At 39.2% G+C, this 44,279-nt stretch carries 29 protein-coding genes (1 of these 29 only partly in view); 14 read left to right on the top strand and 15 right to left on the bottom strand.

Features of this window, described 5'->3' with window-relative positions:
* Positions 1-152 precede the first annotated feature (152 nt).
* The 7 genes from IFO69_RS21395 to IFO69_RS21365 form a co-directional block, all read right to left on the bottom strand.
* On the bottom strand, positions 153-1,793 hold the full coding sequence (locus IFO69_RS21395) for a TonB-dependent receptor (RefSeq protein WP_192012194.1): 1,641 nt from the start codon (positions 1,791-1,793) through the stop codon (positions 153-155).
* 16 nt (positions 1,794-1,809) lie between these two features.
* Positions 1,810-2,967: a DUF4249 domain-containing protein gene (locus IFO69_RS21390; protein ID WP_192012193.1), complete on the bottom strand. Its 1,158-nt coding sequence runs from the start codon at positions 2,965-2,967 to the stop codon at positions 1,810-1,812.
* A 5-nt stretch (positions 2,968-2,972) separates the two neighbouring features.
* Positions 2,973-5,729, bottom strand: a complete 2,757-nt coding sequence (locus tag IFO69_RS21385; RefSeq protein ID WP_192012192.1) for a TonB-dependent receptor — start codon at positions 5,727-5,729, stop codon at positions 2,973-2,975.
* A gap of 2 nt (positions 5,730-5,731) precedes the next feature.
* Positions 5,732-6,463 (bottom strand): hypothetical protein, encoded by a 732-nt coding sequence (locus IFO69_RS21380; RefSeq protein ID WP_192012191.1) that lies wholly within the window; start codon positions 6,461-6,463, stop codon positions 5,732-5,734.
* Positions 6,464-7,055: 592 nt separating this feature from the next.
* A complete protein-coding gene (locus tag IFO69_RS21375) occupies positions 7,056-7,823 on the bottom strand; it encodes a LytR/AlgR family response regulator transcription factor (protein ID WP_192012190.1) in 768 nt (255 codons plus the stop codon).
* 40 nt (positions 7,824-7,863) lie between these two features.
* Positions 7,864-8,907, bottom strand: coding sequence for a sensor histidine kinase (locus IFO69_RS21370; RefSeq protein WP_192012189.1), 1,044 nt, complete (start codon positions 8,905-8,907; stop codon positions 7,864-7,866).
* A 69-nt stretch (positions 8,908-8,976) separates the two neighbouring features.
* Positions 8,977-10,233 (bottom strand): hypothetical protein, encoded by a 1,257-nt coding sequence (locus tag IFO69_RS21365; RefSeq protein ID WP_192012188.1) that lies wholly within the window; start codon positions 10,231-10,233, stop codon positions 8,977-8,979.
* Positions 10,234-10,612: 379 nt separating this feature from the next.
* Here IFO69_RS21365 and IFO69_RS21360 point away from each other — a divergent pair, with 379 nt between their 5' ends.
* The 3 genes from IFO69_RS21360 (at position 10,613) to IFO69_RS21350 (ending at position 15,998) form a co-directional block, all read left to right on the top strand.
* Entirely contained in the window at positions 10,613-12,997 is a 2,385-nt protein-coding gene (locus tag IFO69_RS21360) for a T9SS C-terminal target domain-containing protein (RefSeq protein ID WP_225444251.1), read from the top strand.
* 527 nt (positions 12,998-13,524) lie between these two features.
* Positions 13,525-13,938: a response regulator transcription factor gene (locus tag IFO69_RS21355; protein WP_192012186.1), complete on the top strand. Its 414-nt coding sequence runs from the start codon at positions 13,525-13,527 to the stop codon at positions 13,936-13,938.
* 230 nt (positions 13,939-14,168) lie between these two features.
* Positions 14,169-15,998, top strand: a complete 1,830-nt coding sequence (locus IFO69_RS21350) for a metallophosphoesterase family protein (RefSeq protein ID WP_225444250.1) — start codon at positions 14,169-14,171, stop codon at positions 15,996-15,998.
* A 75-nt stretch (positions 15,999-16,073) separates the two neighbouring features.
* On the opposite strand, the gene IFO69_RS21345 is transcribed toward IFO69_RS21350, so the two are convergent.
* The gene (locus IFO69_RS21345) at positions 16,074-17,819 is read right to left on the bottom strand and encodes a RagB/SusD family nutrient uptake outer membrane protein (RefSeq protein ID WP_192012185.1); all 1,746 of its coding nucleotides are present in this window, start codon (positions 17,817-17,819) and stop codon (positions 16,074-16,076) included.
* 31 nt (positions 17,820-17,850) lie between these two features.
* The gene (locus tag IFO69_RS21340; RefSeq protein ID WP_192012184.1) at positions 17,851-20,925 is read right to left on the bottom strand and encodes a SusC/RagA family TonB-linked outer membrane protein; all 3,075 of its coding nucleotides are present in this window, start codon (positions 20,923-20,925) and stop codon (positions 17,851-17,853) included.
* 519 nt (positions 20,926-21,444) lie between these two features.
* On the opposite strand from IFO69_RS21340, the gene IFO69_RS21335 reads away from it, so the two are divergent.
* The 7 genes from IFO69_RS21335 (at position 21,445) to IFO69_RS21305 (ending at position 30,856) form a co-directional block, all read left to right on the top strand.
* Positions 21,445-22,434: a 2-hydroxyacid dehydrogenase gene (locus IFO69_RS21335; protein ID WP_192012183.1), complete on the top strand. Its 990-nt coding sequence runs from the start codon at positions 21,445-21,447 to the stop codon at positions 22,432-22,434.
* Positions 22,435-22,680: 246 nt separating this feature from the next.
* Positions 22,681-23,139 carry a hypothetical protein gene (locus tag IFO69_RS21330; RefSeq protein WP_192012182.1) on the top strand — a complete coding sequence of 153 codons (459 nt, stop codon included), beginning with the start codon at positions 22,681-22,683 and terminating at the stop codon, positions 23,137-23,139.
* 153 nt (positions 23,140-23,292) lie between these two features.
* On the top strand, positions 23,293-23,538 hold the full coding sequence (locus tag IFO69_RS21325; RefSeq protein ID WP_192012181.1) for a YtxH domain-containing protein: 246 nt from the start codon (positions 23,293-23,295) through the stop codon (positions 23,536-23,538).
* A 187-nt stretch (positions 23,539-23,725) separates the two neighbouring features.
* Complete coding sequence (locus tag IFO69_RS21320) at positions 23,726-25,324, top strand: sulfatase (protein ID WP_225444249.1); 1,599 nt, start codon at positions 23,726-23,728, stop codon at positions 25,322-25,324.
* Positions 25,325-25,406: 82 nt separating this feature from the next.
* Positions 25,407-27,719, top strand: a complete 2,313-nt coding sequence (locus tag IFO69_RS21315; RefSeq protein ID WP_192012179.1) for a GH92 family glycosyl hydrolase — start codon at positions 25,407-25,409, stop codon at positions 27,717-27,719.
* Positions 27,720-27,766: 47 nt separating this feature from the next.
* Positions 27,767-29,290, top strand: a complete 1,524-nt coding sequence (locus IFO69_RS21310; protein ID WP_192012178.1) for a sulfatase-like hydrolase/transferase — start codon at positions 27,767-27,769, stop codon at positions 29,288-29,290.
* A 372-nt stretch (positions 29,291-29,662) separates the two neighbouring features.
* Positions 29,663-30,856, top strand: coding sequence for an MFS transporter (locus IFO69_RS21305; RefSeq protein ID WP_192012177.1), 1,194 nt, complete (start codon positions 29,663-29,665; stop codon positions 30,854-30,856).
* A 108-nt stretch (positions 30,857-30,964) separates the two neighbouring features.
* Here IFO69_RS21305 and IFO69_RS21300 read toward each other — a convergent pair whose 3' ends face one another.
* The 4 genes from IFO69_RS21300 to IFO69_RS21285 are packed head-to-tail and all read right to left on the bottom strand — an operon-like array spanning position 30,965 to position 37,794.
* Positions 30,965-32,890, bottom strand: coding sequence for a hybrid sensor histidine kinase/response regulator (locus IFO69_RS21300; protein ID WP_192012176.1), 1,926 nt, complete (start codon positions 32,888-32,890; stop codon positions 30,965-30,967).
* A 12-nt stretch (positions 32,891-32,902) separates the two neighbouring features.
* A complete protein-coding gene (locus tag IFO69_RS21295) occupies positions 32,903-33,550 on the bottom strand; it encodes a chemotaxis protein CheB (protein WP_192012175.1) in 648 nt (215 codons plus the stop codon).
* On the bottom strand, positions 33,513-34,340 hold the full coding sequence (locus IFO69_RS21290) for a CheR family methyltransferase (RefSeq protein ID WP_192012174.1): 828 nt from the start codon (positions 34,338-34,340) through the stop codon (positions 33,513-33,515). Before IFO69_RS21290 ends, IFO69_RS21295 begins: the two co-directional genes overlap by 38 nt.
* Positions 34,341-34,344: 4 nt before the next feature.
* Positions 34,345-37,794, bottom strand: coding sequence for a response regulator (locus IFO69_RS21285; protein ID WP_192012173.1), 3,450 nt, complete (start codon positions 37,792-37,794; stop codon positions 34,345-34,347).
* 402 nt (positions 37,795-38,196) lie between these two features.
* Here IFO69_RS21285 and IFO69_RS21280 point away from each other — a divergent pair, with 402 nt between their 5' ends.
* Both IFO69_RS21280 and IFO69_RS21275 read left to right on the top strand, forming a co-directional pair.
* On the top strand, positions 38,197-39,435 hold the full coding sequence (locus tag IFO69_RS21280) for a heparan-alpha-glucosaminide N-acetyltransferase domain-containing protein (RefSeq protein ID WP_192012172.1): 1,239 nt from the start codon (positions 38,197-38,199) through the stop codon (positions 39,433-39,435).
* 11 nt (positions 39,436-39,446) lie between these two features.
* A complete protein-coding gene (locus IFO69_RS21275; protein WP_225444248.1) occupies positions 39,447-40,559 on the top strand; it encodes a family 20 glycosylhydrolase in 1,113 nt (370 codons plus the stop codon).
* Between the two features lie 25 nt (positions 40,560-40,584).
* Here the strand turns inward: IFO69_RS21275 and IFO69_RS21270 are convergent, their stop codons facing one another.
* Complete coding sequence (locus tag IFO69_RS21270) at positions 40,585-40,911, bottom strand: MmcQ/YjbR family DNA-binding protein (protein ID WP_192012171.1); 327 nt, start codon at positions 40,909-40,911, stop codon at positions 40,585-40,587.
* A gap of 308 nt (positions 40,912-41,219) precedes the next feature.
* Here IFO69_RS21270 and IFO69_RS21265 point away from each other — a divergent pair, with 308 nt between their 5' ends.
* Entirely contained in the window at positions 41,220-42,695 is a 1,476-nt protein-coding gene (locus IFO69_RS21265) for an alpha-L-fucosidase (protein WP_192012170.1), read from the top strand.
* A 144-nt stretch (positions 42,696-42,839) separates the two neighbouring features.
* Here the strand turns inward: IFO69_RS21265 and IFO69_RS21260 are convergent, their stop codons facing one another.
* Positions 42,840-43,373 carry a hypothetical protein gene (locus IFO69_RS21260; RefSeq protein ID WP_192012169.1) on the bottom strand — a complete coding sequence of 178 codons (534 nt, stop codon included), beginning with the start codon at positions 43,371-43,373 and terminating at the stop codon, positions 42,840-42,842.
* 374 nt (positions 43,374-43,747) lie between these two features.
* On the opposite strand from IFO69_RS21260, the gene IFO69_RS21255 reads away from it, so the two are divergent.
* Positions 43,748-44,279: the beginning of a PSD1 and planctomycete cytochrome C domain-containing protein gene (locus IFO69_RS21255; RefSeq protein ID WP_192012168.1), read on the top strand. The gene runs 1,781 nt beyond the window's last position; only the first 532 of its 2,313 coding nucleotides appear in the window; its start codon is at positions 43,748-43,750; its stop codon lies off the right edge, out of view.

The raw sequence follows: 44,279 nt of genomic DNA, 5'->3' as shown, positions 1-44,279 counted from the left end.
AAAAAAACCAGAGTCAAACTGACCTTGGGTCAGAAAAATAGAGGCCGATTAATGAAAATCGGCCTCTATTGGCTAAAATCGACTGTCAAACTTTTTTAACTCTTGTTTTGAGACAGCCTCTTTCTATTCTTTTAACCCGAAATATGGAATTATCACTTTGTGTCTTTAACCATAAAGCTTGAAACGGTTTGGATGAGTTCTCCGGAAGGGTTGGTATAACTAACTTTTATTTCATACTTACCACTTATTTCGGAAGTTTTAAAGTTTATTTTGGCTTTTCCGTTACTATCTGTTTTTACGGTGTCATCCCAGTAAAAAATGGTCCTAAAGTCAGGTAAGCGTTGGCTGCTATTGCTTTCAGGGCCATTGAAATTCCATATCATAGGGTTTTGGATTTTAGGGTATTCGAGGTATAGTGCATTTTTAGGAATTGGAAAACCACCAAAATCATTTTCATAGGAAGTGAAATTTAATACTCCTTCAAAGGCATTGTCCAGGATGAAGAATTTTCTGTTGATCACCTCGATTCTTTTGATATTATCCGGGCTAAAGTTACCAATTGCATCACTGTCAAAAACAGGCATTCCATCAATCAGCATCAAAGGGTTATTTTGGAAAACATTATCCTCTGGAAAATTGGATAATTTGAAATGGAATTCCCCTTTTTCTTTCCTGACCAAAACCGTTGGGATATATTCTTTAAGCGTTGTTGCAAGCGATTCAAAGCGGTTGTATTCATCCAAATTATAAGCACGGTCTGCATCAAATCCGGTGACAATAGGAATAGTGGGAGCCTTTTGAGGTGCGTAGAAATAGTCGGTCGTGGAATAGCTCAAAACGAGATCATCCAGCATTTCTTTATTTTCCTCCGAGATGTTGACAGCAGGGAACAGTAATAAGTCCCCTTTAGGCGAGGGGGCAAAAGGTTCCTGAAGGTCCATGCTAAAAGGGATAGAATCAGCATCAGACTGGAGGATCATAAAGTTATAACTTTTCAGGGCCCCAAGATCAAAATAGACTTCTCCTTGATTGTTTGGTTTGCCCAAATACAGCGAAGATTGGTCACCATGTACAGAAAGTAAGTAAGGTCTTTTCGTGTCAATTTTGTCGGTAATTAGTTGCCCTTTTACTATATGCCCTCTCAGCTCAGGGATGATCTGGCTTGAGTCTTTTTTGGAAGATATTTGTCCTGTGAAAACTATTGCTTCCAAGAAAGGGTTTTTCTTACTGATGGAGACCGTAAGCTCTTGGTCAGGTGAAGCCTCTATCATGATTTCTCCTAATTCTTCCCTAATCAACTGCTCTTTGTTTTTATGAATTTTGATAGTGGAGGTGCTTTTGTTTGGCACCCATTGGGAGTTGGATGGCTTTGGAATTTGGGCAGGCGGGATCTCAGGATTGATAACCGTGATCAATTCATGGTGGTACTGGGAATCATCTGCTAAGCTTGCTGCTAACCGGGTATAAAGCCTAAGGAGGTAATGATCCGTAGGGATATTTTCAGGAACTTGCACATAAGCATTGGCTGCTCCTTTGGTTAAGGGAATGATGGAGCCAGATACGCGTTCACCATTTCGGCTGATCAAATCCACATAAGCAAATTGTGAAGGACTTGGCTGACCTTCCATTCTTATTTTCACTGAGAGAGGAACAGACTCACCCACAACAGCAATGTTTTTACTGATATGGACGCTTACTTTTTCTTGAGGCCAAGATAATTCTTTTGGCGTCTGTGCCAGAAGTGAAGTGTTTAGAGCCAATAAAAGTATTAATACTGATAATAGAATTCTCATTTTTCTTTACTTAATTTCACCAAAAATCAGGACGGACATTAGTACCTCTCAACCTACAATCTGTACATTTCCGGCTTGCACCTCTATAGCCCAAGATGCCTGTTGGACCACCATCAACGATCATGGCGGGAACATCAATATTATTGTTAAATCGCTCACCTACTTCATTGGGTGGGATTGTATCATAATAGATCTCACAACCCGCATAATAGGGGATGTCAACCAACCAAGTTCCTACTTCACTTCTATCAAAGAAAGCTCTTTTTCTGGTCGAGGAACCAGCTGTAACAAAACCTATTGCCTTCAGGTTTTCATCGCTTTGGTGAAAAACGTTGGTACCGATATTGGAGGGAAGGGGACTGAAGATATCTCCTGTGTCGTCCGAGTTTTTGCGAAGAATCTCATAGAAGTCATAGGCATCCTTCGTGACTGCCCTTTGATAAACCAGAATAGAATATCTCTGGGAAAACTTTTCCGATCCGTAAGGAATAGTCTGAATGTGTTTCTGGAAAATGTAATCATCCTGATACTGAGAGGAGGATTCTACATTTACTTTATCAGAATATTCATTTTTCCAGCACCTGTCAATTCTGTCCTCTGGATTGATGCGATAGACGATGGAATCAAGGCTTTCATCGTATCTTAAAAATGAGATGATCTCAGGAAAGAATATCCAGGTTTCCTCATACTCCCAAACGAAAAATTCAGCTTCCTCATTTCCATGGGTAGAGACGTTAACTTCAACATCCTCATAATTGCCCCCTGTAATACCTATGTCTTCGATGACAGGTGTGTTGATAGGAGTCATCCACTCGCTTTGGTAAATGCCCTTGTCAGGTAGTTCAATATGAAGTCTGTAATCTTGATTAAGGCTTAAATTGTGCTCAGCACTGTACACACCTTCTCCGGTAAGGGGAAGTGAAAAGACTTCTCCTGATTGGCTCTCGATATATACTTCGGCATTGGAAATGGTGCTTGGGCCATTGGTTTCTCCACTTAAGGTTGATGTGGTGCTTAGTTTGATGATAGAAGGATATTCGCCAGTTTCTATATGTCCTTCCACCACCAAAATACCTAAATCTTGTTGGTCAATTTGAGGATCATAGGGCTCCCTGCAGCTCACCATTATCCAGTTCGTCAATATGGCAGCAAGTATGATTTGTCTTAAACTCATGATCATCAGAATTTGAAATTGTAGGTAATAAATGGAATCGGGTTGGCAAAGATGGATAATTTATACCCTTGTAATATGCCATTGACGGGGGTATAATAAACCGAATAGGGGTTGCTTCTTCCCAACAAGTTGTAAACTCCCAAAGACCAAGAGGCATGGGCCAGTTTTTCTATTTTGTGGTTTCCTTCCAAGTTAAGGGAAAGGTCTACCCTGAAGTAATCAGGAATTCTGTAGGCATTCCTATCAGAGAAATACACTTGCTCAGATCCATTGTAATTGAATTTGGCCACTGGGAGTGTTACGGGGCGGCCAGTGCTGTAATTGGTATTGACAGAAACATTGGCGCGTTTGGATAATTCATAGTTGGCCACTAACATGACATCATGAGGTTGGTCAAAGTTACTCGGATACCAGCTCCCATTGTTTACCTGCTCTGCAAGCTCACCGGATGAAGTCATCAGCTGTGAACGAGAATAAGTATAGCTCAACCAGCCGCTTAATTTTCCGGTTGGCTTTTTGATCATAAACTCAGCTCCATAAGCCCTTCCATCCGTGTTGAGGACATCTTGCTCGATTTCGTTGTTCAGCAATAACTCAGCACCACTTCTATAGTCAATCAGGTTTTTTAGGTCTCTATAATAGACTTCTACGGAAGTTTCTATCAGTCCCTGTTGAAGGTTTTTATAAAAGCCTAGGGATATTTGATTGCCTTGTTGTGGCTTGATAAATGGATCACTTAGCTTCCAGGTGTCAGTAGGAGTGGCTGCTGAGGTGTTGGATAATAAGTGGATATACTGTCTATTGGTATGGAAACCTGCCTTGACCGAAGTGAAGTTATCGATGATATACCTGGCAGAAACCCTGAATTCAGGTGCTGAATAAGTTTGTATAACTTCATTTTTATCAAAACTATTTTGCCCAATCACTGTCGCATCACTTTTGGGGAGGTCAGGCGCATATTCATTCATTTGATTTGGACCGAGGAAATAGTAGAGGACATACCTCACTCCATAATCTGCTGTAAGTTTGTCATTGATTTCAAATCGATCACCGATAAACAAAGCAGTTTCCAATGCTCTTTCTTCGTTGACAATCGTGGGGATGATGATGGACGATTCATTTTTTGGCTGCATTTCTCCTGGATTCAACCTATAGAAAATGTTGTCCATGCCAAATTGAAGGGTATGCTTGTCATTGTATTCATAATCAAAGTGGGCCTTGAGGTTCAACTGGTTGATGTCAAAGCCGAAGTCAAATGCATTCAGTTCATTTTCAGATCCTTCAATGCCAAATTGATAATGATCATAACCTAGGATAATGTTGCTTTCAAGTTGATCATTGTAATAATGGGTCCAGTTGAGGTTGAAGTTTCTGTTACTGTAATTGAACAAAGTATCCTCTTCAAAATTGAATTCGTCCTGGCTCCAATAAGAAGAAAGACTCAATTCATTTTTGTCATTAAAATAATGTTTGACATTGAGGTTAAGGTCATAAAATGATGCTCCTGCTGCATTTAAGTCAGATCGTTCATTTACCATATCCAATAGCCAGTTGCTGTAGGTGGTTCTGCCACTGGCCAAGAAAGTAGTGTTTTCACCTATAGGTCCATCCAAGGTAAGCCTACTTGTCATCAAGCCGATACCGCCTTTTCCATGCAATTTTTCCTGATTGCCAAATTGGCCTTCCACATCCAATACTGAGGAAAGTCTTCCTCCATATTTGGCGGGCATTCCGGCTTTGTGTAGCTCCACCTGGTCCACCATGTCCCCATTGAAGGAAGAAAAGAAGCCGAAAAGGTGGGAGGGATTGTAAATCGTGGATTGGTTAAGCAGGATCAGGTTTTGGTCTGCTGCACCACCCCGAACATTGAAGCCAACACTGGATTCCCCAACGGTCTTGACACCTGGAAGGGTGAGGATGCTTTTGATTACATCAACTTCTCCCATTACAGATGGAAGTTTTTTCATAGACTCAATGGAGAGTACTTCTACTCCCATTTCTGTTCGGTTGATATTGGACAGCCTATCTGAACTGACCACTACTTCATCCAAAGAGACAATACTTTCATCAATCTGTAAGTTAAGCGAGCCATTTCCTTTTAGATCGATTTGTCTTTGCTCCTGAAACTGGCCAAGGTGTTGGATGAAGATGGTATGGCGGCCTTTGGGCAAAGTAATGCTGAACCTTCCATTTTCATCGGTAACAGCTCTTGTAAAATCCTTTCGTTCAAAGACCACCGCTCCAAATACAGGTTCGCCTGACTTAAGTCCTATTATTTTTCCGGTCAAAGTAGCAGTAGCTACTTGATCACTTGAAGATTTTTCTCCAATGACCCAAAGCTTATTATTGGCGTAAGCCCTGTCCAGATAGCGCTCATCATTTACGAAATTTAGGCTGTCTTCAGGATTTTGACTCTGGAAATAGCTTGATGATAGAGCGGTTGGGAAATGATCCTTTCGGTGGATGAAAACACGCTTATTGGCATCGATGGTGTACTTTAAATCGGTTTTGTCAAATATAAGATCCAGTAAATCTGAAAGTTCATTTTCACTGGCGCTTGCACTAACTATTACTTGATCAACATCTTCTTTTTTGAAATAAAAGCGATAGCCTGTTTCATCTTCTACGGCATTGACAAAGCGAGAAAAGCTAATGCCAGGAAAAAGTCCAGTGATCTTTTCTGGTTTTTGGTCTTGTGCTTGAGAAAGAAGAGAAACCAAAGAAAAGTAGACCAACAAAATGAGTCGTAAATATCGTTTCATGATTAATTTTTGTTGAATTTGTTGGTGTAAAAATCAGCTATGGCCACCAAGCATTCTGGAGTGTTTTTTTTGTACTGTAGCCCTTTTTCCCGGATGATTCTTTTGATTTCTTTTTTAGGCATTCCTAGAACTTCTGCGACATCTTTCTTGGTATTTATTCGATGTATCTGATCTCCTTTTCGAATAAAATAATGTTGATGGTGTTCAAATTCAAACTGTTTGTTGTCTGCACCAAAGTCTTTTTTGATCTTGGAAATTTTATAATGCTTGGCCAAAAAGCAGATTTCGTCATCCCATAAAACCTCATAATAACCATTTCGATGCCATATATATCCTGGATTTGCATCAAGAGATGCAAAAGACCTGTTATTTTCCATCGTAAAGGACTGGACTTTTTTGGCATCTAAAATGATTCTTTGGTAGGTGTTTGGGTGATAAGTGACCAATTGGTCGCTTTCCACATCATAATTTAAAATGATATGTTCGAATCTTTGACCATTAATAGTTATTTCACCATAGACAAAGTCTTGGGAGCTGATATACGGAGTGCCTTCAATGTGAAAGGACTTTCCGGATGCATACTGTCCACCAGACGAGACTTCTTGCGGGTAAGGAATTATTTTATTATAAACTTCCTCAAGTTGGGGGTAGTTTGTGCCATCTAATTGACCAAAACAATATAGGGCAGAGAATTGACAGCACATCAATAAAGTGTACTTATAAAAGTGTTTCATAGTCAAGCAAAATATGTAATAATTGACTATGAAAGAAGTAGAAGTCCTTTAATTAAAGATAGAATTTGATGGATGGTTTGTGATAATTTTAGATTGGATGGTTAAATAAAAGGATGTTGAATACGGTTTGTTGAAAGTAAATTCTGCGGATTTACAAAGTGCTCATTTAAAATTTTAAAAAATTAGTTTTGGTGGATTTTTATTTTTCACCCAAAGCCTATAAAAGTCAAGCCTCTTAGGCTTGTTCAACAAACAATTAATATTTGATTTTTGCAAGCCACCTATTTTGGATAAAGCAGATTCCATTTTCCTCAGCTTCAGAAAATGCAGAAATATCAACGAGCAGTAAAACTTTAGAAATTGATCGTGGTACTTATGGCTTTTTTGGGTTTTCTGTTCTGGATACGATAGTTCGTGCTTTCCCCAAGCTTCATCTAGTAACTTTTGGGAGGTTGACTGAAACGCTTTTTCATGTTATGGGTCTTTTGAGGTGAGTTGAGAAGAGGAGGGCCAAACACTATAAAAGCTAAACAGTCAATAAATAGCACTTTATTTAATTGGGATTTTTCAGGATTGTTAATATAGGAGAGGCTTATTGGTCTAACCATGCTTTGAAGAGAGGTGTCTTTTCACTGCTGATGATAATCTCCGAATCCAAATCTGGAGATACTTGGAGTTTCACCCTGCCTTTAAAGTAAGGATGTATTTCGGAAACGGCATCTATGTGAAGGATGAGCTGCCTATTGGCCCTGAAGAAAAGTTGAGGGTCCAGCACTTGGATTAAATCGTCCAGGGATTGGTCCAAAGGATATTTGTCCCCTTTGTTGGTCACGAGTAAGTTGAGTTTTCGTTCCGTATAAATATAGGCGATTTGTTCGGTTTTAATGGATTTTATTTTGGTGCCTGCTTTTACTAAAAACCTGCTTTTGTAAGCGGTTTGATTTTCTTGGATTGCAGATAAAATCTGATCCACATTCAATCCATTAGGCTCCCTTTGAAAGCCTGACTGAAGCCTTTTTAGTTTTTCCATGCTTTGGACAAGCTTTTCATATTGAATGGGCTTGAGTAAGTAGTCAATGCTATGTACTTCAAATGCCTTAATGGCATATTGGTCATAGGCGGTTGTAAAAATTACAGGGCTGCTAACTTCTATCTGTTGGAAGATTTCGAAACAGAGGCCATCATCTATGCGGATATCCATCATGATCAGATCAGGAGATGGCTTTTCCCGGAGCCAATCAACTGTTTCCTGGACAGAAGTCAGGTTGGCCAAGACATGGAGCTTGCTGTCATACTTTTTTAGCATTTGTTCCAGTTTTTCGGCTGCCAAGTTTTCGTCTTCAATGATCAGGACATTCATGGTATAGCTTTAAAGTTTAATGGTTTGAAGTGAATTACTTTCAATTATTACCGCTTTCATTTTCCAGTTCCAGCAGTGGAAGCTTAACGACAAATTCAGTATCACTTTTATTGATTTGTATTTCCTGATTGGAAAAATAAGCAAATCTTTTTTGAATATTCATTAGTCCGGTCTTGGGTAGTTCGGCAAAGCCAGGGTCTTTAGGTTGATAGGCATTTTTTACCACAATATAGGTTTCGGTTTCCAAGAATATGTCTATATACAAAGGCTTTGATACAGTTGCTACATTGTGTTTGATGGCATTTTCCACCAACATCTGAACCGATAGGGGTGGGAGATAGTAGGTCTTGCGAAGAGGGGAAACGTCAATTGTAATTTTTAACTGTCGATTAAGCCGTTGCTGGAAAAGGTAAATGTATGATCGAATAAAGGCCAATTCTGTTTCAAGCTCTACCAACTCTTCATTTCTATGCTGTAAAACGTAGCGATAAACATCTGCAAATTTGCCTAAAAATCTCTGCGCATCAGAGATGTCCTTGTCCATAAGTGAGGAGAGCACATTGAGGTTATTGAAAAGAAAGTGGGGATCAATATGTGTTTTTAGGGACTCCAGCGTACTTTTCAGGTTTTCTGCCTGAAGCTTTTCAGATTTTACTACTGCCTTTTTCCATCTTTGCATAAAGAAAATACCAAAGTTGATGGACATTACAGGGATAAAAAATAGTAGACCGTAAATATTCAGCACCATGACTTGCTCCCAATCCGGTGGGAGCCCAATAAATAGCGTTTTAAGAAAGTAATAGCAAAGGTTTATGCAGGTCAATGAATAGATGGCGCTAAGTGCAAATTGGGCAATAAATCGTCTTAAAGGGAATTTAGTCCAAGGATGAAATTGATCTAGCTTTTTGTGAATTTGCATATTGCCCAGAATCAATAAGGCCAATACAATCCCAATCCATAAAACTGCCGTAGCAAATTCATTTCCTGTCAAGAGGTACAAAATTAAAATAGCCAGTATTCCAAGGCCAATGGCTAAAAGCCAACGCCATTTTTGATATTTTAAAAAGTTGAGTTTGGAATTCATAGGATCAGTTTCTGACTTTTGATGCTTGTCTGCAATTTAAGGCTTTGATTTTAATGTAACTGAATCATGTCAATGATCAAACTCTATCTGCTGAAGTTGAGACCAGGGAACATAATGAAAATCATCGTTATTGGTTTGAACCATAATTCCCCAATTTTGGTCATTGACATCACTCCTTTCTCCCAAGACGATTTTTTCTCCACCCCTTAGGATTACAGCTGAGTGGGTATTACTAACCGGGTAGATTTTGTCAATCAAGCGAAAAGGAACTTGTCGAAGTCCTCCTCCTTGACCCCAACCATCCAAAGTTTCAATATCCCATTGCTCATCTAAATCAAAGAAAATTTGACCTACCAAGTAGCGATTATCTTTGATGGATACTCTTCCTTGAAGGGGTACGGGAATAGGAAAGTCAGCATAGGCGAAGCCTGAATTTTTGGTATATGGTGTGAATATGGCGCTTTTAAAATCTCCCCACCTGAGGTTAATTTGGCCCCATTGGGGGTTTCTCACCAAAATGCCCTTATTTTCGTTGGTTACATTGGATTTGGAGTGGAGGTAGATTTCTTTTTCTGATTGGAGTTGGATCAAAGACCCTCGGTTTTTTGGCCGAATGGATTTTACATCATAAAAGTGATATCGGCTTCTTTTTCCATCGATACTTATGCCATCCAAATATTGGTCATCCAAATGTTCATTGAGGTCCCATTTGATAAGTCCTTGGTAGCTATAGCCTGTACGGGTGGTCAAGGTTCCATAAAGTGGCTTACTATTGCTATTGTCATTTACTTTTGGAGTAGGATAGAAGCGGATTCTTTCGATTTTAGTCCAAGGGAAGCTGGTTTTTTTGCCATTTTCAGTTGTGATGCTGATTTCAGCACCTAACTGGTTTTTGTATTCAATATCATCATTGATGTAAAGCCTGATCAAAGTTTCATTTTTAAGAACTGCAGTAGCATCTTTTTCTCCAGTTACCCTGATTTCCAGTAAGTTGCCAAATTGGGTTCGGAAAGTCAGTTTTCTGGTAGGATACTGGTTCTTCCATAGCGCCATGAAATTCCAATCAGTATTGTTCTTTTCAGCACTGAGCTTTTCTATTTCTTCTTTGTTAAGGTGTTGCAGTATAGGATTATCCTTTTTTTCGGCCACGAGAAGATCTACCCATAAGCTCTGTCCGGCGGACCAGGTGATTTTACCCTTTATGCGGGTTTCGTCCCTTAATTCAATTTCTCCATATAGGAATGCTTCTTCTTGGGCAGAAAGGAAGAATGACTGAAAGGTTAAAAAAAGAAATAAGCAGGTATGTTTTGGTCGGAGGCTCTTCATTTTAGGTTTTGCTAAAGTATGAAATAAGGAATATTTCTGAGCCAAACCAAAGGGGAAATTCTTAAACTGGAAAGCCAGCACCTGAATCGGGACAAGCGCACATTGAAGAGGAAAGCCAATCTATCATGGTTTTGTATTTCACCTCAACTTTGTCCCGGTTCAGTTGAATTTTATCCATGTTGGGAAAGATAAGGTCTGCTTTAATAAATGTAAGCACTACATTTATTTTAAGAAAAATAGTTTTTGTCGAGTGATGTATTGATGAAAACTACCATTAAGACCAGAAATAACCAATTAAAAATTTATGAAAGACCAAAATACTGTTTCCTTTCGAAGAGGTATAAAATACATATTGTCAATTATACTCATTTTTTTTACGATGTCATTTCAGGTCTACGCCCAAAGACCAGTGGTGAAAGTAGATTTTGATTTTTCGGGGAGAAAGGTGGCGGAAGTAAATGAGCCTGGTTATGAATCATGGGTGATTTCAGAGGAGAATTTGGTAACACATACTTTTGCTGGTGTGGATTTTAGTATTAGGGGAGATGTGCGTTCCAATTGGTACAAGGCTGGAATTCAAGCGCCCTATTATGCTCGCTTAAGCAGTGATGGATTGGTAGGGACAGGTAAAATTGAGGTGACACTTAGTGGACTTCCTGAAGGAGAGCACAGCCTGCTTACCTTTCATAACACCTTTGATAATCCAGAGAACCATCAATTTTCGCCCATTGACATCTATGTCAATGACGAATTAATCATCAATGACCTTATCCCCAGCAATAGAGCGGAGAGTAGTGCTGAAACGGCATCAGCATTCCTGGTATTTAGTGTTAAAAAGGGTGAGGCGGTGACCATCAGGATGGAAAATGATCCTAAAAGCAGCACTTCTGTAAAAGAATTAATATGGAATGGGTTTGAATTAAATACCCCCAATGTAAAGAAACAGGCCAAGCTGCCCTATCCTGAGGATGGTGATGAGCATGTTGTGATTGGAGATGAATTGATATTGAAGTGGGAAGCAGTAAATGAAGCAGTGGCGCATGAAGTGTATTTTGGAAAAGACTTGGAACTAGTGGCTTCAGGACAGCCTAGCAGTGAGGTTTATAAGGGTAAGGTTTTTTCTTCGGAATTCCCTGTCTCAAAACTGTATAGTATGGATACCTATTATTGGAGGGTAGATGAAGTAGATCAAGAAGGAAATACCACAAAAGGGGATGTTTGGTATTTTAGACCGGCCCAATTGGCTTTTAAAGGGGCAGAGGGATATGGTCGGTTTGCGCGAGGTGGTCGTGGAGGAAAGGTAATCACTGTCACTAATCTCAATGATGATGGGCCAGGAAGCCTGAGAGAAGCAGTTACTCAAGATATAGGTCCAAGAACCATTGTTTTTGCAGTTGGGGGAACCATTGAGCTAAAATCCAGGCTGGTCATCAACCAGCCTTATATAACCCTAGCAGGACAAACGGCACCGGGAAAGGGGATCATGATTGCCCAAGCTCCACTTGGTTTGACCGGAAACGATGGTATTGTGCGGTTTATCAGGGTAGGGATAGGCGCTGGTCGCACTTATGATGGAATGGGCTTGACAGGAGCAAATCACAGCATTATGGACCACTGTTCTATTCGCTGGACCATTGATGAATCTTTTAGTTCTCGAGGGGCTCATAATATTACCTTGCAGCGAACACTTATTGCTGAAGCACTAAACATTGCAGATCACGGTAAGTATGAGGCAGGTAAGATGCATGGGTATGCCGCTACAATAGGGGGAGATATTGGTAGCTTTCACCACAATTTACTGGCACACTGCTATGGTAGAAACTGGAGTATGGGAGGAGGACTTGACGGAAATGGTTTTAGCATGGGAAGGTTGGATATCCGAAACAATGTGGTGTATAATTGGGGCAAGCGGTCCACGGATGGCGGAGCGCATGAAGTAAATTTTGTCAACAACTATTATAAACCGGGCCCTTCTACTGTTTTTTTCCATGCGCTAAAGGCGCAGCATGAAGGAGTGGGGTTGGGAACTCAGCAATATTATTTTTCGGGGAATGTTATGCCAGGATATTTTGGTTTGGAAAATCAAGAAGATGGTAGGATGATTGAAGGAGAAGCGAACTATAGAACCTATGTGGATACTCCTTTTTTTCCTTCTTATGTAGTAACGCATTCTGCAAAGGAAGCTTATCAACAGGTACTGTCAGATGTGGGGGCAAACCAGCCTGTTTTGGACGATCATGATCTTCGGATCATTCAAGAAACAAGGGATAGTACTTTCCACTTTAGGGGAAGTAAAAGTGGCTTGCCTGGAATGCCAGATACGGAGCAAGATGTGGGAGGATGGGAAAAATACCCTGAAGTAAAAAGACAAGAAGATTGGGATAGTGATGGGGACGGGCTTCCAGATTGGTGGGAAATTGAAAGGGACCTAGATCCCAACTCTACCAGAGGTGATTTCTCCGATTCCAATCAGGATAATGACCGGGATGGATTTACCCAGTTGGATGACTATTTGGATTGGATGGCCAAGCCGCATTATTTTTTGGAGAGTGGAGAGCAACTGCTTGTTGATCTTGGCTCATTATTCCGTGGTTTTACCAATGAACCTGTATATAGCATTGTAAGCGGCAAGGCGACAGTTGATCAAGGATTTTTAAAATTCAAAGATGGTCAACCTGGCCTAAAGACTGTGGTGGTAAAAGTCAATGATCAAAATGGGTACAGCATGACAAGACAGTTGGAAATATGTGTAAAAAGAGATTGATATAATATTTGGGTTTTGTAAAATCAGTGCAGGTTTATGGTTTGTGACTGAATTCTTGCATATAGTAAAAAGTTGAGGTAAAATACCTCAACTTTTTTTATGATGCGTTCTTACCTTTGGTAGATGATTTTTATACCTAGTTTATTTTTTTAGGTCAGTTTTTCTACGCCAATATCTCATATATCTGTTTTTTCTTCTGCGTATGGTCACTAAAATAATAGGTTACTGAAGAATCGGGTTTCTGTCTGCGTAAAAAAGAAATATGGATTTATAAAAAAGCAGTTCATGTCAAAAAAGTAAAATTAATTTTTAATTAGGGATTTATGTGATTAATTTACACAGAAAATTTATAAAAAATGTTTGTTTGGTTATAGGCTGAGTATGGTCTTACGAAGTGATACTTCTAGACTTTCAAACTTCAACAAAATCATCAACTGAATATTAATGGTAAGTTGTTTTTTTGTTTTGTAAAGGAATCCACACAATTCCTCGACTTTAAGAATCGTATCAACACCAACCCTAATTTTATGTTAAGAGTTGTAATTCTTGAGAAGGATTTTGATTTGGCTGATAATATCAGGGAGATTTTGAATTATGGGAATTTCAAAGTTTCTGATATTGGGTCTGGTCTCAATTTTGACGAGATTATAAATAAAGACATTCGACCATCAATTATTATCATAGGGTCATATCTGAAAGATAGGGACATTGGCTATGATGAGCTTCGTAGACTAAGAGAAAAGTTTTCTTGTCCAATATTGTTTTTAGTAACCAAGGAACTTGACAAAGGATTTTGTGATAATAGTTTTGCTATTCCTAATAGTGCGGTGCTTAATAAGCCTTTTACTTTTAAATCCCTGCACCTGGCCATTCATCAATTGTTAAACAGACCACAAAGTATGCAGCCTTCCTGTTTTTACTCTTCACCAGTGGGAGTCTGAGTTAACTTTATACAATCAAATAAGACGTATTTAAATTGATTAAAAAAGAGGTCTCGCAACTGACCATTTTTATGATCTGCAAGTTTTTGAAAGAACAGCTTGAAAAGTTAATTTAAACTGGTGAATTTCATGGTTTGATTTAGAATGCTTTGTCTCCATTTGGCATTTACTATCCGATGTACCATTTAGTCTTAACCTAGCTTTTCAACACTTTAAAACCTAATTTTGATTTGAATAAGAATTACCTTTTAACAATTATCCTTGGTGCAGCGATGCAACTGGTCAGTACCAATATGACATTGTTGGCACAGACTACAAGGACAGAGATAGCTTTTTTATCTGATATACATTTACAGGATGTACATGCAGATTTAAATTCAGCCGAATTCAAAGGAGTGCTCAATCCTAAGACTGGAAAATTTGCTACCATCCGGACAATGCAGAGTCAATTGAATTCCACTCGTCTCTTCAATGAAAACTATTTTGCTTTTATCAGTGCACTTGAAGACCTGAAAGAAAGAGAAATCCAACTGGTAGTATTGCCCGGTGATTTCACCGATGATGGACAGCCGATGAATGTGATTGCATTAAAGAAAATCTTGGACCAATATGCCGAGGATGCTGGAATGCGTTTTTTTCTGACCACCGGCAATCATGATCCAGTCAAACCTTTTGGAGGAATAGCGGGCAAAAGAGACTTTCTTGGTAAAGAAGGGGCAGAACAAGCCATTGCTGGAGCAGAAGGTTTATTTGATAGACAAACTGCTATCACCGAGCAAATTAATTATTGGGGGTATTCTGATATCACTGGAGCATTGAGGGATTTTGGTTTTTTTCCGAATGAGAAAGACCTTTTTTGGTCTCATCCATTTCAGGAATTGGAGGTAGATAACTATGATTTCCAAAAAGCTAAGGAGAGTTCAGATTTTAAAAATCGAGTTTATCCCATAGGTGATTCGAGCCAGACGCTTCCTGATGCAAGCTATGTGGTGGAGCCAGTGGAAGGTATTTGGTTACTGGCTTTGGATGGAAATGTCTATACACCTTCTAAAAATGAATGGAAAGGTTCTTCTGTTGGCTTCAATCAGGCAGCCATTCATAAAAGACACCAACTGGATTGGATAGAAAAGGTTGTGCATGAAGCTGATAAAAGAGGGAAAACTTTGATTTCCTTCAGCCATTACCCTTTAATGGAATTTCATGACGGGGCTTCAGATGATATGAAATCACTTTTTGGGGAGCAAAAATTCCAGCTCGCAAGGGTCCCTTCATTGGAAACGACCAAATTATACGCGAAAGCTGGCATCCGACTCCATTTTGCAGGGCATATGCACATCAATGATACGGGTATTTACCATGATTCGACTGAGAGCCATGTTTTGTTCAATATTCAAGTACCTTCTTTAGCAGCATTTCCCCCGGCTTACAAAACTTTAAAGACTTTGAATACTTCTTCTTTTGAAATCGAAACAATTCAGCTTAAAGAAGTAGAAAACATGACGGAGTTCTTTGATCTCTACAGAATGGAGTATGATTGGTTATCCCAAAATCAAGATCCCAGAATATGGGACAGTACAATTCTCGCCTCACAGGACTATCTGGACTATACCCGAAATCATTTAATCGGACTAACTAGGTCAAGGTTTATTCCTTCTGATTGGCCTGAAAACCTGGCAGTGCTATTGCAGAATCTGACTGATTCCGATTTCAAAGCGTGGAGTGAAATGGACAAAAATGAAGGAGAAGCTTTCCTTTATGAGAAAGTAGAAAATTTCAAAGCAGAAATGATAGACCAAGTTCCTGCCCAATCCATTATCGATGATTTTTACTTGTTAAAAAACGGAGATGAGCTAGGGAAAGAGCTGATTGCTTCGGAGAGGCTTAGCTATTATGAAGAATTGATTCCAATGGTGATATCAAAAGATGCTATACAGGGCCAAAGTATAAATGCCCAACTTATTCAGTTTTTTGTGATCTTCGACAAGCTTTTGCATTCGCTGCCCTCTGATCACTTTTCCATTGATTTAAAGAGCAATGGTATTCAAAAAATAAACGACTAATTGAGAAAGTATCAAACAAGCAAAAGCCGATGAGATTTTTCATCGGCTTTATTTATTTCAAAAGGTTGATAGGCTTTAGTAGCCTTGGTTTTGTACAAGGAAGCCTGCCTCACTAGATGCTCCGTCCATTGCTTTTTGAGGAATAGGGAACAATCTCTTGTGCACATCAGCATCGGTTTTTTCGGTCCAGCTATCTTCATATTTACCAAAACGAATTTGATAGTTTCTTCTAAAACCTTCCCAGTACAATTCAAATCCAGTTTCGCGGAACAGGATATCAAGATCAATGGCCTCCAAAGCAGCAGGAGTCTGCGCTGGGCGTGCATTTCTTGAGGTTCTTAGAGTATTGATATCAGCTAAAGCGCCAGCATTGTCACCTTTTCTTAACTTAGCTTCAGCGCGCATTAAATAAATTTCGCCCAAACGGATCAAGACCAAATCCACACTACTGTTGCTACAGCAATTGGTAGCAGTATGGCTAAACTGGTATTTAGAGAATCGGTAGCCCGCATTATGCAAACTCCCTTCATTCGTAAAATCTACCTTCAAGGTATGGTCTACATAACGGATGTCTGCACCACTACTTCTTCTATTGATAATGGGATAGATTCTTACTGTACCGTCACCGCAAGTCATGATATTGCCACTTTCATCTTTCCTAGGCCCCCATATCACGTCACGAAGAATTCCCCTGTTTATTTCAAATTCTGTGGCCTCAACACAATAATAATGGTCAGCATCATTGTTTGGGGTAACACCGGTAAGGTCTTTAAGGTCTTCTGGAATGATGGTGTTTTCTTGGAAGAAACGAGCATCTGCATCAGCAGGGTCGACATCGCCGTAAGCATCTACCCAAGTCTGAAAGAAATCAGGTGTAGCTGCTACTGCATCGGTTCCCCTTGTACTAGGGAATTCCGGTCTTGGAATTTGATCACCGGAGATAGACCAATAGGCCCATCGGCTGTGCTCAGTTTGAAGTACCCCTCTTTGATCCAATGAAAAGATGATCTCTTGATTCGTATCATTATCGTCATTGAACAATTCAAAATATTCTGGAGACAATGAATAAGGTCCATCAATGATACTGCTTGTATATTGTATCACCTTGTCCATATCTTCAGACCTAAAGTCTGGCGTACCATAAGGGTCCCTATAAACCGCAGCATTTAAGTATAAGCGGGCCAGCAAAGCATTGACAGCATGCTTGTTCATTCTACCCGGACCTTTGTCACTGTTGATCACATTTACTACTGACAATAACTCCTCTTCCAGGTATTCAATGGCTTCTTGGCCTCTTAGAATTTCAGAAATTTCATCAGAATTGTCTTTCCTAAAAACCAGCCCCCAGTTATCCAATGCCAACATATTCAAATAAGCCTTCATGGCTACCATCTCATAAAGGGCGTCCTGTGCAGATGAGTTACCACTTTCTACTTCAATTTGCAATCTTTCTTCTGCCAGTACCGCTCTTGATAGGGTCAGGGTAATGTAAGTCCAAGCATCTCCAACCAAACCGTTTGTAGGTGTCATCAAGTGCTGATGGACAGCGATGAATTTGCCTCCATCAAACCAATCTGTTCCGCCTCTATAAGGAAGAATCCCTTCATCTGAAGCAACTTCCTGAAGTCCAAAATTAACGGTGTGCATCCATACTTGGCGGAGTAGGCCATATACTGGAGCTATTGAACCACTTACAACTTCCGCTTGGCCAGTCCCTGTCAAGGACTCGTCAAGAACTTCTTCATCCAACGTCGTGCAACTTAGAAAAGCGAACAAAAACGCGACAACGGGTAGTAGGGTATTAAATCTTTTATTTTTCATTTTTAGATGATTTATCAATCATGAAATTTCTTTAGAAGGTCAAATTCAAATTGATAGAAAATGTCCTTGCTCTTGGATAAGTGAATCGATCGATTCCAAAAGTCTGGATACCTCCTGAAGTAGATCCTGTATTGACCTCTGGGTCAAATCCAGAATAGTCAGTTATCACAAATAGGTTTTGACCGGTTACAGATAAGCGGATATTTTGGAAGGCATCACCTAGTCCAATCTCCTCTGAATTCAAGTTATAGCCCAGGGTTGCATTGTTCAGTCTGAAATAAGAACCACTTTCCAAGAATCGTGTTGATACGGTGTTGGAATTATTAAATGACTCTTCAGGATATTGCACTGCAAAGTCTGTGGCGTTATTTGACCTGGCTAATTGTGCTTTGGTGAAAAGAGACATGGTGGTATGGTTGTAAATCTTGCTTCCTGCAGAACCATTAAAATTCAATCCTAAGTCAAACGACTTGTAGTTGAAGTTCATGTGCGCTCCATAGATGGCTTTAGGAATTGCACTTCCTACTACACTTCTATCGTTGTCCAAAACTTCTCCATCTCCATTGATGTCCTTAAATTTATTCAAACCATCTTCACCGATCCCATCAAACTCAAGCATATAAAATGCTCCGATTGGGTGACCGTTGATATAACCGTTTATGGTAGCGCCAGTTTGGCCAGCACCTTGGGCGGCACCTGTGGTCAATACCGAATAAGGAGAGTCTTTTACCTCATTTTTAATGAGTGTAATGTTACCCCCGATAGTGTAGGAAAATTCACGTTGCTCCTTGCTGGAATAATCCAAGGCCAATTCAATACCGCTGTTGTGGATTTTCATATCTGGGATATTGTCCCAATAAGTTGAAGTAGGCTGAACAGGATCTGCAGGAACTACTTCCAATAAGATGTTGGAAGATACTTTGTTGAAGTAATCCAAAGTACCAGTCAATCTGGAATTAAAGAATGCGAAATCAATCCCAAAATCCACTTGAGTAGAAACTTCCCATTGTAAATCAGGATTTGCCAGTCTGGTGAAAACGATTCCATAAGGGTAATTATCCAGTGAGTTGCCGTCAGTATCGATGGGGTAGGTGTTGAGACTTCCTGAACCTGTTGATAGCCTGTCTTCAGCATAACTCGCTTTGGTGATTTTGGAAGGTATTTCTTGGTTACCTGTCTGTCCCCAGCTAGCACGAACTTTTAGGTTATTGAAAACGGAGTTGCTCATGAAATCTTCCTTGGTTACATTCCAGCCTAAGGCAAAAGAAGGGAAGTAGCCATATTTATTGTTTTCACCAAATTTGGAGGAACCATCGGCTCGTAAAGTTCCTGTGAATAAATATTTGTCGTTATAGATGTAGTTTACTCTTCCAAAGAAAGATTGTAACTCATTCTTAACTGCAGAGGAACTTACTGTAGTTGGGTACTCACTGGTACTGTTATGGTCTTGATACCTAGGTTCAATATTGTTGTCCGCAAATCCTCGAGCAGAAGTTAATCTGTATTGATCCAAAAAGGTCTGATAGGAGTGTCCTGCCAATACAGACAGATTATGCTGGTAATTGTGCCAATTATAGGTTAGTGTATTCTCAACCAACTTATTTGTGTTTTCGCTGATCCCTACATCCAAGGTGCCATCTGAAATATTGGATTCATTGATGACTTCAGTGTAAGGTCTGTACTGCTGGTACCTATTGGTACTGGAATAATCTACCCCTAAGTTCAGTTTATAGGTTAATCCATCCAAAATCTCAAAAGAAGGAGATACTGTTGCCAAAATACGGTTATTGGCGGCATCGTCACTATACAGTTCATACCGCTTCAATGGATTCAAAGCGTTGGTGTTAAGTAGCGTGGGCTCTCCATTCGTCAATGCAGGAATGGTAGGGTTTAAGCTGAGCATATCGCTAATGGTAGAACCAATGCTTGGACGAAGGTTTTCCGTGTGTGAAGCTGTAAGGTTGTAATCCACAATCAATCTGCCATTGAAAGCTTTTTGATTCATGTTTAACTTACCTGAATACCTTTCCAGTTCACTATTTTTTAAGATGCCTTCTTGATCTTGGTAACCTAAGGAAGCGAAATAAGAGAACTTCTCTGTATTTGAACCACTCATGGAGAAGTTAAAGTCTTTTGAGAAACCTACTTGGGTCAATTCATCCTGCCAATCTGTATTTCCTCCAAAATCTTCCAATGCTCCACCTGCTGCAACCACTTGGTTACGGAACTCATCCGCACCAAAAACATCAATTTTCTTGGCCATGGAAGACCAAGCTGTGGAAGCAGAAAAGTTCATTTGGGTAGCACCAGCTTTTCCCTTTTTAGTAGTTATTACGACCACGCCGTTTGAGGCCCTGGAACCATAAAGAGCTGTTGCACTGGCGTCTTTTAGTACATCAATGCTCTCAATATCGTTGGGATTTAGAAAGTTGAGTGGATTGGAAGCAATTCCTGTGTCGGAATTGTCCAATAGGAAGCCATCGATCACATACAGGGGTTGTGTTCCTGATCGCAAACTACCTATACCTCTAATGATCACATTTTGTGCAGCTCCTGGTTCACCACTGGTAGAGGAAATGTTGACCCCAGCCATTTTACCTTGCAAGAGATCAACAGGGTTGGAGATAACTCCTTTATTGAATTCACCAGCCTTTACAGAACCAATGGCTCCTGTAACGTCTGACCTCTTTTGGGTTCCATAACCGACAACAACCATTTCATCCAATTGGGTAGCATCTGGTTCCAACTGGATTGAAATGGTGGATTGGCCATTGACAGCAATCTCTTGCGAAACATATCCAACATAAGAAACTTGAAGTACACCTCCTTCTGCTACCTCAATGGAGAAATTGCCATCTAGGTCTGTTACTGTGCCGAGTGAAGTTCCTTTTACACGAATGGTTGCTCCTGGTAGGGGCGCTCCTTGTTCATCCGTGATTTTGCCCGAGATTAACTGTTGCACAGATAGTGAATGGTTCGTTTTTACAACGATTCCTTCTTCAATACCTTTTGCAACCGAATGGTATGGAGAAGAACTGAATCCTGCCCATACAACCACGCACGCTGAAGCATAAATGGTTTTAGAAATTCGTAAATTTAAAAGCATAAAATTTAAGTGTTGGGTAACTGAGAAATTATCAATACTTGATTTTAGAGAGCCTGTTGACGCAGGCCCTTTTTATTTTCGACCCAAAAGTAGATTTTAAATCACGCAAACTTATTAAGTGTTTTTTAGGGTTTTGTTAATTATAAAGGCTATACATTAACTATTATTTAATAAAAATCAATCGATTGACTATAAGGTAGAATTATCTATATGTTCTCAGTTTAGTGATGGTTTTTCAGTATTTAAGGCAAAGTAAAAGAAGGGTTGTTGTAAAGGTTTTTTAGAAACAAGTCATGACTTATTCGGTTAAAATGTGATATTCGTTATTACCTATTTACAGTTTGATGGCGTTAATATTGGCTTCACATATGATGGCCGAAAAAGCTATGATTCAATCCTAAAGCCTTTGAAGAGTAAGTCAAATAGACTATTTTTAGTTACAGTTATAATTATAAAAATGCTGTTTTTTACTTCACCGCTCTTAATGTTATAATTTGTTTTCATCGAAATTGATAGAATATGAAAGTGACCTTTTTTAGTGCCCATAAATTTGAACATAGCTACCTGAAGGAAGCGATTCCAAATCATAAGCTTAAGCTGTTGGAAACACGACTAAACTTAGATACAGTGGGTATTGCTAGAGGGAGTGACGCGGTGTCGCTTTTTGTCAGTGATGATGCCTCGGCACCGGTGTTGGAAAAACTTCATGAAATGGACATCAAGTACATTGCACTCAGATCTGCCGGATTCAATCATGTTGACCTTAAAACTGCCGATCGACTAGGGATTAAAGTAGCCAGGGTGCCTGAATATTCTCCTGCAGCCATAGCGGAGCATACGGTGGCATTGATATTGGCATTGAACAGAAAGCTGGTTAGGGCTCACAATAGGGTTCGGGATTTGAATTTTTCATTGGATGGGCTGGTAGGTTTTGATATGGAGGGAAAAACAGTTGGAATAGCTGGTACAGGAAAGATAGGTAGTAAAGTCACCAAGATTCTTCATGGATTTGGCTGTAAGCTATTGGCATTTGATCCCTACATCAATGAAGATTTAATTTCGTCCACAGGTGTGGAGTATGTGGATTTTGATACCCTTTGTCGGCAATCAGACATCATAACCTTGCACTTACCATTGACTCCTGAGTCCAAATACATAATAGGGAAATCAAGTATTGAAAAGATGAAAAAAGGGGTGATGCTGATCAATACAAGCCGTGGCGCTTTGGTCAATACCAAAGAGGTGATAGGTGCGCTGAAGAGTGGGCAAGTAGGGGCTTTTGGAATGGATGTATATGAAGAAGAAGAGGATTTGTTCTTTGAGGATCATTCCGAAGATATTCTGTTGGATGATGTCATTGCGCGTCTTTTGACTTTTCACAATGTGTTGATCACCAGTCATCAGGCTTTTTTGACCCGGGAGGCACTGGGCAAAATAGCAGAAGTAACCGCATTTAACTTGGATTGTTGGGACAAAAACAAGGCTAGCCCGAATGAATTGAAATCATAATTGTTAAAGTTTTGGCTCCCTATTGCATTAATTTTTGGTTTTTGTTGTCAAAAGGACTCCATTTAGTTAAATTAATACAAGTCAAAAAAAAAGTATCATTTTGGTGCTTTTTCATGAAGCTTGATTTTTTATAAATCCTCATTTTTAATGATTAGGATATGGATGCAATGAGTAAGCATTGCAATACCTCTCGATCAAAAAGAGGGTAGTTGATGTTTTGGGAGTTAATAAGCAAAGCTTGAAATTATGGTTGAGCATATTAAAAAAGGAATCATAAAGAACTATACAGAAAAACTTAATGGTGATCTGTACATGAATTTTTACGCTTTAGATGAACACTGGAGATCTGATTTGGCTTTTTATCAAGATGAATTACGCTTTTTGAGAGACTTACTTGGGAAATACTTTCACCGTTTTATTGAGGATATTGACATGAATTATGTTCGAAGAATTGAAAATAGACTTTCAATTTTGGATAGAAGGAGAGAGGAAATTGACTTTAAAGTGGATAGGCAAATGAGTGCCATAAGTCATTGTATGCGTGAAAATACAACTGGAGCAGATAGAAAGGTAGTTTCTCATCAAGAAGAGTTGGAGGAGTTACTTTGTGTGTTTGCTAAAGATTTTAGAAACCTCAAAAAGAGGATTTTTAAACTTGTTGAAGACGGACTAAACCAATTCCAGTCTGTCAATGGGGATGATTGATCATAAAATTAACATTAAAAAGTGTAATGTTGGTTTTTAGCATGGTTGTTGTTTTTATTTCATCATGCATTTGCTTGATCATAAGTTTTTGAAGCGGTGCTGTTAGTAGTAGAATATATTTTAATTATTTAAAACCACTAAAATTGTAAAATTATGGGTGAAGGAAAAGTATTGTTAGGCGTTGTTGCTGGATTGGCAGCAGGAGTAGCACTTGGAGTTATGTTTGCCCCTGATGAAGGAGGCAAAACAAGAAAAAAAATGCAAAAACAAGGTGAGGACCTTGCTCATTCATTGAATGGGACAATTGATAAGAAGTTTGAAGAACTGAAAGGTTCCATCAATGAAATTACAAAAAAGATAAAGACACAAAAGGAAGCTTTGGTTTCAAAGGAAGCTTAAATGTTTTGTTTTTAAATTAAGACAATACTTAAATCCCTTTCAAAATATTTTGAAAGGGATTTTTTTACACATTTTTTTGATGAATTCGAACAAATAATTTGCCTTAATCGGATTTCTATGATGATAGGTAGGTATGAATCTAAACAATCTCATTATTTTAAGGGCTTTAAACCTAAAATTAGAAAAATTGAAATTTGTTAATTGTAAATCTGCTTTTAGTAAGGTGCTTTTGTTCGCTTGTTGTTCATTTTTGATCAGTATATCATTGAATGCTCAAGATCAAAAAGCAGCTCATCCGAATGTGGTTTTTATTTTGGTCGATGATCTTGGATATCATGATCTAGGTATTACTGGAAGTGAGTATTATGAAACACCCCATGTGGACCAGCTTGGAAGATCATCCTACAGGTTTACGCAAGGATATGCTGCTTCTAGGGTTTGTAGCCCTTCCCGGGCTAGTATTATGACCGGGGTTACACCTGCAGTCCATGGTATTACAGATTGGATTGGAGCTCCAGAAGGAGAAAAATGGAGGAGTTATGGAAGACATACCCAGCTCTTGCCTCCGGAATATCCTCATGATTTATCCACCGAATTGCTTACTATTCCTGAGGCCCTAAAAACTCAAGGCTATGAAACGTTTTTTGCGGGAAAGTGGCACTTGGGCTCGGAAGGATCCTATCCTGAGGATCATGGTTTTGATATCAATGTTGGTGGATGGGAGTCTGGAAGCCCTAAAGGAGGCTACTTTGCCCCCTATGTAAATCCTAATTTGGAGCAAGGGCCTAATGGGGAAAATCTAAGTTTAAGACTGGCCAAGGAAACAGTGAATTATATTGAAGGAGCACATGACAAACCATTTTTTGCAATGCTATGCTTTTATGCCGTTCATGGGCCTATTCAGACCACAGAAGAAAAATGGCAGAAATATAGAAACAAGGCTCAGGCAAAAGGATTGGCTGATCATGGCTATGAGATGGAAAGGAGGCTACCTATTCGCACCATTCAAGATAACCCGGTCTATGGTGGTCTGGTAGAAACCATGGATGAGGCTGTTGGTTTGGTCATGGACGCATTGCAAGAGCAGGGATTAGCTGACAATACCATTGTGATATTTACCTCTGATCATGGTGGAGTGGCTTCAGGAGATAACTTTTCTACTTCTAATTTACCGCTCAGGGGAGGAAAAGGGTATCAGTGGGAAGGAGGCTTAAGGGTACCTTATTTCATAAAGGTTCCTGGTGGTGCTCAGGGAGACATAGATTATCCGGTCAGTGGAATTGACTTTTTGCCAACTATCATGGACATGGTTGGTGCTGAAAAAGAAATAAAGTCTCCAATAGAAGGAAAGAGTTTAGTGGCTGTTATGGAAGGGAAAGGAGAAAAGGATCGGGCTTTGTACTGGCATTATCCTCATTATGGGAATCAAGGGGGGGATCCGAGCTCTATCATCCGTGATGGAAAATGGAAGCTGATCCATTATTACGAAAATGATAAGAAGGAAGTCTACAATTTGGAAGTTGATCCTGAAGAGAAAGTAGATCTTTCAACCAAGGAACCTAAGGTGACTGCCCAACTAATGAAAAAACTGAACAAGTATCTGGAGAAAAATAATGTCCGTTATCCCTATGCGGACCTTGAATATGATGCTAAAGAAGAAGAGAAAGTACTGAATCGTGCCAAGACAGTTCAATTGGAAAAGCTCGAAAATGATCGTGTCAAAATGCTGACCCCTGGTTGGCAACCCAACCCCGATTGGTGGGGAAGCAAAGTAACCAAAGATTAATAAATAAGTTGAATGGTTGAGGAGTGAGGGATATATTCTTCCCTCTTCACCACTTATTTGCCCAAATAACCCTAATAGCCCCATGAAAAAACTCCAACTCATTTTTTTATTGATTGTCTTAATTTGTAGTTGTAATCAAGTTCAGGAAAAATATACAGCTTATGTCAACCCATTTATAGATACGCATAAAAGCCGTTGGTTTTTCTTTTCCTCCGCAAGCAGGCCTTTTGGAATGGTCAACCTAAGTCCTGATACTTGGACAAAAGGGAGCTGGAATAGTGGCTATTTGTATGACAGTACAGAGGTGAGATGCTTCAGTCACATCCACGCCTGGCAAATGGCAGGAATTCCAGTGATGCCCACCTCTGGTGAGTTTGAAGGATTTAAGGGAATGGAAGCCACCAAATCATCCTTTGACCATGCCTCGGAGATTGCAAAACCAGGGTATCATCAAATTAACTTGGATCGCTACGGTATCAAAGCAGAATTGACCTCTACACAGCGTGTTGGCTTTCATCAATATACCTTTCCAGCAGGCCAAGAAGCCTATATTAGCTTTCATACCGGCGAATTTCTGGCCCATGGCAAGGTGGATTCTTCTATGGTAAGGAAAGTTGGTGAAAGTAAAATAGAAGGATTTTCCTTGATGGGGGGCACCAGGAGAAGGCCCAAATCCACTTACGTTTATTTTGCTGCAGAATTGGATCATTATATTGAAGAGTTTGGTGGATGGGAAGATGGTGAGCTTTTAGATGCCAATGAAACTATAAATGGGAAGAATAATGGGGCGTTTGTCAAGCTAGATATTGAAGGAAAGCCAGTGAAAATGAAAGTGGCCATTTCCTATACCAGCTTGGAAAACGCCTGGAAAAATATGGAGGAGGAATTGCCTCATTGGGATTTTGACCAAGTGGTGATGGATTCAGAAAAGGAATGGGAGGAAAAGCTTTCCCGAATTAAGGTCAAGGGAGGTAAAAAGGAAGAAAAGGTTAAGTTCTACACAGATCTTTGGCATGCATTGCTGGGCAGAAGGGTGGTGAGTGATGTTAATGGGGATTACTGTGATATGACTGGGGAGAGCCCTCGAATCAGAAAAGTGCCTTTGGATGATCAAGGTAAACCTGTTTTTCCGCAGTATAATTTTGATGCATTATGGGGCAGCCAGTGGACCCTTAATGTTTTGTGGTCAATGGCCTATCCTGAGATCATGGATGGTTTCTGCAGCAGTATGGTGAATATGTATCATGACGGCGGATTGATCCCTAGAGGTCCATCCGGAGGGAATTATACTTATGTGATGATAGGCGACCCAGCTACGTCATTTTTCGCTACTGCCTATAACAAAGGGATCCGAGGATATGATATTGATAAGGCTTATGAAGGTCTGATGAAAAACGCCTTTGTGGCCGGAATCAGGGATCGAGCAGGGTATGAGCACGACTTAAATCCAACAGGTGGAGGAATGAAATATTATGAAAGCAGGGGATATGTACCCGAGGGAGTAGCAGGAAATGGCGGCCACAAAGATGGGGCGTCCATGACTTTGGAATATGCTTACCAAGACTGGTGCTTGGCCCAGTTGTCCAAGGTGCTGGGCAAGGAGGAAGATTATGAAATGCTTATGCAAAGGTCCCAGAATTACCGGAACTTATGGAACCCTGCATCCAAAGCCATTCATCCTAAAGATATGGAGGGGAATTGGATCCCCGATTTTACCTTGATAGGCGAAGGATTTAATACACTTGGATTTTGCGAAAGTAATTCAGCAATTTACTCCCATTTTGTTCCGCATGACATGCAAGGCCTGATTGAATTGTTTGGTGGAAATGAAGCGTATACAGAAATGCTTAATGGGTATTTTGAAAAGGCAAGGGGAAACAAGTTTATCACTGACCATGGAAAACATGCCGAGAGTTGGGTGGATTATGAAAATCAGCCTTCCTGTCAAATGGCCCATTTGTTCAGTCATGCAGGAAAACCTTGGTTAAGTCAGTATTGGGTAAGAGAGGTCAAAGAAACTACTTTTGGGGATACCAGCCCTTATGGAGGATATAATGGAGATGAAGATCAGGGCCAAATGGGGGCATTGGGTGTCTTGATGGCGATGGGGATTTTCCAAGTAGATGGCGGCGCAGCAGTTCAATCGGAGTATGAAATCACCAGTCCAATTTTCGATAAGGTTTCTATTGACCTGAATAATGATTATTATCCAGGAGACAAGTTTGAGATTATTACTGAAGCAAATGATTGGGATGAAGATGTCTATATCCAGTCTGCAAAGCTCAATGGAGAGGAGTGGAACAGCTTTCATTTTCCGCATGAATTATTTGCAATAGGAGGCAAGCTTGAAATTAAATTAAGTCCTCAACCTAATAAAACGTGGGGAATAAAATGAGTTCCAATAGGTTCTGCCAAAGAAAAAGTTTTAAAAAAGTGAAAGATATGATACGCTTAAAAAGTCTATTAATTCTAGTGCTTGCACTGTCCATTTGGAGTTGCGAGCAGCCAAAGGAGAAACAAGTAAAAAAGCCTAATATTTTGTTTTTGTTTGCTGATGACTATACTTTTGAAGCGATCCATGCTTTGGGAAATGAGGTGATAGCAACTCCAAATTTGGACCGACTGGTTAATGGAGGAACTACCTTTACCCATGCCTATAATATGGGTGGATGGAACGGTGCCATTTGTGTGGCATCCCGTGCGATGATGATTTCCGGAAGACATGTTTGGAGAGCCCAGGATATATCCAAGAAATGGGCCGCTGGAGATTCACTTTCACTGCAGCAGACCTGGGGAAAGTTAATGGAAAATGCAGGTTATTCTACTTATATGACGGGGAAGTGGCATGTCGAAGCACCAGCAGAGACTGTTTTTCAAGTGGCCAAGCACATTCGTCCCGGAATGCCCAATGATTACCGTGGAGAGCTGGGGAAAAGTGTTTCCGGTATAAGGGAAGCACTGAAAAATGGAGAGGACATTTCCAATCTGAGGCCAAAAGGTTACTATAGGCCTTTGAGCGAAAATGATACCTCATGGTCATCTTCTGACCCTAATAATGGTGGTTTTTGGGAAGGTGGAAAACATTGGAGTGAGGTGGTCAAGGATGATGCTTTGGCATTTTTGGATGATGCCCAAAAGAAAGAGAATCCCTTTTTTATGTATATCGCCTTTAATGCACCCCATGACCCAAGGCAGGCGCCACAGTCATTTTTGGACAAATATCCCTTGGAGGATATACCTCTTCCAGAAAACTGGTTGCCCGAGTACCCTTATAAGGATGATATTGGAAATTCAATGGGATTGAGGGATGAGGCCTTGGCACCTTTTCCTAGAACTGAATTGGCCATAAAAACACATAGAAAGGAATATTACGCTATTATTACCCATTTAGATGAACAAATTGGAAAAATATTAGATGCCTTGGAAGCTTCAGGAGAATTGGATAATACTTATATCTTTTTTACTGGAGACCATGGTTTAGCGGTGGGACATCATGGATTGATTGGGAAGCAAAGCTTATTTGACCATAGTATTCGCGTGCCTTTTATGGCCATGGGGCCTGATTTACCCGCTGGTAATAAGGTAAATAATGATATCTATTTGCAAGATGTAATGGCCACTTCCCTAGAGTTGGCAGGGATAGAAAAGCCAGATTACGTGGAGTTCAACAGCTTTTTGTCTTTGGCCAAGAATGAAACGAAAGAAGGCGCTTATGAGCAAGGTATATATGGCGCCTATGTGAACTATCAAAGAATGATCCGTAAGGATGGCTATAAGCTTTTGGTTTATCCAAAAATAAATAAAGTCCTGTTATTTGACATGAACAATGACCCTATGGAGATGATTGATTTATCCAAAGAATCGGAACACGAAGAAAGGGTGAAAAGTATGTTTGAAGATTTGTTGGAATTACAGGAAGAAATGGGTGATCCTTTGGACCTGAATGATATTTACAAAGGATTATAAATTAATGGTTTGAAGGTTCGAGCTCAATTGGGGTTTAGAGAAAGTTTGGCATGCCTGACATATCTGAAATAGGAAGTGTTTCTGGAAATCACAATGGAAATAAGACTTTTAAAGCGATTAACAGGGTAGGTTTTGGTATAGATAATGGGACAAGGACATCGTTTTAGCAAACCATTAAAGGTATATTATATAGTATTTAGAATTTTTAGGGCATTTAAATGCTTGCCTGTTTAAAAGAACTATTATTTATATGATGTTTTTTAGTGGAAAAAAGTGTTTTTGATGTGGTTTGAAAGATAATATTTTTTATTTTCATTCTAATTTGAAATATGGTATTTCATTAACCTTTAAATAACAATAACCCCAAACAACATGAATCACACTATAAAAAGGGCTGCGCTATTTAATGCAAGCTGCTTGGCATTGATCGTGACTTCCATGACATTTGCCGTCAGGGCGAAATTGGAAGGAGTATTAGAAACGGATTTTGAACTGACCAGTACAGATATCGGTCTGGCATTTGCCCCTGCATTTTGGGGATTTACCTTAGCCATGATTATAGGTGGCCCCTTAGTAGATTATTTTGGGATCAAGAAGATTGTCTGGATGGCATTTTTTAGCCATTTGGTGGGTATAGTGCTGACCATCTTTTCTTCCGAATTTTATTCGTTCTTTTTAGGAACCATGTTTATTGGTATCGGTAATGGAATGGTTGAAGCCGCGTGTAATCCGTTAGTGGCAAGTTTATACCCGGAAAATAAAACCAAGATGCTCAACCGTTTCCATGTTTGGTTTCCAGGAGGAATAGTCATAGGAAGCCTTATAGGTTATCTAATGATGGATATATTAAACTTGCCGTGGCAACTATTGGTCACAGTATTGTTTATTCCATTGGTTTTGTATGGTATTCTATTTATGGGCAAAGAGCTTCCAAAGACCGAAAGGGTCGCCATGGGGGTGTCTAACAAAGATATGTGGAAGGCTGTAGTATCTCCTTTGTTTCTTTTGATGGGATTCTGCATGCTGTTGACCGCATCAACTGAATTGGGAACTAATCAAAGAATAGAGGCATTACTGAGTGATACAGGAGTGTCTGGTATTTTGATATTAGCTTTTGTAAATGGAATTATGGCCATAGGACGTGGTATGGCTGGGCCTGTGGTGAAAAAGTTAGATACAACAGGAATGCTTTTGTTCTCGGCTGTTTTTAGTTGTATAGGATTAATATGGCTCAGTAGTGCAAGTGGAGGGATGGTCTTTGCGGCAGCTTTTGTATTTGCGATTGGTATTACGTATTTCTGGCCGACCATGCTGAGTTTTGTAGCGGAAAGAATTCCAGAAAGTGGAGCCTTGGGCTTATCACTTATGGGTGGTTTGGGTATGTTCTCAGTATCCATTGTTCTTCCAATTATGGGAAAATTTATGGATGCCGACAGTGGAGCTTCTACATTGTCCTATGTTGCCATTTTACCAGCGGTATTGATTGTAATATTCTTCTTTTTGTTTTTGAAATTCAGAGGTCAAAAAATAGAAAGGGATGTCAAAGGGGAAGAAGTGCTATCGTAGCTGAAATATTTGGAAAGAACACTGAAAAGGTCTCCAAATTTGGAGGCCTTTTATTTTTTGATTGCTAGGACCAATATATCTGATGAAAGAAAGTTAGGGTACTCATTGTTAAATTTTCAGATGCTTTTTGATGATTTCATAGAGTTTGAGTGGCTCAAAGGGCTTACTGATCATTTCATCTACCCCGGCTTCTTTTGCTTTTTTGATGTCCTCTTCAAGGGCCACTGCTGATAGGCCTATGATTGGTATTCTATTGGATGACTTTTCCATTTCTTCCCTAATAAACTTAGTTGCTTCAAACCCGTTCATTTCAGGCATATACATGTCCATCAGGATAATACTAAAATCACCTTTTTGATATTTTTTAATAGCATCTGATCCCGTTTCAGCTATTTCCAAATGGATATTCCAGTTTTTCATTATGTGCTTTGCTGCAAACTGGTTGATCATGTTGTCCTCTGCCATCAAGATATTTATTGTTTCTTCAAAAGGCTCGATGACAGCATCTTGTTGATTATCTTTTTTCAATTCGTTGTTTTTGATAATTTTATATTTGTTAGTAAAAGCGAATTGAGAGCCTTTTCCCAAGGTGCTGGATACATTTAAGGTTCCTCCCTTCAATTGAGCCAATTTTTTGGTGATGGACAGCCCTAATCCAGTTCCTCCATAGCGATGTGTAATATTGGAATCCGCTTGGGAAAATTCTTCAAAAACATGTTCTAATTGTTCCGGAGAAATACCAATTCCAGAATCTTCTACAATAAAGGAAAGTACAATTTCATCATCTTCGGAATCAATTGATTTGACCATGAGTTTGACAAAGCCTTTTTCTGTAAACTTCAACGCATTGCTCAATAGGTTCATGAGGATTTGGTTGAGCCTTAATGCATCTGCGAAAATGTGAGACGGAACATTCTCATCAATTTCATAACTTAGTTCAAGGTTTTTTTCATCGGCTTTATGGTGGAGAAGATCACAAACGGATTTAACCAAATGGAGCAAGTCTATCTCAGTCCTCACAATTGAAAACTTGCCCGCCTCTATTTTGGAAAGATCAAGAATATCGTTAACAATTCCCAATAAAGACTGAGAAGAAATTGAAATTAAGTCTAATGTTTTTGCTTGTTCCTCAGAAAGATCTGTGTTTTTTAAGGTCTTTGTCAATGCAATAACTCCACTGATCGGAGTTCGGATTTCATGGCTCATACTGGCCAAAAAGCTTTCCTTTATTTTTTTTGTTTGTTCTGCCACATCCCTGGACCGGATAAGTTCATTGGTATAGTTTTTTTGGATCGTGACATCACTCATATTAAGCAATAGCAGTTCGTTTTTTTTACTTACACGACACTCCAACCACAAGGTTTCACCTTTGGCGTTTTTAAACCTGTCCTGAAAAACGATATAGTTTTTATTTTCTCTCACTATTGTGCTTAGTTCATATTGAGTGATGGAAGCTTCTCCATCTTCTGTAAGATCTATCAAAGATTTACCTTGAACACTATCTGGGTGATATTGCAGTATTTTTGTAATGGCAGGGTTAACTGCATTGATCTGTAAGGTTCTAGGATTGACCCGACAGATAATATCGGCGGAGTTTTTTACTTCCAATGCATATTTTTCCAGCTCATTATTTTTCTTGATTAACTCTCGCTGAGCACGTGCCAATTGAGCAAATGCATTGACCTTCGCTTCAGTGGTGTAGGGGTCAAGAGGCTTGAAGAGATAATCAATGGCGCCTGTGTTAAAGCCTTTAATGGCATATTTGACTTCCTTGGATATGGCAGTGACAAAAATGATCAAAATCTGTTTTGTTTTTAAATTGCTTTTCAAAATTTTAGCAAGTTCAAAACCATCCATTTCGGGCATTTGTACATCTAATAGAGCAATTGAAATATCATTTTCCCAGGCGATTTTTAATGCTTGATTTGGGTCAGTAGTTTTAAAAATATGGAAGTCATCTCTTTTAATCAGTGCTTCCAGGGCAATGAGATTTTCTTCTTTATCATCTACCAATAGAATATTGAGTTTATCCATTTATTCTTAATTTTAAAAATGCAATTTTACTTTTTTTAATTTTTCGAAAGTTCTCTCCAACTTACTTGGAGTTAATTTATAATCTGCTGCTTTTGCTTTGAGTGCTTCATTGGGCATCGTAGGATATTCAGCAGTATGAGGATCCTGTATAATTGTCAATCCTCCCTTTTTCCTGATTTCCTGTAAACCTTGAACACCATCCGCATTGGCACCAGAAAGCAAGATTCCCAAGGTCCTTTTTCCTCCAGCATCTGCTGCTGATTGAAATAGCACATCTATAGAAGGCCTGCTGTGCCATACTTTTTCGGATAGGTCCAGTGATAAGCTAAAGTCTCTTTCAACTAACAAATGATAATCTGCCGGAGCCAGATAAATTGTTTTAGGGCTTAAGGTTTCTTTTTCCTCGGCCTCTTTGACTTTGATTTCTTGATTGGCCTTTTGGAATATTCCTGCTAATGTTCCAAAGGAACTGGTTTTTCCTCTGTGGATTACAAAAATTATAGGTATTGGAAAGAAAGATACCGATTTCATTAACTCCATCAATACCACCATACTACCTGCAGAGCCGCCGATAACCACCAATTCTATGGGCTGGAGAGCTGAAGTCGGTATGTCAGCTGTGCTACACAATCTTCTGATATATGTTTTCTCTTCTGTCAATAACCTTGTATTGCTCCAATAGCTGTGGGTTTCTTAAGGTTTCTTTTGATCCCAAACAAAGAAAACCTAAATGGCAGAGGCTCTCTGTAAATAGTTGGAGCACTCTGTTTCTGAGGTGTTCATTAAAATAGATCAGGACATTTCTACAAACCACCAGCTGAAATTCATTAAAACTACTATCAGAAGCCAGATTATGGATAGAAAATAAAGTCTTTTTCCTTAATTCTGATTGAAATATTCCGGCATCATAAATGGAGTGATAGTAATCTGAAAGGGAGCTTTTACCTCCAGAATTGAGGTAATTGGTAGAATACTCTTTGATTTTTTTAAGTTCGTAAATACCTTCTTTGGCCTTATCCAAGACTTCTGAGTTGATATCTGTTCCATAGAGGAAGCTTTTTTCAAGAATGCCCTCTTCCTTGAGCGTTATAGCAAAGGAGTAGGTTTCTTCTCCACTTGAGCATCCTGCATTCCATATTTTTATGTGAGGATATGAAGCCAAATAAGGTATGACGTTTTCCCTGACTGATCTGTAGAATCCAGGGTCTCTGAACATTTCGGTGACGTTGACCGTGATTTGATTGAGGAACAAAGCAAAAAAATGGGTATCATTGACCAAACGGTGTTTCAGGTCAAAAATGTTAAGCTTCAACTTGTTCATGATATGAGTAACCCGCCGCTTTAAAGATGCCTCTGCATAATCATTAAAATCATATCCGTGGACTTTCTCAATGAGTTGCAGTATCTCCTTAAGTTCTTCAAAAGATATTTGGTATTCTGATTCGATCATTGTATCAATTGCTTAACCAAACTCGGATCATGGATAGTAACTTTTCCAAATCTACCGGCTTAGGGATATAGTCACTTGCTCCTGCTTCGATACATTTTTCCCTGTCATTTTTCATGGCTTTGGCAGTGAGTGCAATGATAGGGACTTCTTTGTATTGGCCCCCTTTCCTAATTTCCTTCATGGCTTCATATCCATCCATTTCCGGCATCATGATATCCATAAGTACCAGTTCGAAATCTCCTATTTCTTTTAACTTATTCAAAGCTTCCACTCCATTTCCTGCGATTTCTACATTTAGCCCGTATTGTTGAAGTGAACTGGAAAGTGCGAATATATTTCTCATATCGTCATCCACAAGCAATACTTTTTTCCCTTCAAAAGATTTTTCAGAAGCGCTGGAAGTTGTTTTGGTTTTGCCATTTGACGGAGTAGGAGCGTCAGGTTTGTTGATCTTGTGCATGAACAGCTTGACCTCATCCAAAATTCTGTCATTGGACTTGGGTGTTTTGATCACCATGGCATTGCTGTATTGTCTGATTTTGTTTTGCAGTTCTTCAGGTACTGTCATGGCAGTATTGATGATTACGGGAGTCTGCTTATTCATGGATTCGGACTTGATTTTGTCCAAGATTTCTTCACCGGTCAAGTCTGGGAGGTTTAGGTCTAGGATGATACAATCAAAAGTCTTCGCTTTAGAAAATTCTATTGCTTCAAGTCCATTAAAAGCTTGTTCTACCTCAAAGCCTTCTTTTTGGAGGTGTCCTTTTAAGATATCGCTTTGGATTTTTTGATCTTCTATGATTAAAACATGCTTTAATCCTTCTTGGTCAATATTTTGAAGTTGCCTGAAGACCCTTTCCAAAACACTTTGGTCAACTGGTTTATGGATAAATTCCGCTGCTCCACTTTCTATTAACTGCTTGTGGTTTTTGTCTGTGGCTGACATGATATGAACAGGGATGTCCTTGAGCCTTGCATTGGCCTTCATCCTTTTGAGAACTTCCCATCCATCCATAACCGGAAGCATTATGTCCAATAGTACGGCATCTGGCGAAACCTCACTCATATAGTTTATGGCACTTTCTCCATCATATACCACTTTAGTTTCGAAGCCCTTTTCTTTAGAGTAGTTTTTTAGAATCTCTGCAAAGTTTACATCATCTTCTACGATTAATAAATTTTTGCCGGTTATTTTTTCTGGAATGTAATGGTTGTCTTGAATTAGAAGTTTATTATCATTATCGATGGACTTGGGGTAACTGGATATATGTGTTGGGGTGGCTTCAATAGAATCTTGGTTTTCCAATTCAAGCCGATAGGGGATGGTCAACGTAAATGTACTACCTTGTCCTTCTTGACTGATGAGGCTAATGGTGCCTTTCAGTAATCTGGAAAGTTCTCTACTGATTGACAGGCCCAGTCCAGTGCCACCGTATTTTCTACTAGTCGACCCGTCAGCCTGTTTAAAGGCTTCAAAGATTAATTGTTGCTTTTCTTCGGATATTCCAATGCCCGAATCTTGTACCGAAATGGCTAGTTTATTATTTGACTGTGCCGTGAAATTAAGACTTACTTGCCCTTCGGCCGGGGTGAATTTAAAAGCATTGGACAGGAGATTTCTGATAATTTGATCAAGCCTTTGACGGTCTGAGTGGATGGTTTTTGGCAAGCTTTCATCAATTGTTACTTTAAAGTTTACCTTCTTATCTGCAGCCACTTCCTTAAACAAGTACTGCATGTTCTCTCCGATGTCTAATATTTCGATATCCTCCTCATATATGTCCAATTGGCCTGATTCCACTTTGGACAAATCAAGGATGTCATTAATCAGTGTAAGTAAATCGCTGCCGGCTTTGTGGATGACATTGGCGTATTTAACTTCTTCTTTATCCAATGTATTGTTCTTGTTTGAACTAAGAAGTTTTGCCAAGATCAAAACACTATTTAATGGGGTTCTTAGTTCATGGCTCATATTGGCCAAAAATTCTGACTTATATTTACTTGTTCGCTCAAGCTCTTCTGCTTTATTCAGGATAGAAATACGTGCTTCTTCGATTTGTTTGTTGCTTATTTCTAATAACCTAGCCTTTTCTTCTAACTCCAAATTGGTTTGCCTTAGCTCTTCTTGCTGTACCCTTAGTTCTTCTTCAGAAGCTTGAAGCATTTCTGTTTGTTGGCCAAGCTCCTCATTGGTTTGTCGCAGTTCTTCTTGTTGGCTTTCCAATTCTTCGGATTGAACTTGCAGCTGTTCATAAAGTTGGCGCATATCATCATGCGCTTGGGTGGTATGGATCGCAATGGATATGTTTTTTTCAAGCTGGTTAACTAATTTTTGCTGATTTTTATTGATCTCACCCAAAAAACCGAGCTCCAAGATTCCCTTCAGTTGGTTATTGTAGATTAATGGTTTTAAAAGCAATTGATCTGGAGTGTTTTCTCCAAAAGAAGACTTTATCTTATAATGGTGCTTGGGTAGGTCATTAATGAGGATTGTTTTTTTCTCTTTAGCAGCTTGTCCGACAAGGCCTTCACCCAATTTTGTCTCTTGGTTTAACTCATTATTTGGTATCGCATAGGATGCTGAGATTTTCAATAAGTTGTTTTCTTGATCAAAAGTATGAAGGGCTCCTATTCTCATTCCCAAGTAGCTTGCGAAAAAACTCAATATTTTTTCTGAAAGTTGGTGTAATGAATGATTCCCTTGGAGACTTTCATTTATAAGTTTTTCTCCTTTTAAAATCCAGTTTTGATTTGATCTTTCAAAGGATAGTTTTTCTAGTTCGTCATTTGACTTTTTAATTTTTTCCTCGGCCTTTACTTGGGCTGTGAAAATCCGCATAATGTAGCCAAACATTAGAAATAGGATCAAAAGTACTGCCGCTAATCCAGCTACTATACTGATGATCGTTCTGCTGGCATTGTTTTTGGCCTGCGTCTCTCTGGTATTCAAAAGACGGTTCTCCTCAGCAATGATTTCAGCGGTTATTTTACGAACTTCTGAAGTAAGGTCTTGCCCTTTGCTGATCAGAACTTTCCCGGTTTTTGCCTCAATAGTGGTTGAATGATCGTCAGAGAGGGTGGTTTCTAGGTTTTTGAGCCTTTCATGAATAATTTCTTCAAGCACAGCTACGCGTTTGACTTGATTGGGATTGTCGGAAATTAGATTTTTTAGAATGTGTAAAGAAACGTGAACAGAATCCTGGGCGATATGGTAAGGCTCCAAATATTGGCTTTTTCCTGTTAGAATGTATCCGTTTTGACTCGCTTCTGCATTGATCAGCTGAATTAATGTTTCCTTGCTGGCAATAAGTACATCATAGGTATGACTCACCCAGCTCATCCTTTCTTCAAAAGATTTGAGACTTTTGTAAGAGGAATAATTCACAAAAGCCACTATGATCAAAGACAAAGAAAAGCCTATGATCAGCAATTTTTTAAATGATAATTTAGTCATGACTTCTCGTTGAAAGTAGTCTTTGATATTTGTAAGATTCTTAAAATTAGACTTATACTATTAGAACCTTATGACTCGGTTTTTTTTTAGGGCGATAAGCCTGTCACTTGACACTCAAAAGATAGAAATAAATGCCAAACATTTCCCTTGATTTTCTATAATATTTACTTTTTTGAGTAGCTTGTTGACGTATTTTGTAGATATTTTGTGTTTCGTACCGGATAATCATAGCTAGTAAAATTGATAAAGTGAGGAGCTCTTTTGATAGGTTTTTAAAGCAAACCAATTAAAAGAAACTTAATTTTAGATGATATAATTAATTGTTTAAGTAAATATTCTTTTTGTATAATTTTAATTTTGTTGTAGTTGGTTTTTGATTAAATAATGTATTAATTTAATCAAATGTCTTCCAGCACTTTAATATCTCCCAACAAGATTGTCGATAGTTCTTCCAAGATACCTTCTGTAGGCAGGTTATACTCTATTGATGTTTTCAGGGCTATTACCATGCTTTTGATGGTTTTTGTCAATGACCTTTGGAGTTTGGAAGGGTATCCTGAATGGCTAGGCCATGCCTCAGCAGACGAGGATAGGCTGGGTATGTCAGATATTGTATTTCCAGCTTTTCTATTGATAGTGGGCTTATCCATTCCTTATGCCATTAGGAATAGGCTAAAGAAGGGAGATAGCAAGCCCCAATTGGCCATTCATATAATGCTGAGGTCTTTAGCGCTTTTGGTTATGGGAATATTTCATGTCAATTTGGAATCTTATAGCACTTCAGCGCCACTTTCCAAACCTTTGTGGCAAATACTTATCACCATAGCCTTCTTCTTGATTTGGATGGATTATCCCAGAACTTGGACAAGAGTGAAGAGATACCTTCCACAATCGATCGGGGTTTTGATGTTATTGGCTTTGGCATTTTTATACGAAGGAGGAAGTCTGGATTCACCTACAGGAATGCAAACGCATTGGTATGGTATTTTAGGGCTGATCGGGTGGTCATATCTGATCTGCTCGATGTTTTTTTTACTAACAAACGGAAAAGTAGGAGCTCAGGCATTGGCCTTTTTGTTTTTTATGGCTTTTAATGCCTTGGAGAAACTAGGTTATTTGGATGTTTTATCACCCATTAGACAATACATATGGATAGTAGGCAATGGTTCTATGCCAGCTTTCACGATGGCTGGAATAGTAGTTTCGATTTATTATCATAAATGGTTTTCTGCTGGGAAACCTTCTCAATTTTGGATAATGCTGTCAGCTTCTGCAGTTGTGATGTTAGGGTATGGTTTAGTGACCAGGCCAATTTGGGGTATTCATAAATTAGGTGCTTCCCCATCTTGGGTAGCCCTATGTATTGGGATCAGTATCCTTGCATTTGGCTTATTGATCTGGTTGGTGGATATCAAGGAGAAAAAAGATTGGTTCCGATGGATACGGCCCGCTGGAACAAGTACCTTGACTTGTTATTTGATTCCTTACATTCATTACGCCATTTATACCATGATAGGTATCAGCTTACCTATTTTCCTTAGGAGTGGAATCTTTGGGATCTTTAAATGCTTGGTTTATGCTTTCTTGGTAGTTCTGCTGACAGGTGTTTTGGAGAAGTATCGAATAAGATTAAAAATTTAAATTAGTAGCTAATGTATAAGATGTCTATCGGTATTATGGTTTGCTTGGTGTTGAACAGTTTACTTGGGGTGAAGGCTCAGGATTCAAAGGATGTCCTGCCCATCAAAGCTTTTGCAATAGCTGCTCCCAGCCCTACTGAAGTGGATCGTTTTGTTAGATTCATTGATGAGGAACTGGCACCAAGAAATATAAATGTATTGATATTAAGAGTGGAATATGGTTATGAATTTGAAAGTCATCCAGAGTTGGTGGATGATGATCCCCTAAGTAAAGCACAGGTTAAGCAGATGGTTGTGATGTGCCAAAGACATGATATTCGTATTATCCCCCAAATCAACTTATTGGGGCATCAGTCCTGGCATAGTGATTTAGGAAAGCTGTTAGAAGTTTATCCTGAATTTGATGAAACACCATCGGTCAGTTTGCCGGAAAATTATGAGTGGCCCAATGAAGATGGGCTCTATTGCAAAAGCTACTGTCCACTACATCCAGAGGTGCATGGAGTGGTTTTCGATTTGGTGGATGAAATTTGTGAAGTGTTTGAAGCTGATGCTTTTCATGCTGGAATGGATGAAGTTTTTTACATAGGAGATGATGATTGTCCTCGCTGTTCGGGGAGAGATAAGGCGGAGCTTTTTGCTGGTGAAGTGAGTAAAGTACGTAACCATTTGGCTGCAGACAATAGAGAGCTATGGATTTGGGGAGACAGGCTTTTGGATGGTAAAACAACAGGATTGGGTATGTGGGAAGCCAGTATGAACAATACTCACAGGGCCATAGATATGATCCCCAAAGACGTTGTAATTGGAGATTGGCATTATGAAAGACCTGATCAATCTGCTGTTTATTTTGCCATGAAAGGTTTTAAGGTTTTGACCTGTAATTGGAGGATGCCAGATGTTTCTGAAACTCAGGTAGAAGATATGTTTCATTTCCGAGCAACTGCCACTAATGAAATGAAACCTAACTTTTATGGCATGATGCAAACGGTCTGGTCTGGAGCAGGGAGTTTTATGGATGGTTTTTATGAGAATAGAAAAGACCGGGACGGAGGAAATAATACAGCTTGGTATACTTTTAAGGTAATGTTTGATAAGATTAATGAATTAGAAGATAGTGATTGAGGAATTCTCAAAAGGTGATCTTGGGTCACTTTGAATTTTTGCGATTTACTACATCTTCATAAGCAGATTCCAGTAATGCCTTGACCAATTCTTCCTTGGCGTTTTGAAGCTCTAATGTAGTCCAGCCCTGCAGGCCCCATTTGTTGTCCACTGGGTAGACTACATCAGGTGAATATCGTGTAAAGGCTTTTTGCTCACTGGGAGAAAGTTTGACATTAGCGGAATTGCTGGCTTCATGCAGGGTTGTGAAAATGCGTTTTCCTATTACTTTAAAAGCAGTTCTGTCAAAATGAGGCTTTTGTTCGGTAGCTGGAAAAGAAAGTGCCAAGACTGTAAACTCTTCATTCGTCATTGTTTTCTTGGTTGATTTTAGGTAGGAAATATAATTAAATGAACTGATTATCCTTAATTATGTCATTGGTTGTTTCCTTTAATTCTGTTCAGGCTGTGGAAGTTGAATGGACTAAGAAAGGATAAAATCAAACTATCTTAAAGACTAAGTCTTTGGGAAGTTAAGTATTATAGCCGGGATGAAACATGCTTGCATTTTTACGTACTATTTTATCAGTTTTGGATGAATATGGGGCTCATTAGGAAAAAAGATTATAACTTAATATTAGCAACCCTGGCAGACTTTTAATTCTTACTCAAACCCATATCATGAAACACCTAAAAACTTCTTTGTTTGCTTTATTAATTGCTTTAATGCTAACACCTATTCTGCAAGCGCAGCAATACGAGGCCAAATGGGAGTCATTGGACAAGCGGCCTGTGCCTGAATGGTTTGAAGATGCCAAGTTTGGTATATTTATCCATTGGGGACCTTATTCGGTACCAGCTTGGTCACCCAAAGGCACTTATTCGGAGTGGTATCAATATTGGTTGCAAAGCAAGAAACTTTTTGGCAATGGAGATTTCAAAGGTGATGAAGTCTATCAATATCATGTTGATACTTATGGAGCTGATTTTCCTTATTATAATTTTGGAGAAATGTTCACTGCAGATTTGTTTGACCCTGATGAATGGGCTAGCTTATTTGAGGAAGCAGGAGCCAAGTACATTGTCTTGACTTCCAAGCACCATGATGGCTTTACCCTTTGGCCAAATGAGCAGGCCAATGATAGAGGTTTTGCCTGGAACAGTATGGAAGTGGGGGCAAAGCGTGATTTGGTCGGAGAATTAACAGAGGCTGTTAGAAAAACTCCTGTAAAGATGGGGCTATATTATTCATTGTATGAATGGTATCATCCTTTGTGGCAAAATGATAAAGACCGATTTGTGGAGGAGCATTATTTACCTCAAGTAAAAGACCTTGTACAAAGCTATCAACCGGATATATTATGGACAGATGGAGAATGGGAAATGGAGGGAGAAAGATGGAGAAGTGAGGAATTTTTAGCTTGGCTATATAATGAGTCTGCGGCTAAAGATAATATTCTGGTAAATGACCGATGGGGAAAAGGGCTCCGACAAAAGCATGGTGGCTATTACACGACGGAATATGAAGCAGGAAAGGTTTTTGATAAGCCATGGGAAGAATGTCGGGGTATGGGTTTTTCATTTGGTTATAACCAAAATGAAGATGCCCAAGATTATAACAGTGCCCAAGCCCTTGTTTTGATGCTGGTAGACGTGGTGAGTAATGGGGGGAACTTACTGTTGGATATTGGTCCTGATGCGAGGGGTAATATCCCTCCGATAATGCAGGAACGTCTATTGCAAATCGGTGACTGGTTAGCTGTAAATGGTGAAGCCATTTATGGAACTAGAAAGGCGCACCAATCGGCCCAGTGGTCAGAAGGAGACCGAGATATTGATCATAAAGGCAATTATTTGGGGGGAGAATATATACTGAGACAAACCATAAATCCATCTCCGGGTAAGGCTGTCAAAGAATTGTTTTTTACCCGAAAAGATGGGAGTTTATATACTATCAGTCCTGTTTTTCCTAAGGGTGATTTGCTCATCAAAAATGTGAAAGCCACCGAATATACTATGGTAAGCTTGTTGGGGTATGATAAGCCTCTGAAGTTTGAAAAGACAGGAAATGACCTGAAGATAATAATGCCAGAAATTGGTTTTAATGAACTGCCTTGCCAATATGCTTGGAGTTTTAAGGTCTCTAACCTTAAATAAAAATATCAAAGAGTTGGGTTTGGGACGTTTGAAAAGGAGTGTTGAAATCTTCTAAAATTAATTTCATATGTTCTTCACAGTACAAATCCCCATACCCAACTTCATTACTGAAAGTCAGTAGGTAATCAAAATCTACTGAAGGTTTTAGACAATTCGATCTATTTGTTTGTCCCTTAACTCGATTTGGTATTCCGTCTGGTCCAAGAAAGCTTGCAAATAGTTTTTATCTTCTTCCCAAATGTAGGTATCACCAAATAACACTTCTTTAGGATGACCAAATTGCTCTGTAAAATGTTGATTAAGGAATTTGGCAAGTGATGCTAGATCTTTAAAATCTCCTTTTCTGAAAGTCCATCTAATTTTATACAATTCTCCTTTGTAAAAAATCATATTAAGTTTAGATGCTTTTTTACCATCAATGAAAAGGTGACTATGTTCTTTATAAACACCTTCTCTGATACCATTTTTGATGTTTCGTTTAAGGCTTTCACGGGTGCTGTTGTTGTTTTTGTATACTGGTTCGTCACCACTTATCAGGTAAAGGCTTTCTTGGTAATCTTGAAGTGTTTGGTTCAGCTTTATCTGGTTGAGGCCATTTACATTGTCTAATGACTTTTGGCCATGAGCCAATGAATGAAAAAGACATAAAATGAGGCTAATCGTGATCACTTTTTGCATGAATAAAAATGAGTTATGGTTTAAATAAATTTTGAGGGGCTAAAAATAGTATTATTTTTCTTAGACTTAGACTGGAACCTTTAGAGATAAAAACTTTTGGTTAACTAGGTGCTAGGTATATTTCACAAAAGCTCCACTAGAAATCTATAAGGCGAAGAATGATTTCGGGTTCCTTTTTTGAGTTGATGCCATGAGGGGGAAAGCTGAAAACATATAATTGGGTGTACTGATGGCTGAAAGTGTAATAGGTACACTTTCGAAAGATATTGTAAGTGTTTGTTTTTGTTTTTTAATTTTTTACCAAAAAATCGTTGGTATTGTTTAATTTTTTTAGGAAATTTATTAGGTCATTTAACCCAGAAATTTTACCTTATATGTTCCCAATCTTAAGAAATGTGTTGATAGGTATGGCAGGAAGTTTATTCTTATTTTCCTGCGGTAAATCAGAGGAGGGGCGAATAGCCTTGTCGGCTTCCGATCAGGTCAGCTATAACTTCCACGTTCGCCCGATACTTTCTGATAAATGTTTTGCCTGCCATGGTCCAGATGCGAATAAGCGAGAAGCAGGATTAAGATTGGATACAGAAGAAGGTGCTTATGCAGCATTGAAGGATGCTCCCTCTCAGCATGTGATTGTACCTGGAGATCCTGAGCAGTCAGTGGCCTACCAAAAAATAATAAGTGAAGACCCGTCTGAACAAATGCCTCCTCCAGAGTCAAATCTTAAATTGGAGGAAAATGAGATTGCGGTTATCAAAAAATGGATCAGTCAAGGTGCCAAATATGAGTCTCATTGGGCATTTGTTCCGCCCCAAAAATCACCCGTTCCGGAAACTCAGCCTTGGGGAAGAAACGAAATTGATTATTTCACCTACACCAAGATGCAGGAAAAGAAATTGTCCCCAA

Origin of the sequence: Echinicola arenosa (genome assembly GCF_014841125.1) — a bacterium.
In the GTDB taxonomy this organism is placed as follows: domain Bacteria; phylum Bacteroidota; class Bacteroidia; order Cytophagales; family Cyclobacteriaceae; genus Echinicola; species Echinicola arenosa.
This window is presented reverse-complemented; position numbering and strand designations above follow the sequence as displayed.

Excerpts from the sequence above, each read along its gene's own strand:
- IFO69_RS21395 (WP_192012194.1), bottom strand. The coding sequence starts at position 1,793 with ATGAGAATTCTATTATCAGTATTAATACTTTTATTGGCTCTAAACACT.
- IFO69_RS21390 (WP_192012193.1), bottom strand. The coding sequence starts at position 2,967 with ATGAGTTTAAGACAAATCATACTTGCTGCCATATTGACGAACTGGATA.
- IFO69_RS21385 (WP_192012192.1), bottom strand. The coding sequence starts at position 5,729 with ATGAAACGATATTTACGACTCATTTTGTTGGTCTACTTTTCTTTGGTT.
- IFO69_RS21380 (WP_192012191.1), bottom strand. The coding sequence starts at position 6,463 with ATGAAACACTTTTATAAGTACACTTTATTGATGTGCTGTCAATTCTCT.
- IFO69_RS21375 (WP_192012190.1), bottom strand. The coding sequence starts at position 7,823 with ATGAATGTCCTGATCATTGAAGACGAAAACTTGGCAGCCGAAAAACTG.
- IFO69_RS21370 (WP_192012189.1), bottom strand. The coding sequence starts at position 8,907 with ATGAATTCCAAACTCAACTTTTTAAAATATCAAAAATGGCGTTGGCTT.
- IFO69_RS21365 (WP_192012188.1), bottom strand. The coding sequence starts at position 10,233 with ATGAAGAGCCTCCGACCAAAACATACCTGCTTATTTCTTTTTTTAACC.
- IFO69_RS21360 (WP_225444251.1), top strand. The coding sequence starts at position 10,613 with ATGTCATTTCAGGTCTACGCCCAAAGACCAGTGGTGAAAGTAGATTTT.
- IFO69_RS21355 (WP_192012186.1), top strand. The coding sequence starts at position 13,525 with ATGTTAAGAGTTGTAATTCTTGAGAAGGATTTTGATTTGGCTGATAAT.
- IFO69_RS21345 (WP_192012185.1), bottom strand. The coding sequence starts at position 17,819 with ATGAAAAATAAAAGATTTAATACCCTACTACCCGTTGTCGCGTTTTTG.
- IFO69_RS21340 (WP_192012184.1), bottom strand. The coding sequence starts at position 20,925 with ATGCTTTTAAATTTACGAATTTCTAAAACCATTTATGCTTCAGCGTGC.
- IFO69_RS21335 (WP_192012183.1), top strand. The coding sequence starts at position 21,445 with ATGAAAGTGACCTTTTTTAGTGCCCATAAATTTGAACATAGCTACCTG.
- IFO69_RS21330 (WP_192012182.1), top strand. The coding sequence starts at position 22,681 with ATGGTTGAGCATATTAAAAAAGGAATCATAAAGAACTATACAGAAAAA.
- IFO69_RS21325 (WP_192012181.1), top strand. The coding sequence starts at position 23,293 with ATGGGTGAAGGAAAAGTATTGTTAGGCGTTGTTGCTGGATTGGCAGCA.
- IFO69_RS21315 (WP_192012179.1), top strand. The coding sequence starts at position 25,407 with ATGAAAAAACTCCAACTCATTTTTTTATTGATTGTCTTAATTTGTAGT.
- IFO69_RS21310 (WP_192012178.1), top strand. The coding sequence starts at position 27,767 with ATGATACGCTTAAAAAGTCTATTAATTCTAGTGCTTGCACTGTCCATT.
- IFO69_RS21305 (WP_192012177.1), top strand. The coding sequence starts at position 29,663 with ATGAATCACACTATAAAAAGGGCTGCGCTATTTAATGCAAGCTGCTTG.
- IFO69_RS21300 (WP_192012176.1), bottom strand. The coding sequence starts at position 32,890 with ATGGATAAACTCAATATTCTATTGGTAGATGATAAAGAAGAAAATCTC.
- IFO69_RS21290 (WP_192012174.1), bottom strand. The coding sequence starts at position 34,340 with ATGATCGAATCAGAATACCAAATATCTTTTGAAGAACTTAAGGAGATA.
- IFO69_RS21285 (WP_192012173.1), bottom strand. The coding sequence starts at position 37,794 with ATGACTAAATTATCATTTAAAAAATTGCTGATCATAGGCTTTTCTTTG.
- IFO69_RS21280 (WP_192012172.1), top strand. The coding sequence starts at position 38,197 with ATGTCTTCCAGCACTTTAATATCTCCCAACAAGATTGTCGATAGTTCT.
- IFO69_RS21275 (WP_225444248.1), top strand. The coding sequence starts at position 39,447 with ATGTATAAGATGTCTATCGGTATTATGGTTTGCTTGGTGTTGAACAGT.
- IFO69_RS21270 (WP_192012171.1), bottom strand. The coding sequence starts at position 40,911 with ATGACGAATGAAGAGTTTACAGTCTTGGCACTTTCTTTTCCAGCTACC.
- IFO69_RS21265 (WP_192012170.1), top strand. The coding sequence starts at position 41,220 with ATGAAACACCTAAAAACTTCTTTGTTTGCTTTATTAATTGCTTTAATG.
- IFO69_RS21260 (WP_192012169.1), bottom strand. The coding sequence starts at position 43,373 with ATGCAAAAAGTGATCACGATTAGCCTCATTTTATGTCTTTTTCATTCA.